Here is a 43028-nt window from a genome sequence, read left to right as displayed (position 1 = left end):
ATAGTTTAAACAATGTATTGTTGCATTCTGATCAAGGATGACAATATACTCATGAAGAGTATATAAATTATTTGAAGGAGAAACAAACAATTCAAAGCATGTCAAGAAAAGGAAATTGTTTAGACAATAGTCCCACTGAATGTTTATTTAGTGTTATAAAAAGAGAATTTTGATTTGAAGAAGAAAATAGATTTAAAAGTTTTAAAGAATTTAAAACTGCTTTAGAAAAATATATTTCATATTATAATAATGACAGAATTGTTAATAAATTAAAAGGGCTTAGTCCTGTTCAATACAGGAATAAGTCCAAACACAATTAAAAAGTCCAATATTTGGGGTTCATACCAGGTTCGGCTTTTTTAATAATTTAAGGGATTTGTTTTTGCAAATTCTTGACGTTTTAATTCAAACTTTGCTAGTCTCTTTGCTTTTATGTAATTATTTAATTTAATTATTCCATAAGGTAATTGTGCTATTCCACCAAATACTCAGAAAAATATATTTATTAAAAAACAAAGTATAAATAGGGTAAAAGAAATAGAATTGAAGAGGCGTCATATTAAATTTACCTTTAGTTGCTCCTTTAATTAATGCGTCATAATGAACTGGTAATCTATGTGAAATTTGAAGTAATGTTGGGATATTTTGGTCATTAATATTTTTACTGCTTGCTTGTCATATCATTTCGTTGGCAAAACCAACAAATGCTCATAAACACATAAATACTGTAAATGCTCTTAACATAGTTTTTCAATTATACTTTGTAACTCTTCAAATCAATAGCACTAATCCTAACATAGTCATACTACCATGCCAAAATGAAGTATAATATACAGTGTATATGTTATTATTAAATACGTATCCTGGATATATTAAGACAAACATTCCACCATATAATGAAAATATTGTTATAAAATCTAAAATTCAAATTTTTGCTTTTTTAGTTTTATATGTAGCTAAATAAAGAGGAATAAAATAAATCATCATAGAACATAAAGTAAAAGGGAAAGTTCTGCGAGCTACTTCTGAATATTTTCAAAATCATTTTCCATTTGCATCTCAATGAGAACCCATTTCAAATTGTTTTAATGATTCAATAACTATAGTAAATACTCATACTACAAGTAAAAAATAAAATATTGTTTTTGGATTTTTACGATGTTTTCATAAAATTGTAGATATTAATATAGTTATTAATAAGGTAGTAAAAATAACTATTAAATGAAAGGACGAACCTATTTTTGGCTTTCAGCCATCATAAAACCCTTTAGACAATGTTTTATGTAACTCTGCACCCATTTTTAAACCTCTGAATTTTAATTTATCATATAAATTATATAATAAAAAGCCGGTTTGGCTTTTTTTCTTAATAGTTCAAAGAATTATTTCTAGCAAATTCTTGACGTTTTAACTCAAATTTTTCTAGTTTCTTTATTTTTAAATAATTATTCAATTTAATAATTCCATATGGAAGTTGTGCAATACCACCAAATATTCAGAAGAATACATTAATAGCAAATAAAGTATAAATAGTGTAGAAGAAATAAAATTGAACTGAAGTCATATTAAACTTACCATTAGTCATTTGGCTTATTGTTGTGGCAAAATGAATTGGTAATCTATGCGAAATATGAAGTAATGTAGGAATATTAGGGTCATTAATATCCTTGCTACTTGCTTGTCATATCATTTCATTTGCAAAACCAGTAAATGCTCATAAACACATAAACACAGCAAATGCTCTTAACATAGTTTTTCAATTATATTTAGTAACTCTTCATATTAATAAAACTAAACCTATAACAGCCATTGAACCGTGGTATAATGAAGAATGGTAAGAAGTATATATATTTCTTGTAAATACATCTCCTGGATATATTAAAACAAACATTCCGCCATATAATGAAAATAATGTTATAAAATCTAAAATTCAAATTTTAAATTTTTTTGTTTTTACTGTGGCTAAATATAGTGGAATAAAATACAAAGGCATTGAGCACAAAACAAATGGAAATGCCCATCTTGCAACACCTACATATTTTCAATATCAATTACTTGATGCATCTAAATGTGAGCCTGCTTCAAATTGTTTTAGTGTTTCTATAACTGCCATGAAAACTCATATAGTTAGTAAAAAGAAGAATGTAGTTTTAGAATTCTTGCGTCATTTTCAAAAACTAGCAGCTATTATTATAGTTGCTAATAAAGTACAGAATACAACAATTAAATGAAATGGTGAGTTTTGCGTTGGTATCCAACCATTGGCAAATTGTTTAGATAAAACTTCATGTAGTTTTTTAGCCATTATTCTTCATCACTTTCATTACTATCATTATCAATATCTGCTTCTGAATTTGATTGTTCTAATTCTTCTTCATCTATTCCAATTTCTAGTTCTTTGGTAACTTCAATGTATTCTTCTTTAGTTAGTTCTCTGTCTTCTCTATCTTCAGATTCATCATTAATTTTTGCAATACCTACAATTTGTGAGTTTCTTCCTTTAATATTAATTAATTTAACACCTTTAGAATTTCTTCCAACTATTGATACGTCACGAAGTGAAAATCTAATAGCTATTCCTTCACGAGTCATAATAATTAAATCTTCAGTACCGTGTACTGTAGCAGCATAAACTAATCTTCCTGCTTTTTCACTATTTAATGCAAGAACACCACGAGCATTTCTTTTTGTCTTTCTATATGATTCAGCAAGTGACATCTTTCCAAATCCTTTTGAGCCAATACTGAAAACATATTTACCATCTTTAGAACTTGAAACACTAACTACATAATCACCTTTATCAAGTTTCATTCCACCAACACCACAAGCTGTTCTTCCCATAGCTCTAACTTCAGAAATATTAAATCTATTTACACGCGAATTAGAACCTGAGATAAATATTTCATCTCCATCTTCGGCAATAAGTGCATCAATAAGTTCATCACCTTCATTTAATGAAAGCGCAAACTTACCATTCTTGTTAATTTTTTCATATTCTGTAATTTTTGTTTTTTTAATAATACCTAATTTAGATACAGTAACTAAATACATATTATCTTTATATTCATCAAGTGAAAGAATTTTAATAATTCTTTCATCTTTTGAAATAGAAGGAACAATATTTATAATAGGACTTCCTTTAGATTGTTTTGTACCAATAGGAATTTCATATCCTCTAACTCTATAAACTCTAGCTATATCAGTAAAGATAAGTAAGTCAGTATGTGTATTAACTACTAAAACATCTTTTATATCATCATCATTGTATGTTTTTGCAGTAGAAGCACCAACTCCACCACGTTTTTGTTCACGGTATTCATTAAGATCAATTCTTTTTACATAGCTATTAGATGAAACTGTAATAACAACATCTTTTTGTGGAATTAAATCTTCATTATCAATACTTCCAACTTCATCTCAATTAATTTCACTACGTCTTTTATCACCATATAATTGTTTTATTTCTTGCAATTCTTTAACAATTAAATCTATTAATAAATTTTGGTTAGATAAAATTGAACGATATTCAATAATTCTTGCATGAACTTGGTCAAGTTCTTCGTTCATTTTTTCAATAGCAAGACCTGTTAATCTACCTAATCTCATATCAACAATAGCTTTAGATTGTACTTCAGATAATGCGAATTCTTTCATCAAGCCCATTTGAGCTTCTGTATCAGTTTTAGATTTTTTAATAATTTCAATAACACGGTCTATATTTTCAATACAAATTTTTAAACCTTCTAGGATATGCGCTCTAGCTAAATCTTTTTCTAAGTCAAAGTTTAATCTTCTCGTTACAACATCAATTTGATGTTTTAAATAAACTTCTAAACATTGTTTAAGATTTAATAATTTAGGTTCATTATTAACTAATGCAATCATATTAAATGAAAAGTTAGTTTGTAATCTTGTTAATTTATAAAGTTGATTTAGAATAACTTCAGGAACAAATGTTTTCTTAATATCAATTGTTATTCTTATACCATCACGATTGGATTCATCTTTAAAATCAGCAATACCATCAATTCTTTTGTTTTTGATATGTTCAGCAATTTTTTCCATAATTTCTGTTTTCTTAACTTCATATGGAATTTCTGTAATTATAATTTTACTTTTTCCATTAGCAAAATCTTGTATATGTGCTCTTGATCTAATAGTTATAGAACCACGACCAGTTTTATAGGCTTCAATTAATCCTGCTTTGTTAAAAATAATTCCACGTGTAGGAAAGTCAGGTGCTAAAACAATTTCCATTAATTCATCAATAGTAATTTCAGGATTTCTTGCAAGCGCACAAACGGCATCAATAACTTCATTTAAGTTATGTGGAGGAATATTTGTTGCCATACCAACAGCAATACCACTTGTTCCAGAAATTAATAAGTTAGGAAATCTTGCAGGTAAAACAACAGGTTCTTTTTCACTACCATCATAGTTATCTATAAAATCTACAGTATTTTTCTTAATACCATCAACCATAGCAGAAGCAATTTTAGACATTCTAGCTTCAGTGTACCGCATAGCAGCAGCTTCATCGCCATCAATAGAACCAAAGTTACCATGACCATCAATTAAAGGATAACGTAATGAGAAGTCTTGAGCCATTCTAACCATAGCTTCATAAACTGATGAGTCACCATGTGGGTGATACTTACCTAAAACTTCCCCAACAATTCTTGCAGATTTTTTATGTGGAGAATTATAAAACATTCCCAATTCTGACATAGCATATAAAATACGTCTATGAACAGGTTTAAATCCATCACGAGCATCTGGTAAAGCACGTGAAACTATAACACTCATTGCGTATTCAATAAATGAAGACTTCATAACTTTCGCTAAGTCAGTTGGTTTTAAACCATTTTTTTCAGTTTCTAAAATTTGACTTTGAACTTTATATCCTTCTTTTTCTTGAGGCGCAATTTCTTCATCGTCATCATCAACTTCTGGTTTTGGTTCTTCAAAAACCTTCTTTATGGTATCGTCGAAGTCATAATATTTGCTATCTTCGTCTTCTTCTACTTCAACAAAATCAAGTTCTTTATCTTCAATATCTTTATTATTTTTTTTGTCTAATTCTTCTTTTTTCTTATCATTAGACTTTTTTGGTTTATTTTCAGCCATTAAATTTTCCTTTCTAAAATTTATTAAAAAAATACCAAAAACTTGAGGTATATATTTATTAATAAATTATAACAAAAAAGACAAAAAAAGGTAAGCAAATTACCTTTAAAAATCAAGATTTTTTAAACATAGTTTAAATAATTATTTTTTGCAAATTCTTGACGTTGTTTTTCAAATTTTTCAAGTTTTTTGATTCTTAATTTTTTTATTAATTTAATAATTCCATATGGAAGTTGGGCAATACCACCAAATAATCAAAAGAATAAATTAATAACTACAAAAGTATAAAAAGCATAAAAGAAATAAAATTGAGTTGGTGACATTGTAAACTTGCCATTGGTCATATCACTAAACATTTCTAGGAAATAATTTTTTAATCTGTGAGATACTTCTAAAAAGACTACCATTTTATCTTCAGAAATATTTTTTGCATTGCTTACTTGTCAAGTAATTTCATTTGCAAGTCCAGCAATTAATCAAATAATAATAAAAACGCTAAAAGCTCTAAACAATGATTTTCAACTTAAAGTGACTATTCTTCAAAATAATAAGGTTAACCCAATAATTGCCATTGAACCATGTCATAACATTGTATGATAACATGCAAAAATATTTTTTTCAAATACAGCAGCTGGATATAATAAAACAAAAATGCCGCCATATAAATTAAACACACATATAAAATCTAAAATTCAAATTTTAATTCTTTTGGTTTTAGAAGTTGCTAAATATAGAGGAATAAAATAAATTGACATAGAGCATAATGCAAACGGCAAATATCGACTAGCATCATATTTTCAAAATCATTTGTCTCCAACTAAATTTGAACCACCTCAAAACTGTTTGAATGATTCTATAATTAACATAAATATTCAAATAACTAATAAAAAGTAAAAAATAGTTTTCGGATTTTTACGATATTTCCATAAACTAGAAACAATAATTGCAGTACATAATAATATAGTAAAAATTCAAATTAAATGAAAAGCAGAAAAAAGACTTGGTTTTCCATTTGCAAATTGTTTTGATAAAAATAAATATAAATTTTTGCCCATTTTGTTTCTTTCTATATCCAATAACTATTTTCTAAATTATATAAATTAATAAAAAAAGATAATAAAAAAATGGCGGGCAAGAGAAGATTTGAACTTCCGCGAGAACTTTACATCCCCCTACAGTCTTAGCAGGACCGCCTCTTCGACCACTTGAGTACTTGCCCAACGCACAAAAAATATTATATATTATAATTTTTAATTTTAATAAAACTATCAATACTATTTGTTTTCAGCAACATATGCAAATGATTCAACCACATCATCTGTAGTTCCAACAAGAGTAATTAAATCACCTTTTTGAATAGCAAAATTACCACTAGGTAAAAATGATTCAGTTCCTCTTTTTACTATAACCATAGAAACATTGTACTTTTCTCTTAAACCCAAATCTTTAATTTGCTTATTGTATAGTTTTGGATTATTTATATAAGTTGAACCAACTACATAACCATCTTGTAGTTCTGATAAAGATTGAGAATATAAAATAAAATTTGGATTAGCAACCAAAAGCGCAGTTTTATGTCCTGCTTCTTCTTCTGGACTAATAATAATTTTTACGCCAATTTGTTTTAAAACATTGGCATGTCTTTTAGTTGAAGCTCTTGCAATAATATTAGTTACGCCTAATTCACTTAATGCAGCTACAATTTCAATGTTATCAGTTGTAGCAACTATAATAGTATCGCAATCAACAATATTCATTGATTCAAGTGCTTTTGGATCTGCTGCGTCTGCAATATAGATAGAATCAACTTCTTCTTTAAATTGCGCTAAATGTTTTTCATCGGTATCTACTAAAACAATTCTTATATTATTTGTTTTATCTTTTAAAAGTTCAGTAGTTATAGCTGAACCAAAACGTCCTAGCCCTATGATACAAATTTGTCTTGATTTTTTGGTTTTCATATGTTTCTCCTAGTTATATATCTATATAATTTTAATACATAAGTAAAAATTAAAATAAAATTTTACATTCTCTTACATTAATTTGCTATACAATATATATAAATTTAATTTTCTTAAATTACATATTAGATAATAAAATATTAATTTTTATTAATATTTGACAATATAAATATAAATGAAAGGCAAAAAATGAAACCTACAAAAATAATTGGACTTGGCGGTATGCAAGAAATTGGTAAAAGTACTTTAATAATTGAATATGAACAAATTTTTATTATAGATACTGGAATTAAATTTTGTGATGTTTTTGCAACTGGTATTGGTGGGGCTATTCCTGATTATACTTATTTAAAAGAAAATCAAGACAGAATAGCTGGATTATTTATTACACATGGACATGAAGACCATATTGGTGGAGTTCCATATTTAGTTCAACAAGTTGATATTAAAAAAATATTTGCGCCAAGAATTGCTATTCAATATCTACGTCTTAAATTTCAAGATTTAAAAATTAAGAGAAAAGTTGAATTTATTGAGATTTCAAAAGATGATGTTTATACTTTTGGCAATTGCTCAGTAGATTTTTGAACTGCTCAACATTCTATTCCTGATGCTTTTGGTATTAGAGTTAATACACCTAATGGTTCTCTTATGATGACTGGAGATTTTAGATTTGATTATCATCCTATTGGAAACTTTACTGATTTTGCAAGACTTGAACAAATAGGAAAAGAAGGACTTGATGTTCTATTTTCAGATTCAACAAATGCAATGCGTCCAAATCATAGTCCATCAGAAAGTGATATCCTAAAAGATATTGAAAAACACATGAGAGATGCACAAAGAAAAATAATAATTACAGCATTTGCTTCTAACTTAACAAGAATAAAAGCAATAATAGAATTAGCTGCAAAAATGAAAAAGAAAGTTGTTACATTTGGAAGAAGTATGGTGGATGGCGTTGATATAGGTAGAAGACTTAAATATATTGATGCTGAAGAAAATACTTTTATTGATAAAAAACAACTAAATAAATATAGTGAAAATGAATTAGTAATTTTAACTACTGGTTCACAAGGAGAAGAATTAGCTGGCCTTGCTAAAATGTCTTTTGGAAAACACCCCCAAGTAACAATTAAACCAAATGATATGATAATATTTTCTTCTTCGCCAATTCCGGGCAATAGATCAAAAATAGAACTCTTGGTTAATAGACTATATAAATTAGGCGCTGTTATTAAAGAAAATGGAGTTGACGGTTATTTGCATACTTCTGGACATGCTTATAAAGATGAACATACAAAGTTATTTCATTTGACTAAACCTAAATATTTTATGCCTTACCATGGCGAATATAGAATGAGTGTTGTTCACTGTCAAACCGCAATAGAAGCGGGGGTTAAAAAAGAAAACAATATTGTTGCTAATTTAGGTGACGTTTATTATCTAGAAAATCATAATATTAGACTTTCAGATGAAAAAATAGTTTTTGGGCCTGTGTTTATTGATGGAACTATCTTATCTAAAGCTAATAGTGCTTTAATAAAACAAAGAATGGAACTTGGTCAAAATGGTTTTGTTCATGTTATCATTGCAATTAATAAGGATAAAAATTTGATTTTAGGAAAACCAAGAATTGTTTCTCGTGGAGCATTTTACGTAAAAAATTCACTACATTTAATTGAAGAAGCAAAACGTATAGTCCACGGTGCTATTCTTTATACAATAAAGAATTCAAAAGACTGAACCATTCCTCAGCTTAAACAACTAATAATAGATAGACTTGAGCCATATTTCTATAAACATAAAAGAAGAAATGTAGTTATTATTCCAACCATATTATTGTCATCTCATTCTAAAGCACACATTTTAGAAAACAAAGAGTTAGAAGAAGCAAATACTGAAGATGAAGTTGATGAATTAAAAGAAGAATATGGAAATAAATTAAATAATTCGAGGTAATTATTATGAAGAGATTTATTATTGATAAAAGTTTTTGAAACATTTTCCCAAATGCTAAATTAGGAATAGTTATTATAAATAACATTATAAATGATTTAGGTAAGGGAAAAACTAATGCTATATTAAAAAAAGCAAATCGTGAAGCCGAAAAATATTTAGAAAGTTCAATATTTTCCGAAAATCCAATTGTTAAATCTTGAAGAGAAGCTTTTTCAAAATTTAAAACAAAAAAGGGTGCTAGATGTTCAATTGAAGCATTACTTAAAAGAATCGAAAAACAAAACCCTGTTAAAGAAATTAACACAATAGTAGATATTTATAATAGTGCTTCTCTTTTTTATGGCTTACCTTGCGGTGCAGAAGATATTGATAGCATAAATGGCGATTTAACCTTAACAATTACAGAAGGTGGCGACGACTTTTTGCCAATTGGCGAAGAAGAAAATGATCCAACTTTGCAAAATGAATTATGTTACAAAGATAATATAGGCGCAGTATGTAGATGTTTTAATTGAAGAGATGGAAAAAGAACTATGATCCAACAAAACACAAAAAATGTGTTTTTAGTAATGGAAATAGTTGATGACTCAAAATTTGAAGATTTAAAAAATGCATTACAATTTTTGAAAGAAAACTACTCTAAATATTTAAAGTTTGATAAAATTGAGACTCATTTATTAAGCAAAGAAAATCCTGAAATAATAATTTATTAATCATGATCAGAAAAAGTGTGACTTATTCAAAGTGCACTTTTTTATTTATAAATTAAATAAAATAATATTCTCTTAAATATGTAATTATCATGTCTTTAGTTTTTTTGGCCACTAAAAAACTAGTATTAACATCAAACTCTTCAAATGATTTTGACAAATAAAATAAAGAAGTAAGTAGTTCGTGATCTAAACTATCTTCTGAATGCAAATGGCAAAGAAAGCCCCCCTTATAAAATTTGAAATCAACTAAGTTGGTTTTTGCTTTGCATTCGACGCACCCTTGCATATAAGGAGCAATCCCTTCAGTTTCTAATAATTTAAAAAGTAAATAATCTAATATTTTAATATCCTTATTTGAATCAACTAATTTAGTTAATTTAGAAAAACTGTTTAAAAATTGTAAAGGATTATTAAACATAATCTTATTTAATATATTTAATAAATCTTCTCATATATATAAAGTATTTAAATTAATAGGAAATTGTTGCACCAAAGAAGCTCTTTTAAGACGATAGAAAAGGACATTTGACTTTTGACTATCTATTATTTCTAATTCTGAAATATCTAGCAAATTAATATTATTTCTGTTTTTACTATCTAGTTTTCTTACGCCAGGGGCAAAAATTTTTAGTTTACCTTTTGAAGTTAATATTGTTAAAATTTCATTAAATTCACCTTGAGGTTCTTTTTTTAAGATTAATGCTTTAATATTCTTTTCAATCATTTTATACTACTTTAATAATTATAAATTATTTATAATTCAATAATATTTTTATCGCAAATATAATGTTTATTATGACTTATTTCAATAAACATAGCTTGAGGTTGCACTTCTAAAATTGCTTTTTTAATATCCGGAAATACGTCACTACTTATATTTTCAAAAGCTTCATCGAATAAAATTAGATCATAATCAAAACAAAATAATTTTAATAAATTAATAATTTGTCTTTGACCCGAAGATAAAAACACACCGCCATCCTCAATTTTGTAAGTTCATGATAAATTAAAATAATTTAATAATTCAGTTAATTTAAATTTATTAATATTATGTTTTAAGTTATTTAATGCTTTTTCATTTTTGCAAGTAATAAAATCTACAATAAATTCATTAGGAAAATAAATGTTATTTACATTGAAAAATATTTTTTCTCGATATTTATCTAAATTTATATCTTTTAATTCAAGCCCATTAATTAAAATTTTTCCATCATAGTTATCATAAAGACCATAAATTAATTTTAATAAAGTGCTTTTACCTGAACCATTAGGACCAATTATTTTTGTCGAATCAGTAATATTAATTGTTTTATTATTAAATAAGTTTTTATTTGTATAGGCAAAAGAAACGTCTTTAAAGTCTATTATTTTAATTTTATCAATTTCACAAGTTCTGTTTATTGTATTTTCATTTTCAATAAATAGAACATAGGATAATCTATTAATTTGCATCCTAGAAATTTTTCAATTAACAATCAGTTCAATCAAATTTTCTATGGGTGAATTTAAAAATAAAACTATTGAATTAAATAGTAACAAGTTGCCTAAACTAAAAGTCCCTACAATAATTAATTTTGTTGCTATATATATTACAATAAATTGTTGAATAACAAATATTAACTTTGTAAAAATATTTTTGAAATTAATAATATTTCAAAAACTAAAATTATCTCTTTTAATATTTTTGATTGCATTACTAATCTCTTCTAGCTTTTGAGTTTTATAAAAGCTATTCTTGGAATAAATATTATTTAAAAATATTTCCATATTGTTTTCCATTAAAAAAATGTTGTTTTGAATTATTTTTGGATATCTTTTATTAATCTTTATTTTTAAAAATAAAGAAAAAATAAAATAAACTAATAAACTAAATAAAACTATAAATAATAATTTTCAACTTATAAAACCCATAACTAAACATGAAACCATTATTGATAAAATATTAGAAAAAATAATTACAATAACATTTGAATAAAATAAAGAAACTTCTGAAATAGAGGCTACCCTTTGCATATATTCAGATTTTGATATTTTTTCTATTTGTTGAATCTTTCCATTTAGTGACTTATCTATAAAAATATTTAATAATGAAAACTCTATTTTTTGCATCATTTTTTGTTTTAAAAAATTATTAATAAACTCTGAAAGTATTCTAACTACAAAAATTCATACAAATATAATTGTAATAGTTAATAACTTATCACTTTCATTAGAAAAAATAACCTTATCAATAACATACTTTAAATAAAAACTAGAAGCAAATAATAGACCTTGTATTAAAATTGACAAAAATGAGATTAATATAATAGAAAATAAATGCTTCGAAAATATGTCTAATGCTCTATGTTCATTAATTAGGTTTTTATTGATATTATTAGTTTTTTGAACTTTAACAATAATATTTAAATACATGTTTTTAAATCTTTCAATAGGTATTTTAATTCTACCTTTAGAAGGATCAGAAGCATAAATATATTTATCATCTTTTTCATTAATTATTATGTAGTGAAAATAATTGTCATCATTAATTAATGTAAAAAATGTTTCATGAATATCAAGATTTAGAAATGAATGAAAATCTCCTTCTAAAACATTTAATTCCATACCAATATTTTGAGCAAGGTTTGATAAATCAAAAAGACTTATACCATTTTGACCATAAGTTATATTTTGTTTTAAAATATTTATATCTAATTTAGATTTGTAGAAATGCTTGTAAAAAGCTTGTAATACAATTAATCCACAATCTTTTTGATCTTGTTGTAATTCTATATTCATACTTATTATTTGAGCACAAATAAAGAGCAATTCTTAAAATCATACTAATTTAAGAAAGGATTAGGAAAAATCATATTGTTTTTCTTAAATTAAATAAAAGCTCATGCAATAATTAGCATGAGCTCAAATTTTATTAATTAGTTGATTTATAATTTTTAATATCTTCAATGTGAAATGATTTTAGCATAGCAACATCTTTTTTAATTTCAGTAATATCTTTTTCAACTTTATCTAATCTCACTTTAATTTCATCGATATCAGGTTGAATTAATTCTTTAACTGCAAAAGCTATTTGCATAATTACTTCTTTTGTAATAATAGGTTCTACTTTTGGCGGGGTTAATGGTTTTACTTTCATATCTTCCTCCTGATATCTAACAACTAGAAACTTATAATCTGCATAATTACTAAATTGGCACAATGCACAATTTAAATTGTTATATCCATTCATAAGCTTCTTAATTTCAGATAAACTCAATCTTATATAAGAAGTAGTTTCTCCAAATGGCCCATTGAAATTATCATTATCTTTATTTATGATCTTACCTCCTTTCATTGTATAGCATTTTTTAGTTTATTTTGTAAAATTTGTGTTTTGTAAAAACAATAAATTTAAAAAGTTTTTCAATGAATAGTATTAACTATTCATCTTTATTTTTGCATAATTTTTATTAACACATTCAAAAATGGACTAATTTGAGAAAGGATTAGGAAAAATCATATTGTTTTTTCTAAATTAAATAAAAACTCATGCAATAATTTGCATGAGTCCCAAACTAAAGTCATATTAATTAGTTGCTTTATAGTTTTTAATATCTTCAATGTGAAATGATTTAAGCATTGCAACATCACTTTTTAATTCAATAATGTCTTTTTTAATTTCAACAATATCTTTTTCAACTTTATCAAGCCTTTGTTCAACTTTATCTAATCTCACTTTAATTTCATCGATATCAGGTTGTATTAATTCTTTAACTGCAAAAGCAATTTGCATAATTACTTCTTTTGTAATAATGGGTTCTGCTTTTGGCGGGGTTAATGGTTTTACTTTCATATCTTCCTCCTGATATCTAACAACTAAAAACTTATAATCTTCATAGTTACTAAATTGGCACATTGCACAATTTAAATTACTATATTTATTCATAAGCTTCTTAATTTCAGATAAACTCAACTTTACATAAAAAGTGGTTTCTCCAAATGGCCCATTGAAGTTATCATTGTCTTTATTTATGGTCTTACCTCCTTTCATTGTATAGTATTTTTTAGTTTATTTTTTAAAATTTGTATATTTGTAAAAATAATAAATTTACAAAGTTTTTCAATGAATAGTATTAACTATTCATCTTTATTTTTGCATAATTTTTATTAGTAGATTCAAAAATATACTAATTTGAGAAAGGATTAGGAAAAATCATATTGTTTTTCTTAAGGCAATAAAAAATAAATAATTAAAAATGAAAACAAAAAGAAATTATTCAATTATTTAAAAAATATATTGAACAATAAAATATATAATTGTATTATAAAATAACTTTTCAAGGAGAAATAATAATGGCTAAAAACAATTGAAAAATTGCTAAAAAAGCAATTGAAGAATATGATAATATTTTTATTTTTCATCATGTTAGACCTGACGGAGATTGTTTAGGTTCTCAATTTGGTCTTAGAGAACTTATCAAAAGTAATTATCCAAGTAAAAACGTTTTTGTTTTTGGAGATAATGGCGGAATATACCCATTTATGAAGTGAGATTTTGATAAGTTTGAAGATGTAGATAAAAAATACTTTAAAAATTCCTTAGGTGTTGTAGTTGATGCAAATAATTCAGAAAGAATTCAATTTGCTCAATATATTTTGGATAAAAACTTTACCAAAATGTTAAGAATAGATCACCACCCAGTTGATCCAGATATTAAATATGATTATGAATGAGAAGATGCTGCATATGCAGCCGCTGGTGAGCAAGTAGCTTATATTGCAATGAATGCAAAATGAGTAATTAGTGATGATGCAGCTAAATATTTATATTTAGCAATAAACACAGACTCAGGTAGATTTAATTATGAATATGTTCAAAAAAGAACATTTGATGTTATGAGTTATTTACATAGTGCACCTAACTTTAAAGTTTGAGACATTAACTTGCCGCTCTCATATAGAGATGAAAGAAAAGTAAGATTTGCAGCTTATGTTTTATTAAACTATAAAAAAATAGGAAAAGTACTTTACTTTCATGTTACTAAAAAAATTCAAAAAAAATTCAATCTTAATGAAAATGAAGCAAATGATGTAAACATTTTGGCAAATATTGGGGATTGCAAAGTTTGAGTATTCTTTATTGATCAAAAAGAAGGTTGAATTAGAGCTCGTGTAAGAAGTAACAGTGTTTGAATTAATGATATATGTGCTAAACATAAACCTGGTGGTGGGCACGAAGTTGCTGCTGGCGCTACAATTCATTCAAAAGATGAAATGAAACAAATATTACGTGAATTAGATGAAAAGGTAAATGAATATGAAAAGCAAAATAAGTAAAGAAAAATTATCAATTTTTAAACAACTAGAAGCTAAAATTAAAAAATACAAAAATATTGTAATTTATCACCATATTAGACCTGACGGAGATTGTTTAGGTTCTCAATTTGGTATGAAGAATTTAATTTTAGAAAATTTTAAAAATAAAAATGTTTTAACAATTGGTGATTCAAAAGGTATCTATAGTTTCCTAGATTTTACTATGGATGAAATTGAAAATAAGCCAATGGAAGATTCTTTGGCAATTATAGTTGATGCTAACTATAAAGAAAGATTAGAAAAAAGAATTTATTTAGATAACAAAATATTTACTGATGTAATTAGAATTGATCACCATCCTAATGAAGATGATTTATACGCTTCTGTAAGGTGAGTTGAACCAGAAGCTCCCGCTGCTGCTCAACAAGTAGCAGAACTAGCTTATGAACTTGGTTGAAAAATAAATGAAAAGGCTGCAACATATTTATATTTAGGAATATATACAGACTCAGTTAAACTTACTTCTAATACAACTAATGCTAGAACTTTAGAACTTGTTGGACATTTATGAAAATGTGGTGCTAAAAAAGAATTAATACACAACGAACTTGCTAAACGCACTCTAGATGATATAAAAATTAATGCATATATTCATCAACATATGACAATTAAAAATAGAGTTGTCTCATTCTACTTTGATTTAGAAACTCAAAAAAAATTAGGCATAAATGATCCACTATTAGCTAATAGACCTGGTTTACTAGCATCTATTGATGACAATGCATTTTGAGTATTCTTTACACAAGAAAAGGAAGATTCAATCAGATGTGAATTTAGATCAAATGGTCCATGTGTTAGAAATGTAGCAGTTAAATGAGGTGGTGGCGGACACCATAGAGCTTCAGGCGCACAAATTAAAGATACTAAATTAATTAAAGAAATTATTAAAGACTGTGAAAAAGAAGTTCTTAATACTAAAGAATATGATTATTAAATAATTAAAGTTTGAAGGAAATAACTTCAAACTTTTTATATAAAAAAACATAGCATTTAATTTTGCTATGTTTTTGCTTATAAATTTCTAAAATTAGCTATTTACAACTATTTGTTCATATTCGATATCATCAAGTTGTCCATTATCTAAATATAATTTTCATTTGAAACTAATTCTACCGTCATTATAAAAATGAACATTAATTCCATTTGTTTTCTTGCTTGAACCTACTTTTCCAGCTAAACCAATATTTTTTTGTCCACTACCAGTTTTAACTTTTCCCTTAACTGTTGGGTCTAAAACTAATACAGTTGATAAACCAGTTGAATGTCCACTAATAAAAAATTTAATACCATTGTCTATTATTTCAATTCTTTGATCGTTAGGTTGATCTTTTAATTTTAAAAGTTGTTTCTTTAATTCAGCTTCATTTTTTACATGGAATAATGTTTTTGATTCTGAAAGAGCATACAATTCTTGTAATCTAAATTTTTTAGTAGTACCACTAACAACCTTAAAGCCAGTATATTCTTTGCTTAAAGTTTTTGTTTCATTATTTAATCTATTTTTAAATTCAACACTTAAAGTTAATTTGCCTTCAACATCTTTAGCTTCTAATGAATAAGTAACAACTTCTAAAATATTTGCAAATTCTTCTTTAAATGTTAATTTAACATTTTCTTTTAAAATAGAACTTGCTAAAGTATCAACATTTGGCACAATTCCTTCAATATTTAATGTACTATCCAAAGTTAATGAATTTAAATCTAATGGTTTTTTATTAAATTGTAATTCAAATTCTTTTTCAACTTTTTTACCGGCTTTTTCAAATGTAACTTTAATTACAACTTTTCCAGTATATTCATCTTTTGAAGTAATTGTTATAGTTTTAATAATATCGGCAGGCACAATATATGCTTCAGAATTTTTCATTAATTTGATTTGATTTTGATCAATTGCTGAAGGTAAAGTTGTAGCCATATCTTCATATGTAATTGACATTCCTTAAAATTCTTTGCCTAATTCATCAACTTTAAATCCTTCAATAATTGTAGTCATAATATCTGATTTTATAACTTCACCATTATATGTAGCTTGTGCATAGTAATGAATAGTTGCAGTATTATGTTCTGAATCTTTATCAACATTTTCAACTACAAATATAACATCATTATTAAATACTTTAACATTAGTAGGCAATATGATTTTAGATTGATCAAGTTCAGAAACAAGAACGCTTTGTTTATCAGGATAATCAATTTTTGTTTTATTTTCAAGCGCTACTTTATTTAAATCTTCTTTATCAACAAAATTATATGAATAATCACTTAATGTATATTCTTTTCAATCATACAATCATTTTGGATTGTGATTCTTATCATATTTTCCAATTTTAATTTTAAGCGAATAATTATTTTCAGAATTTTTAATTATTTCACATTCAAATACAGTTCCAAATTTAAAGTCACCTTTTCTTGAAAGAATATCTTTTCTATCTGCTTCACCATATTTTTTATCTTTAAATACACCAGTAAAGTCATAATATAAAGTAGCCGAAGTATTTGAACCTAACAATGCTTCTAAAGCAGCCTTGGCTTCTTTTGTTTGAATCAATTCAAAGTTTTCTTCAACAATTTTTTCTCTTTGGTTAATTATAATATCAAAATCTGATTCTTTGCATGTTAAAGTAAATACTTTATTTGCAACTTTGCCATTTTTAGTTAGTTCTACTATTATTGTTCTTCTACCTGAGTTAACTTCAACTCTTGAAACTGTAGGTTTTTCAAATTTTATAGAGCTTAAAGAAACGCCTGCAGGTAAAGGATTATTGTTTTCAGCATTAAATTGAAGTTTAGATTCTTCAAGATCAGCCACTGAAATAATTGCAGCTTTTGGATCATTATATGATACTGAACCTTTTTCTAAAATAGCTTTTAATTCTAAAATATCAGCATCAACCACTGTTTCTTCTTTAAAACCTGAAACTTCTTTATTACGTTTGTTTGAAAGTAAATTAGATGCTTTGTGTTTCAATTTAAAGAAAACTTCTAAAACCTTTGAATCAGTTTTAGAAACTGAAATTGATTTTTCAACTATTTCATATGTAGTTTCATCAAAATTACTAAACTTTAAATCTTCTATTTGAACTTCTTTTGCAAGTTTGTTTTTGTCTAAAACATCAACTGCTACAAGTTTAGAAACCTTTTCAAGATCTTCTAAAATTTTTTGTTCTTCGGCAGATGCTACTTTAAAACCTTCAATAGTAAAGTCTTTTTTGCCAGATACTGAAAGATTCTTTTTGTTTTTTAAAGTAACAGTTACTAATAATTTAGAATTATCATTTTTGTCTACTTTAACATTTATAAATAAATCATATTTTTGTTCATCTACACCTTTAACTTTAATATCGTTGCTAGTGATTGATGAAGCTATTTTAGTGCTTTTTGCTTCTATTTCTTCAAGTTGAACTTTAATCAAATCTTCTTCAAGTTCTTTCTTAGCAACTTTAGCTGGATTTTCTTTAAAGCCCTCAATAATAAATTGACGAACAGCAGTTTGTTTTGATTTAATGTTTTGTAATTCAACAATAATCTCTAATGTTGTTTCTAAACCGCTTTTAGGTTGAACCTCAATTTTAGAAACGGCAAAATATGCTTTGTCATAATTTGAAACTATAATGTCTTCTGATTTAACATCTTTTGCTTCACGGTTCTTACTTGTAATAGATATATTTATCTTTTTAATTTCATCTTCTACACTTTTAGTTTTACATGAAATTGCAACTAAAGGCAATAATGTAGGTAATGCAAAAATAGAAAATAAAATCTTATTTTTCTTACTCATTGTATATATGCTCCCTTATTTTTATTTAAAATTTTATTATGAGCGTAAAAAACTCATATTTATATTTTAATAAAAAAATACTTTAATTTTAAAATTAAAGTATTTTTTCTTGGTCATTATTATTTAATCTCCATAATAAGGAATAACGTGAATATGAGTTCTAAATATTTCTTGCCCAGCTGAAGTTCCATTATTTACTTCTAATTTAAAACCGGTTGCATGTAATTTTTTAGTTTGTGCTAAAGCTAATGATCTAGCAGTTTTTAATAAAATATCAAATTGTTCATCTTCAATATCATATAAATTTTCAGAAAATTCTTTAGGCACTACTAAGAAATGTCCTTTATTACGAGGATGTATATCTAAAAATGCAATAACATCATCATCTTCATAAATAATAGTTGCAGGTATTTCTCTATCTATAATTCTTTGAAATGTATCTTTTTCCATACTATAAAATTCCTAATTTTCTAAATTCATCTCTTATTTCAGAACGTAAAGTTTTTTCATCAACTTTAAAAATATTAATTTCTTTAAAATATTTAATAGCTGCCTTAAATAATTCTTCACCTTTTAAAGTTATTAAATTAAGAGCTATTTTATTTTGTTGATCTTCGGAAGCTCAAGGTGTATCTTTTAATGTTAATTTTCCAGATGCATTTGTATCAGAAGCATTAGGATCATCTTTAATAAATAAAGGTGCTATCTTAACTAAGTATTTAGCCTTGAAACCTTTTGTGCTTTCATTATATAAGTCAATTGAAGTTTTATATAAATCTAAATTAAATTGAGCATCTTCAGTCGGCTTATTTAGATCTTTTAATTTAGTACTAAATTCAACTAAACAATTGCCAGGAAATGCTTTACCATCATCTTTTTTGGCTGTCATTACTCATTCAATATTAAGATCTTTAGATCTTGCAAAATCATATTCTAAACTCTTAATCCTATAAATTAAGGTGTAATTTTTAGAACCTAAAGTAAATGTTTTTTCAAAAGTTACTTTTCCATCTGCTTCTTTTTTAGTAGTACCATCAATTTTAATATCTTTATCATTTATATTCTTTTGATCGCCACTTGTAATTTTGGTTTTAGCTGCATCTTCAACTTCAGGTTTTGGTCTATCTTTAACAGCATTAACAAGTTTGTTAAATTCAAAAGTATTTTCTGAATATACTTTATTACTATTAGGATCAACAAATCCAAAAATAGGAGTCTTAATATATTTTAATCCACCTATTGTGGTATCTAATTCGCCTGAACCAGAAGTTGCGCTTATTACGCCTTTATAGCCTCTTAATTCTTCTAAATTAACATTTTGATCGCCAGTATTAACTAAAAGCATTTTTTGTCATGGTTTATTCATTATAGTTGGGTTAACTTTATAATTTGGTAAATTATTTGGGTTAAATTCAGCGATTCTATTATAGTCTTCCATTCCACTTATTTTTCCAGTAGTACTTCTAACTTGCATATCTCTTGTATCACTAAATTCTCATTCTTCGTTAATTGGCGTATTTACTAATGTTTCTAATAAATAAAGATTATCTGCTTTATGGTCTAGTGCTTTAAATAATTCTTTAATATTATATGGAGTTTTATCTTCATCAATTTTGAATTTAGATTTAGCAATATCTATCCCATCTTTATTTTTTGTAATTTTCTTAAGCGACTCTGTATTTTTTAGTAAATATCCTTTAATAATTAATTGCTTTTGAATTTCTAATCTAATGTTTTCTTCAAGTCAATTAGAATTCTTAATAATAAATTCTTGTTCAGAATCATTAGGTATATTAAACACAGCAGGATCAAAAGAAGTAACATCTAAATTTGCTTTAGCAAATATATTTCTTAAATTACTAAAATATTGCTTATCTGAATCTAATTTTTTATTAATAAAAAGTTTAAATAATTCAAAAAAGTCTTTTGAAAGTTGAGTTGATTTATTTAAAATAGTTTTTAAAATTGCTTCATCAGGGCTTTTTCTTTGTGCTTCAGGTAATAAATCAATATTTCCTTCAAAGTATGTTTCATATAAAACAGTGCTTGTTACATCAATTAAAATTTTATTAAGAGAAAGTTTTTTCTTAATAACAGTTTCTTGATAAGCTGCATTATTATCAGCATTACCTTCAACTTTAGATGAATTTTTACATTTAGTAGCAGAAATTAAAGGAAGAGTACTTGCTGCTAAAGGTAATGTTGTTAAACTTAATAAATTTAATATTTTTTTAGCTTTCATAATATTCTCCTTTTAATTAATTAAGAAATCTTGAATTTGTTTAAAAATGTATTTCAAGATTGCTTCTTCGCCTATTTCATCTGTATGTGGATTTAAGTAATAATCTTTTTTAGCAGCATCATATTTAAAGTCACCATACAATTGATTATTAATTTGTTCAGTTATATAAGTTTCAATTTGTTTTGCTTTATCACTTATAATTGAACTTTTTGAAATTTTCTTTAACATTGTTTGATATTCAAGCACGTTTTGAATATCAGCATCACTAAAAGTGCTTTCTTTTGAATTTAAGTCTTTGAATTTTTTACCCTTGATAAATTCTTTAAAATCTTGAATATGTAATAAATCATTTATTTCATAATCTTCATTAATAATTGAATTAAACATAGTTTCAAGATTTAAAATAGGTTCTTTTAATTCACTATGTTCAGCGGCTTTAGACTTGATTTTCAAACCTTTTAAAATTAGTTTTTTAACTATTTCTTCGGTTTTTAATTCAAAAATATTTTGAATTTTAATACCCGATGAAGAAACAAACACAAAATTATCATTTACTTTGTATATTGCTGAAATTTTATTTTTGTCGGCATTATCACCAAAAACTTTTTTAAAAATATTTCCAACCTTTTCATCAAATTCTTCTTTTTTCATATCTTTGATGAATTTATCAACTTGTTCATTATATTTTGCATACTCAGCAATTTTTTCATTAAAGGTAGGGTCATTTTTATCTAAAGTAAATTCGCTATTAGTTAATTGCGTTTTTAAAGTAGGGTCTGATGAAAAAATGTCTAAAAGTTCGGTTTTTAATTCTAAAAATAAATTATTTTTTTCATTTATTTTAAATATTGATTTATTTGCTGTTGCATCTCCGATTATTGTAGATAAAAATGGTAAATATGAAGTTGCATCTCCGCTTATATATGAAGAAATATTTTTAAATCCATCACTACCAATTTTTTTAGCATTTCCTGTATTTGAAGAAACATATTCAATCAACTTTTTATCATTTAAAGCAGTTTGAATTAATTTATCTGTTAATTCAGTATCAGAAATAATTGTTTTAATACCTTTAAATTGTCCAATTCTATCAATTCCTAAAGTTACTTTATATTTTGTTTCTAAATTATCAACATCACTATAAAGAGTATATTTAAATAATTTTATAATTTCATCTTGTTTAACAGTTCAAGGTTTTTCACTTTTATCTTTAACAGGCGCAGCGCTTAAAGATAATTCAGATGTAATTAATTGTTTTTGTTCAATTCAATCAGGAATAAAACGCATTGGATTTTTTAATTCTTTAACAAATGACTTAGTTACAAATAAAGGAACTTTATATTCATCTTCTGTATTAATTTTTAATTCCTTTGAATCTAGTTCAGGTAAAACAAAATTTTCATTTTCTTTTGCAAAATCTAATTGAATAATTTCACCTTTTTTAGCTACTTCAACTTTTTTACCATCATCTAATGTATAGAATGTATCTGCATTTGCAACAATATGTCCCGCTTTTAGTTCACTATAAGTAAAATCTTGATTAATTTCAAATTGATATCTTCTAAATGCTTCATTTTTTAATTTAGCTGTAACTCTATAATCAATAGCTTCTTGTTCATTTTTTGCATTGCCATATTGTGAAGTTGCTAATTCTTTTTTAAATTCATCTTCTCAGTTTTTTTCATAACCAAATTGTTTCTTAATTTTTTCTTTAAGTTCATTAATATCTTTTGTAACTTCTTCAGTTATTTTTGAAATTGATTTAAGTCTGAAATCCTTTTTAGATTTATTAATTTTATTTGCATGATAAACTGCATTATATCAAAGAGAACCTTCATATTCTTTTTGATATAAATATCTATAAAGTTGGCTTTTCATTTCAGAAGACAAGTGAGCTTTTTCATTATTAGTAACATATCTTTCATTTAAGTCACCATAAGTTATTTTTGAATCAGTATGTTCAGAAGTAATGTGTGAAATAATATCATCATCTTTTAAAGTTGGGGCAGGTTTAGGAAGTGATTGACATGCTTTAATAAGCGGTATACTAAAACCTGCAGAAATTCCTCCTGCTAATAAAAGACCCCATGTAGTACCTCAAATAATTTTTTTCTTTTTTGACGCTTGTTCACTAGTTTGAATTGTTTTAATTTTATTTTCTTTTGGAGTTTTAGACATTTTGACCTTTCTAATTTTTAACTATTAGTATTTAAATACTAATTAAAATCAATATATAAAATTAATATTTATATATTTTACCATTTTTCTTAATTTTCTAATTAAAGTTAAAAAGTTGAATTAAAAATAAAAATATTGACCCGCTTAACAGGACATAAAAATTTGACTCAAATTAAAAAAGAGAATATCAATTAAATATTCTCTTTTATATGGTGCCCGAAACAGGACTTGAACCTGCAAGAGTCTCCTCACTAGATCCTTAGTCTAGCGTGTTTGCCAATTTCACCATCCGGGCAATTAAATAAAAATCAAATTATATTATAAATTATTTTTCTATTTATTATAATTAATAATATGATTTTACAAGACAAAAAGAATGAAATACTTAAAAAATTTGTTGATATATGTAATGAATTAAATATATGATATTCAATGGATGAAAAAAGTTTATTACTATTATTTAGCAATAAAGATTTTATAAATAATTTAGATTGCCATACAGTTATGATGACACTTGATGGATATGAAACTTTAAAAGCAAATTATTCAAATAATATATTAGATAATATTAATAATTCAGAATATAGGGCTTTACAATGTAAATTTGTAGAAAATAATTCTGATATATATTCAGATCAACCTTTTATTAATATAAACTTATTAATTCCAACTAAAATTGATAAATTACATAAAGTTATCAATTTTAAAAATCGTTATTTAAGTTCTCTTAATAATATTCTTTCTTACAAAGATACAAACATTTTAAGTATTAAAACAAAATTGTTTTTCAATAAACTTTTAAAAAGACATTTTAGTCTTTTAACTTTTAAAAGTTTATATAATGAAATTTACGATGAGCACTTTGAAGGATACATAGTAACCAAAAATATTATTAACAAAACTTTATATAGCAAATGAATTCCTAACTTATCATTTAAAACTTTGGAAAAAGATTTAAATGATTTACCTCTAAAAATAATTTACGAATATGAAACATATTTAAGAAATATGTATGGTGAAAATTATCCAAGCTACATTGTTAAAGAATCTAATATTAGGCATATAAATCCAATTGAACTTTGAGACATATCAAAAATTAATAATTCTAAACCTACTACTAAAGAAGATACAAAAGAAATATTAGTAAGTAAGGAAATTAAAGAAGATATTAATTCTCAAGAATAAAAAATCACAATGCGTTTTAACACTGTGATTTTTATTATCTACTTATTATTTTTTGTTTGGTTTTTTAGTAGTTGAAGATTTTGAAGATTTAGTTTCTTTTTTAGCTTTTTCTTCTTTTTTAGGTTCTTCTTTTGGTTTAGAAACTTTTACAGATTTAGTTTTTGAAGCAGATTCAGACTTAACTTCTTTATCAATTTCTTTTTTAGCTGCTTCTTTATCTGAATCATTAATTACGATTTCATCGTATTTTTCTTCTTTTGGTTTATAGTTAGGGTCGTATTCACTATTTCTAAGAATTTGAAGAGCATCTTGCATTCTTTTATCAAAGTCTTTTAATTTTTCTTCAAGAGCATCAATGTCTTTTAAAACAATTAATTCTTTAATTTCATTAAGTTCTTGAGTAATTGCATCTTTTTGAGCTTGACTAGTATTTTCAAATTCTGTACTTGATAATGCTTTTTCAATTTCAAAAACAAGTGATTCAGCTTTAACAATTGTTTCAACTTCACGAACTTTTTTCTTATCGTTTTCTCTATTTTCTTCGGCTTCTTTAACAAGTTTTTCAACTTCATCTTTTGAAAGTTCAGATGTATTTTGAATAGTAATAGTTTGTTCTTTATTAGTTTTGGTATCTTTTGCAGTAACTTTTGTTATACCATTAACATCAATTGAGAAACTTACTTCAATTTGAGGAACACCTCTAGGTGCTGGTTCAATGTTTTCTAAATTAAATTGTCCTAAAATTTTATTTGCTGAAGCAATTTTTCTTTCACCTTGAACAACCATAACAGTAACAGCGGTTTGGTTATCAGTAGCAGTTGAGAAAATTTGTGATTTAGTAACAGGAATAGTTGTGTTTCTTGGTATTAATGGTGCCATGATGTCACCTTCAACTTGAATTCCTAATGTTAAAGGAGTAACGTCAAGTAATAAAACATCTTGTACATCGCCTGCTAAAACACCACCTTGGATAGCAGCACCTGCTGCAACCACTTCATCAGGGTTAATACTACTATTTAATTTTTTACCTAAAGTTTTTTGAACTAATGCTTGAACAGCAGGCATTCTTGTAGAACCACCAACCATTAAAACTTCATGAATTTCAGCAGCAGTAATATTAGCTGAAGCAATAGCATCATGTAAAGGTTTCTTAATTCTTTCTAATAAATGTTCTGTCATATGTTCGAATTCTGATCTTTTTAAATCTAATTCAACATTAATAGGACCATTTGAACTCATTGCCAAGAATGGAAGAGAAATGTTTGCAATAAGAGATTCTGATAAAGTAATTTTTGCTCTTTCTGCTTCTTCTTTCAATCTTGCTAAAGCCATTTTGTCTTTAGACACATCATATGAGTATTTTTCTTTAATTTGTTTAATAAGTCATGCAACTATTACATTATCTCAGTCATCACCACCAAGTTTATTATCACCTGAAGTTGCTAAAACTTCAAATGTACCAGTTTCTATTTCTAGAAGTGAAACGTCAAATGTACCCCCACCAAGATCGAATACTAAAACTTTTTTGTTTAAGTTTTTATCTCCTTGTAATCCATATGCAAGTGCAGCTGCAGTAGGTTCATTAATAATTCTAACTACATCAAGTCCAGCAATAATACCAGCATTTTTAGTAGCTTCACGTTGTGAATTATCAAAATATGCTGGAACTGTAATAACAACTTTCTTAACTGGTTGTCCAATTTTCTTTTCAGCATAATCTTTTAAGTAAGAAAGAATAATTGCACTAATTTCTTCTGGTTTATAATCTTTTCCATTAACATGAATTGTTTTTGATGAACCCATTAATCTTTTTACTGATGCAACACAATCAGGATTAGTTTCAATTTGTCTTTTTGCAACTTCACCCACAATTGTTTCACCATTTTTAAATGCAACTACTGAAGGAGTAGTTCTTTTTCCGTTTGGATTTTCTAATATTTTTGGTTGACCATTTTCCATAACTGCAACTACTGAGTTAGTAGTTCCAAGGTCAATTCCTAATATAACTTCTTTAGCCATATTTGCCTCCGATATCTTTTTAATTTTGTTATTTATTTTTCTTTTTTATAAAAATATTTTTTAATGTAATACATATATTTTAGCACTTTAAACAAAAGAGTGCTAAAAAAAATAAAAATTTTTTCTATGTAAAAATAAAACCTAGCATTGCTAGGTTAATATCTATAATTAATTTGCTTCATCAGGAGAAGGAAGATCTATATTTTCTTCAACTACACTATTAATTGTTTCTTCGGCATGTTCCTCACTAGACTTAATAGGCTTATATCCCTTTGGTCTAGCTACTACAACTAATGCTGGTTTAAGAGTTCTGTCATGTAATTTATAACCTTTTAATTTTACTTCAGTTATAGCATCAGGAGTTGCATTTTTCTTTTCAACAATTTCATAAATTTGATGAATATGTGGATCAAAAATGTCACCTATTTTTGGTTTTATTTTAGAAATTCCAGTATCTTCTAAAATATTATCAATTTGATTAAATAACATTTCAAAACCTTTTGCATAATTTGCAACAGCATCATCTTTTGATTTAGAAGCATATTTTAAAGCATCTTCAAAATTATCTAATGGAACAATAATTCTTTCAAGAAATTTTTGTAGCGCAAATTTCTTTCCTTCAGTAATTTGTGCTTCCATGTGCTCATCATTTCTTTGAACATGATTATTAATTGCATCTTGCGCTTTCTTTTGCATATCTTCAAGTTTAATTTTGAAATCATCGCTCATTTTCTTGTACTCAGTTGTTTCTTTTTCTAGTTCTGACTTTAATTCTGCAATTTGTTGATCACGTGCTTCTATTTGAGTATTTAAGAATTTCATTTCAATAATTAAATTAACAAATCTTTCTGGGGTTTTGTTATATTTTAATAATGTAATTTCAAAAGTATTTTTTTTGTCTTCAGGATTTGTATAAATAAGTGTTTTATTTTTTTCAAATTCTTGTGTAATTAAAAAGTTTTCAATTCTTTCATCAAATGGATCTAAACCTAAATAAATTTTAATTTCTTCTTTTGGAAATGTTTTTTGAGGTTTGCCTTTTTTAAATTCACAAATCTTAAATTCCAAATAATCAAATTTTTTAATTTTCATTATTTTTCTCCTTAATAAGTTTTTCTAATAAATCAAGTGTTTCAAAACTTTCTTCAAAATTTATGTTGGAAGGTCCAACAACACTTAGTTCCTTAATGTTTTCATTATTTTCAAAGTTAATTCTTTTACTAATTATACTTAAATTTGGTCTAGATAAGTCTAATTTAATATTATTATCTTCATCAACATTGTTTTCAATAGTTTCTCAAACTGATTGTTCCTCAATTAATTCAAGTACTTTTGCTATCTCTTCACGGTTTATATTTTTAGATAATATAATAGCATTTTTGTTATATGCTTTAGTATTTGTTTTTTCTTCAAAGACAAAAATTGTTTTAATAAATTTTTGTAATATTAATTCATAATTTTTTATTTGTTTAGCAAATAATGGAGCTAAAGCTTTGGCTTTATCGCTTAATTCAATTAATGGTGTATCTATTAATCTTTCTTTAAATAACCTAATTGCAATTTTTAAATCGCTTAGTTCAATTTCTTTTTTGTTATAGTTAAACATCTTGCTATCAACTTTACCACTGCTTGTTACTATAACAACTATAGCTGAACTATCATTAATAGGTGTTAGTTGAATGCTTTTTAAAGTTTCACTAGCATTATTAGAAGTAGCAACAACAGTAAAGTTAGCCATTTTAGAAATTATGGAAGCTGCTTCGTCAATTGTTGCATCTACTCTAATTCTTCTTTTAGCTAATAAATCATCTAACTTTTGGTTAAAGTATTTGCTTGGATCATAAACTAAATACTTTGCATAATATTCTAAGCCAAAGGTCGATGGTATTCTTCCACCTGAAGTATGTAACTTTTCTAATAAATTAAAATCTTCTAACTCAGACATTATATTTCTAATAGTAGCTGATGAACATTCTAATTTGTTTTTTTCAAGCAATTTTTTTGAACCAATTGGCTCACCAGTTTCAATATAAGCTTCAACTATTAATTTGAATATTTCAGACTGCTTAGCACTTAAATTTAAATTTTTATCATTTTTATCCATTTAATCTCCTATTATATTTAATAAAAGAATAATTATATTTTAGCACTCTTTTAGCACCTTATTTAATTAATTGCTAAATATAATAAAAAAGATATCCACATATAGGATATCCTTTGCTCACTTTCGTGATATGGCGCGCCCAGCAGGAGTCGAACCCACAACCTCTTGGGCCGTAACCAAGCACTCTGTCCAATTGAGCTATGGGCGCATAAAATGGAGCCACCAACCGGATTCGAACCGGTAATCAAGGTGTTGCAGACCTATGCCTTGGCCGTTTGGCTATGGTGGCAAGCAACACGACGTTTAGCCATTTAATTATAATATATTTTTAAAGTAATTGCTAAATAAAATTAAGTTAACTTTTTTTAGCAATAAATTTATGTGTTATTCTTGCAATTGTATTTCTAAATAAATTTTCTAATTTAATTAATCCTGCATTTTTGTCTCTACCAAAACTAGAAACAATTGAAACATTTTTATCGGTAATATCTGCAAGTGAAGAAATAAAAACCGGTAGTTTATTAGTTTCTCTTCTTATTAGAATATCAATTAATATATTAATAAATCATTCAGGTTTAGTGCCGGTTCCTAATTTGTTAACAAATAAATATTCTACTTCCATAAGTAAAGAATTTACTTCAGCAATAACTTCTTGATTTTTTAAATTTAAAGAATAAAAATTCATTAAATTATCAATATCTACGAAAATTACAGTTTTGTGCTTACTTGTGCCATACAAGAAAGATAAATATTTCATTATTTTTCTACTATTAATATAGTTTTCATCAACTAATAAAAGACCTTTATCATAAGGCTTAGTAGTTATAATTTTAATTATATTTTGTAATGCTTGATCAAAAAAACCAAGCGCTTTATTTGCTTCAATTAAAATACTTCTAGGCTTAGACATTTCAGGAATATTAAAATAATCTTGAATATCATCATCTAAAGGAGAAATATTAGTTAATCAAAAGTTATATGACTCAATTTGTTTTTTATAGGCATTTACATTACTAAAATCTATTTCTAATAAATTAGAATTATTTAGTTTTAATTTTCATTGAGGTTCTTGATCTGCATTTTTAATTAAATGATCATAGTACATACTTAAATAATTAAAACCAAGAGCAATTTGCTCTTTGCTAAGTTTTAACTTATTAACAATTGCAACGATTTTAGGGTGACTTAAAATTTTTTCTTTTAATTTTTCATCCCATAAATTCAAATTTTTGCCAATGTTTTGTTTCGAATTAATATTTTTAATTTTGAAAAAATCTTCCATAATTACCTACTACCAACTATATTCGCCACTAAGTTCTAAAAGTTTATTAGGATTAGTTTCCAAATTATTATTTAAATTATTCATTTCTTCTTTTGAACTATTATTTGCATTTTTAGAAGCTAATGCAAAAGCTAAATCAGTATCAATTTGATGTGCCTCAAAAAGATTCTTTTCGCGATAACTTTTTGCAATTGTTAAAACGTAGTTAATCACAAGTTTTCCATTAATTGCAAATGAATGATTAATTATTAAATTAATAGCACTATCACTAAAATTTGATTTTTTAAGATTATTAACTAATACTATATAAGAAGTAATAGGTTCCCTTTTTGTCATGCATTTAATAAATTCAAGAGGTGAAAGTTTAAAACATAAATCATGTGTATTAGTTATATTAAAATCAAAATTTAAGTTTTGTACTTCAGAATTTAGTACACTTTTTACGTCATAAATTTCAGAGTATTTTTTAGAAATGTCAACAAGGTTATTTTTACTATAACTATATTTTGCTTTACTATTAACAAGTTGTTCGAATAATTCTCTACCTATATTATTAATAATAAGAGAAGAAATTAATTCATTTTTAGCTAAATGATTTACATCTAAAGGTTTCTTTAATTCAATAATGATATTATTGTCATAATCAAGATAAGACTTAATTAAACTAATAGCCTCTAATTTTTCTCTAGCATTAGAAAGTTCATCTATACTTATACTTAAAAGTTTAGATACAGTAGAAAAACTATATTTCTTATTAATAGACCCATTATTAAAATTAAAACTATCAACTAAATGGTGATAAAGCAAAGTTGCATTATTACCAATAATAGGCCCATAAAATAGTCTTAAAGTTCTAAGGTCATTGTTATCAATATTGTCTAAAGTTTGTAAATAAAAATCGTTGTTCATTTCCAACACCTCTTTTCAAAATTTGCATATATCTTAGAAATAATTGTAAATGGTAATAATGCAAACTCCTTAATTTTTTGGCCAGTAATACTAAAAACATAAGTTATAAATGTAGTTATTAACATTAAAAAATTAAAAAACATCCCTTGCACAAAGGGATATTTTTTGTTTCTAAAATGTTATAAACATTAAGTAATGTAAGTAAACTAATATTTTGTCCAATAGGTTAATTTATTTTTAATTACTTTTAATTCAAGCTCATTTAAAAATTTTTCAGCTTCTTCTGAAAGTTTAAAATTCTCTAAACTTATTTCTTTTAGTTCTTGAACTCAAATGTCAAAATCTGTTCTCAAAGTGGCTAAATATTTATCTCTAAGAGCTTCCTCTTTATTAGCAATTAATTTTTCTTTAACTGATGGTTTTAATTTATCTAAATTAAAATAAATATTTTCAAGAGTTCCATATATAGAAAGTAATTCAATAGCACTTTTTGTTCCTAAGCCTGCTACTCCTTTAAAATTATCACTTGAATCTCCCACAATTGCTTTGTAATCAATAACTTGATTTGGATTAAAATCATAATAATTTTTAAAATTAGTTTTATCTAAAATTACAGTTTCAGATTTTATTTTTTTAATAATAGAAACATTATCACTTATTAATTGGTTTAAATCTTGATCACCTGAATATATTAAAATTTCAGCTTCTGATGAAAACATAGATACTATTTTTGCAATAATATCATCTGCTTCAAAGCCATTAACAAATTGGTTTTTTATATTTAACATATTAAGCAATTTTTGTATTGAACTTAATTGTTTATAAAAATCTGGAGAAGCTTTTTTTCTATTAGCTTTATAATCTTGCAAGGTTTCATGTCTAAAAGTTTTAACTTGAGAGTCAAAAGCAATAAAAACATGACTAGGCACAAAATTATTAACTAAGCTAATAAATACATTAAAAAAACCAACTATTTCATTTGTTGATTCACCCTTTGAATTTTTTAAAACTGCAACGGGGTTATGCAATGTAGCATAATAAGATTTATATGCTAAATAAGTTCCATCAATTACTAATATTCTATTCAACATTATATTTTCCACCAATCTAATAATAAGTATCTATCTTCTTTTTTAATTAATTTAATTTTTACAATTGATTTTGACATATCCGTTCAATTTTTGTCTTTTAGTTCATTATATGCTTGAACTATAATTTTCTTACTTGAATCTTGAAAATCTATTGAATAATATGGCTTATTAAATTTAGTCATTCTTCTTGTAACTTTATTACAATATACATAAATTAAATATTCAACATTATTTCTTAAATCATTTAATCTCATACCATCTTTTTCATATTTTGAAGTTATTGAAAAATTATATGGAGAACCTAAAAGTTCAACTTCATTATCGGTTTGAGCTAAAAAGTCTGTTTCTAAAATTTTGTCTGGCTCATAATTTAAAATTTCTTTTTCACTAATTTTATTAGGATTATTTTTAAAGAAATTAGCTAGTATTTTTAAATCACTATTATTTTCAATTTCATTTAGTAAAGTGGCTTGATTATAACCAAATTGTCTTAAAGCACTAGCTTTGATTAAAAGTGAAAGTGTTGAATTACCAAATTGATTAATATAACTTGAAGCTAAATAAAAGTGCTCAAAATTTTTATAAGGGCCATATTTTTTTCTATTTTCAATAATTTCTTTTGCGGTTTCTGGTCCTAAACCTTTAATCATGATTAAAGGTAAATATATTTTATTATTATAAATAACTGAATTTATATCTGAAATATTTATATCAGGAGATAAAATATCAATATTGTTTGATCTAGCTTCTGCTACATATTTACTTATTGTTGTATGTGACCCATGCGCAGAAGAAATTACAGAATTATAAAATTCAAGAGGATAGTGAGTTTTTAAATATGCAAGTTGGTAAGCTAAAGTTGCATAAGCAACTGCATGTGATTTATTAAATCCATAATCAGCAAACTTTTCAATATTATTATAAATTTTTAAAGCATCAGTACTTGAAACATTATTGCTTAAAGCATTTGCTAAAAATTCCTTTTTAATTTTTGGGAGTTCATCATGTTTCTTTTTAGAAATGATTCTTCTTATATTGTCAGCTTCTGCAAATGACATATTGGCAATTGCTTGGACAATTTGCATAATTTGTTCTTGATAAACAATAACACCATAAGTAGGTTTTAATATCTCATCATATTTTGGATGGATTTTTGGCATTTCTTCTTTACCAAATTTTCTTTTAGCATATACGTCTAAGTTTTCCATAGGACCAGGTCTAAATAAAGAAATAATTGCAACAATATCATCAAAGTTGCTAATTTTAACTTTTTTAATTGCATTTATCATTCCAAAACCTTCAAGTTGAAAAACACCTGCAGTATTTCCACTTGACATTAAATCAAAAGTTTTCTTATCATTATAATCTATGTCTTTAAGTTCAAATTTGTTTCCACGTTCATTAATTTCATTAACTATTTGTTTAATAGTCGTTAAAGTCTTAAGGCCAAGGATATCCATTTTAATTAACCCAAATTTTTCAAGATATTCCATACTAATCTGCGATTGTTGATATCCGGACAAATCATAAGTTGGAATTAACGTATTAAGCTTTTCAGGGCCAATAATTATTCCGGCTGCATGCGTTCCAGTTTGGCGATAAAGGCCTTCAAGTTTAGTAGTTTCAGAAACTACTTTCATAGCTAAATAAGGCTCAAGATTATCTAAAACATCAATGGCATTTCTAAAAATTTTATTATGTTCATATTCTTCTTGCAAAGAAAGTTCAGACATTGAAATAGCTTTGGAAATATTATTAATAGTAGATGAATTAACATTGTGAATTCTTAAAACATCTCTTATTGCAGATTTCTTACCAAGTGTAGAAAATGTAACTATATTGGCTACATATTCCTTGCCATACTTTTGCTGTATGTAATCTAAAATTTCTTGACGTCTATCATCTTGAACATCAATATCTATATCAGGCATTGAAACTCTACTTGGATTCAAAAATCTTTCAAAGATTAAATCATACTTAAGCGGATCTATTTCGGTTATATTTAATAAATAACAAATTAATGAACCAGCTGCTGATCCTCTACCTGGCCCTATTGCAATATTATTATTTTTTGCTCAGTTAACTCAATCTTGAATTATTAAAAAATAATTTTCAAATTTTAATTTTTGAATAATATCAAACTCAAAATTTAGTCTTTCAATATATTCATTGGTTCATTCTGCTTTCTTAAATTTCTTAGGAATATTCTTCATTATTAAGAATTTTAAATAATCAAATGAAGACATGTTTTCCGAATTTTTAAATTCAGGAATTACATATTTAACTTCATTAATTTCAAAATAACTTGATTTTAAAAATTCGTTTGTTTGGTTAATTAATTTTTCTTCTAACTTATTTTTAGTTTCAAATTCAAAATTTAAATTATATAAATATGTATTATTTTTTTCGTCATTTAAAGAATGCAAAACTTCAATAATTGCATTATCAGCAATGTCTAAAATTTGATTGCAATTAATAATTAATGTCTTATTTAAGTTTTCAGTAATAAAATCTTCGTTAGCCTCTAAATCAAAAAATTGGAATGAATAAAAGTAATTACTAAAGAAATTTTTTTGTTTAGTTAATGCATAAAAACCAAGAAGTGGATGTTCAACAATAGCAATATCTTTTATTAATAAAAGATCAGCTAATGTTATATCACTATTATTGATTGCCAAATTTGATAGCAAAAACAATGATTTAAGCCCTTCTTTTGATTTGGGGTATAAAATATATCTATATTTTTTATCTGCAATTTTTGCATCTAATTCTAAACCAAAGATTGGCTTAAAATTAGTATTAAAAGTTTTGGCTAAAATGGGACCATAGCTAAAAAAGTTATTAATTTCCGTTACAGAAAAATAGGAAATTTGATTTTTTTCTAGGGTCTTAAAAAGATCATCAATAGAAATTGTGCTATTGAAAAATGAGTAAACTGTATTTAAATGTCCATTAATTAATTTCATATTTATTATTATATCTATTTTTTGTTTTTATAAAAATTAAGATTATAAAATGTTTTAAGCAAGTTCACTAAAAATTAAGTTATCTTAAAATTAAATGTTAATTTAGGTTATCATACATTTTAAGTTTTATAATATTTAATAGTTAAAAAATGAAGAAACTAATTTGTTTATATTTAGTTTATTAACTGTTGTACCTTGTTTAAATACATCAACTACACTAAAAAAATAAGAAGGTTGTTAAATGAAAATTAAAAAACAAAACATTTTATTTTTGCCATATTGAATACTACTTTTTTTGTTTCAAGTGTATTTAATTGCAATGACCATGTTTTTAAAAGCCGATAAAAATATTAATGACAGTTATTTTTTTTCAACTATAAATCAAATATTTTTAATTGCTCCTTCATATATTACTCAATTACTTTTATTATTATTGATGCTATGTTTATTTTTAAATTTCTTTTTAGTAAAAATATATTATGCGAAAAGAAACATACAATTAGACAATAAGCAAATGAACAAATTATATTTAAACATTTTTTTATATTCGTTAGTATCATTACTTTTAACTTTTGTAATTAATATAATCATAATATTTAATAAACAAAATTACTTTGAAATAATTAATCAAAGAATTCAACAAAAAAAGTTAGTTTATTTACATTATACAAAAGCTTTTGAATTTTTGTATGTTTATATATTTAGATTAATTTACTGATTTGGATTAAATTTGTTATTTATTAAAATAACAAATAATGTAAGAAAAGGAATACTATTCTTTTTTATTCTTATAATAATATATTTAATTTCGCTTATACTTGGAATATTACTTTACCAAATTGTTCATGATAGGCTTATAAATTACATTATCATTTTATTAAGTTCAATATTCTTTCCCGAAATCATTAATTCTTTATATTCATTAAAAAATATAACAATGACTATGAGCCCATTACTTAGCAACATATATTTAATTAATTTAGTCTACATCCCAGCATTTATTTTATTAATCGTTTTAATAGCTAAATTAAATAGTAAACCTTTTATGACTATAAAAATAAAAACCACTAAATTTTAAATTTAATAATTTCTACTTTTTCTATTGCTTCTTTTTCAAATTCTTCTAGAACACCCAGTTCTTTTTCTAGCTCAATAACCTTTAATAAATTAGGTTTGGTAGTTGGGTTTTTGGGTGCAAATAATTCGCAGCTTTCGCATGCTTTTTGAATAGAAATATCATGTGTTTTAATTTGCTTAGCTATGTTAATTATTTCATTTTTATCGTAAGTTAGTAAGGGACGATATATTAACAAATCAGTCACTTTTGAAATGGTTGACATTGACTCTACAGTTTGGCTTGCTACTTGAGCTAAACTTTCACCGGTTGAAAGTGCTAGCATTTTATTTTTTTTAGCTATTGCATTAGCAATTCTAAAAAAACTACGGCGCATCAAAGTTATTCTATATTTTGGTTCACTTGTTAAACTAAGCAAATTCATTATCTTAGTAAAATTTATTTGATATAAAGTTGAAGTACATTGATATTTAGTTAAATGACTAACAATGTCTTTAATTTTATTTATAGTTTTAAAATCAGTGTGTGGCGGTGTAATAAAATTTAAAAAAGAAACTTTTAATCCTTTCTTTTGTAGCAAATAAGCAGCCACAGGAGAATCAAAACCACCGCTAATTAAATGTAAGCAAGAACCCGCAGTTGCTAAAGGCATTCCCCCCAATGCTTCAATTTTGTCAATAAATATATATGCAAACTTATCTCTTATTTCAATATTTATACAAATGTCAGGGTTTTCTAATTTAACAATTGCTTTAGGAAAAAGCTTAGAAACAAAATTGCCAAAATGTATGTTTAATTCTAAACTGGTCATTGGGTAGTTTTTGTTATGACGTCTTGAATTAATTGCAAAACTATTAAATGCTTTTTTATCTAAAAGTTTACTAATAACTTTTTGTATATCTTCTAAAGAAGTAGAAGTTTCGATTACATTAGAATAAGAAGAAAGACCAAATATATAATTAAGCTTTTCTAAATTTTCTTTTGAATAATTTATAAAAGCTCTATCATATTCGACTTTGATTTCTTCTTTTGAAAAATAAGCAAGTAAATTTTGTTTTAAAGCTTTAATAAAATCTTTTTTATTATCACCTTTTAAAGTAAGTTCTCCATACCTTAAAAGTATTTTATTATATTCAATCATGTTTCTCTTTTCTAATTGTATGTACTTTTAATATAACTATTGATTAGTTCAATAGCATCTAAATATTTACTACGATTATTTAATTTTAATACTTCATTGTAAAGTATTTCAAGTTTTTCATCATTTATAATATTTGGCCCAATCTTTCTTATTACAACTTTAGACAAATAAGCGCTTTGAATGACTACATCTCATTTATTTAATATTTCTTTATATATTTTATTAAGTTCTTTCATATCATCTTTAATTAAATATAAGTCATAATTTTCATTAGCTAGGTTTAAAGCAATTTTACTATGTAATTCATTTAAACTTTGAATTAATTCTTGATCCTTTTCTTCATTAACTTCTATTTTATAAGTATTGAGTAAAATATTGAAATTAACTATTTTTTCTTGTAAAATTTCAAATTCTTCAATAATTAATTTTTTTTCATTTTTATATGTGTTAATACTATTTTCAATTTGATCTTCTAAATTTAATATTTCATTAGCTTTTTCAAGATTTCTTTTAAGTTCTAATAAAATACCAAAAGGTGTAAGTATAGCGCTATATTTTTTATTAATTATATTTAAACTATTTAGATCATTGTCAATGAAAGATTCTATTTTTTCTAAACTTTTTTCTATATTTGAATAAAAAATCATTTGATTTATTTCTAATAATTTTTTTAGATTAATTCTAATGTTTTTATATTTGTTACTTATTTTTTTCCTAATTATAGAAAGATCATTTGAAATGCTATTTAAAAGTTTTATACTATTTGTTTCAGCTATCAATTTAATATTTTCAATATTAATTTGTTCTAATATGGAAAAGAATTCTGTTTGAAAATCTAATTCATCATTTGAAAAATCGAGAAGTTTAAGTGAGTTTCTTAAATAAGTTAGAGTTTTAAAAATATTTTGATCAAGAGTTTTTATGCTATTAATTTCAACTTCACTTGTTTCTGATAAGTTTGCATCACTTTCCTTTTTAACTAATTTTTTAAGTAAAGTCGGAATTTGAGTATCAATATAATCAAAATATACAAAACCATGTGAATAAACTAAATTTTTTTCAATTAAAAGTCAAGCATAATCAATTAACTTTTGTTTGTTATATTTTTTACTTTTTTTAAAATAATCATCATTATCAAAAAATGAATTTATTTCATATATATTTTGGTCTATTTGCAAAATTTTATTATTAAAGAAGTCTAATTCTGAAGTTTTATCTTGTCTGCTTTTTAATAAGTTCTTATTTATAATATTTAATTTTGATTTTAATTTAAACATTTTATTTGAATAAAAAGTCTGAACTTGTATATATTTATCCAATTTATTAAAAATGCGTTTTAGACTTTTAAAAGTTTTTTTACAAAATCTATATTGTTTAAATAAAGAAAATAGACATTTAATTTCAAATATGCTATGTTTTTTGTGTTTAGCATTTTCAATTAAAAGTGCATTAGATTTTTCGCCAAAAATTTGCGACAATGTAAAAAAATCATTTTGCAAAATTGAAGCTTCTTTCTCAACTTTTCTAAAATTTGTATTTGATTTTTTATATTGATCAATTTGTTGATTAAAAATATTTATTTCTTCTTTAAATTTACCAATTTCAATTTCCATATCATCAATATTTGTTGAAAAAATATTAGGATATATTTTATTAAAACCTAAATAAATAAAAAGTACTAGTCCAACTAGTAACGATATTAAAAATATTAATAAAAGAATTGTTACTTTATTCATATAAAAATAATTATAAAGATATATTAATAATAAAAACTTAAAAATTTTATATAATAATAAAATATGTTAAAAACTAAAAAGATATCATTAGCCTGCGAAATTTGTGATAGTAAAAATTATACTGTTAATAAAAGCAATTCAAAAAGGTTAGAAATTAAAAAATTTTGTAAAAAATGTAATCAATCAACTTTGCATAAAGAGGAAAAATAATGGCTGATAACAATAAAGAAAATAAAAAAACTCCTTTAGTAGATTCGACAATAAAGAATTTTATTAAAGAAGTCAAAAGAGTTAATTTTCCAAAAGCTACCAAAGTATTTAAATGATTAGGAATTACACTTGCATTTCTAGCTGTTATGGCTGTTTTTTGTTTTTTAATTACATTAGGATTCACAACAATATGAACTAAATTAGGAATTAAATCTTAGGAGATAATTATGGATATAAATGATAAAGATTTTAAATGATATATGATTTCTACATTCTCTGGTAAAGAAGATAATGTTATTGATGCACTTAAAAATAAAATAGTAGCTGAAAAAATGGAAGATTTTTTCAAAGATATAAGAATTTTTAAAATGCCACATCTTACTACCAAAGATTTAGAAAAGAAATCACGTGGCGAAGAAGTTATGCCTAAAATGGTAAATATATATAAAGGATATATTTTCCTTAGAATGGTAATGACTGATGAAGCTTGATACTTAGTCCGTAACACTCAATATGTTACGGGTCTTGTAGGATCATCAGGTCAAGGTGCAAAACCAACTCCAATAAGTAATAAAGACTTTGAACAAATGGTTAAGAAAGAACAAAAGCTATTGGAAGACTTTAATAATGGAATAATTGAAACAATCTTTAAAGAGGGAACCTTAGTTAAAATTATTAATGGACCATTTAAAGATGAAACAGGCCTTATTATTAAAAACAATGATAAAGAACAAAAAGCATTTGTTATGATTGAACAATTTGGTCGTGAAGTACCTACTGAATTTAGTCATAAAGATTTGGAAATATGTTCATAAGAAGTATCCCGACAGGGGATATTTTTTTATTCTCACTAAAATAATTTTCAATAAATGTAAAACAATATCAATAGTTCTTGTTTTTCTAGTAAAAAATTTAAAAAGTGTAGTACACCAAAACTGCTAAAAATGTGTGTAAGACAAAAAATGAAAATTAATAATTAAAAAAGATAGTGATTTAACCACTATCTTTTAGATTGATTATTTTTAAATTAAACTATAGCAAATTATTCATAAACAACTATTGTTTCATCAACACCTAATTCTGCTCATACTCACTTAATATCTGCTTGTTTAACTTTAGATTTAATACTTGTTAATTTTTTGCAAAGTGCAAATGCTGATTTATTTATTTCTGTTACTGTACTTGGAATAGTAATAGTATTAATAGCTGATTTTGCAAATGCTGCTTGACCTATTGAAGTTAAACCTTCATTAAGCACTACATTTTCCAATGCTGAACAATTTAAAAATGCAGATTTTTCAATTTTTGTAACTGAACTAGGAATAGTAATTGATTGCATTTTTGTTTGAAAAAATGTACCTTCGTCAATTGTAGTCAAACCTTCATTTAAAGATACATTGGTTAAATTAGCGCATCCCAAAAATGCTTTTTTGCCAAGTGTTTTAACAGTATTAGGTAAAGTAATTGACTTAATATTTGATTCAGAAAAGGCTTCTTCTCCTATTGTAGTTAAACCTTCATTTAAAGATACATTGGTTAAATTAGCGCATCCCAAAAATGCTTTTTTGCCAAGTGTTTTAACAGTATTAGGTAAAGTAATTGACTTAATATTTGATTTAGAAAATGCTTCTTCTCCTATTGTAGTTAAACCTTCATTTAAATTCAAATCTATTTCTAACTTACGACAACCAAAAAATGCTCTATTTCCAATTTGTTCTAATGAATTTGGTAGTTTTATATCTGCAATTTCTGTGCCTTCAAATGCTGATTCACCAATGGTAGCAAGACCTTCATTTAAAGTAATTTTGTCTAAAATAGAATTTAGAAATGCTGATGCACCAATTTCTTTAATTGATTCAGGTAAAATAATTGACTTAACAACAGTGTTATTTGCAAAAGCTTGGGCGCCAATTGCTTCTACTTTCTTACCTTTAAATTCAAAAGGAATATTTACATTTTCTTCATTTCCTTTGTATTTAGCAATTACATAATTTCCGTTTTTTTGTTGTTGAAAATCAAAACTTTTTAATAATTCTTTATCTTTTTCGCTTGTTTTGTCGCAACTACTTGAAAATAAAGTAATTGGTAAAATAGACAATCCTGATACTGCACTTGCTAATATTAATATTTTATTTTTTAACATTTTTATCTCCTTTATTTATTTAAATTTTTATTAATGTCTATTAAAATAAATAGTTATTTAATAATAATACAAATATTATAACATATAGTCAAAGAATAAAATTGCAATTAAAAAAATCAGACTAAATATCGCCTGATTCTTTTAGCATTTTTTCTAAGCCATTTACTAATTTTTTGGAAAAAATCCCTGCTTGAACTTTAAATTGTCCATACAAAAAATCAAGTTCATCATATAAACGATAAATTAATTCAATTGGATATTTATAATTGACAATAGATTGCTTAAAATCGTTTCAGTCTATCACATTAAATTCGTGATCAATATAACTTTTAACATCTATATCATAATCGATGTATTTTAAGACACCTTTATCAATATAAAAAGGGCTTGACAAATTAACATAAATATAATTGTGCTTATTTTTATTTAATGTAATAGTTGCATTATAAAATCTATTTTTAGCAAAGAAAAATAGAATTGGATCGCTTGCTACTCATGTTATATTTTTTTCGGATACTTTGGTTTTATTTAGAAGCAACACAACAAAATCTTCTAAGTTTGCAATAATTTTCGCACCTTCATATTGTCTATACAGTTCTCCATCGTGTTTGAAAGCTAAGATACTAGTAATTTGGCCAATATCAAATAAGTGACGTTGTTTTTTAGGTTTTAGCAATTGTGAATTCTTATTTTCTACTTTGTGATTAGTTTCATATTCCTGAAGTAAATCATCAAAACTTGTTATTTTTTTGCTTTCATTTTCTTTCATTATTAATACCTATATATTTTATAAATTCTAATTATTTGTATTTAATTTCAAGATATTCTACATATCTACATAACTATTTTAAACTAAATAAATTATATTGGCCTATATTTGATAAAATAATTTTATGCGACTCAGATTCAACAAAGATGCTATTAATAATATTATTAATAGCAAATATAATATAGATTCTTTCCCTTTTACATTACCAAAAAATTCAATTCTAGAAATTGGTATGGGAAAAGGGAGAATGATAACTGATATGGCTTTTTCTAATCCTAATAATTTTTATATTGGTTTAGAAAAATATGCGACAGTAGCTGAAAAAGCCATCAAAAAAGCTAACGAATTAAAACTTAACAATTTTAAAATGATAATTGGCGATGCTAAAAACTTAAGGGAATATGTAGATGGTAAATTTGATAATATATGAATTACATTTTCTGATCCTTGGCCTAAAAAAAGACATATCAAAAGAAGACTTCTTTATAGAGATTTCTTAAATATTTATAAGGATGTATTAAACCCAAATGGAAATATTTATTTTAAAAGTGATAATGATGGTTTATATGAATTTGCATTAGAAGAAATGCACGAATTAAAATTGAACATAGTACATACTTGCACCGATTTACATAATTGCGATTATTTTAAAAATAATTATTTGACGGAATATGAACAAAAATTTAAGGATCTTAATAAAAACATCAACTTTATAATCTTTAATTATAAAAAATCAAACTAAATAGTAATAGTTTGATTTGCTACATTGCAACATGAAGTGCAACACTTGACAAATTTGTTAAAGTTGTTGCATTTTTTTTATAAAATAAAATTGAAGGGATACTTTTCCCTTCAATATAACTCTTATGCATTGCTTAAAAAAAGAGGTTACAATATGAATTATACACATATTAATTATGAAGAGAGAGTTTTAATTGAACATTATTTTAATTTAAATTATTCAATTAATAAAATCGCTAAAGAAATTAATAGATCTCCTTCTACTATTTCTAGGGAATTAAAAAGAAACTTTGATAGCAACATAATGAATTACAATTCGAACTCTGCAAGTCAATTAGCAC

Annotated in this window: 37 protein-coding genes and 4 tRNA genes; 12 read left to right on the top strand and 29 right to left on the bottom strand. The window is 25.0% G+C overall.

What is annotated here, in order from left to right; genetic code table 4:
* Positions 1–320, top strand: a 320-nt coding sequence (locus tag F795_RS06535) for an IS3 family transposase (protein ID WP_022936005.1), incomplete at its 5' end; no start/stop codon positions are given.
* A gap of 127 nt (positions 321–447) precedes the next feature.
* Here the strand turns inward: F795_RS06535 and F795_RS06530 are convergent.
* The 6 genes from F795_RS06530 to F795_RS0101665 form a co-directional block, all read right to left on the bottom strand.
* Positions 448–1299, bottom strand: a complete 852-nt coding sequence (locus F795_RS06530) for a TMEM164 family acyltransferase (RefSeq protein ID WP_129619141.1) — start codon at positions 1297–1299, stop codon at positions 448–450.
* A gap of 67 nt (positions 1300–1366) precedes the next feature.
* Complete coding sequence (locus F795_RS06525; RefSeq protein ID WP_022936003.1) at positions 1367–2305, bottom strand: TMEM164 family acyltransferase; 939 nt, start codon at positions 2303–2305, stop codon at positions 1367–1369.
* Positions 2305–5127: a DNA gyrase subunit A gene (gene gyrA / locus F795_RS06520; RefSeq protein WP_022936002.1), complete on the bottom strand. Its 2823-nt coding sequence runs from the start codon at positions 5125–5127 to the stop codon at positions 2305–2307. The genes F795_RS06525 and gyrA overlap by 1 nt, the downstream gene beginning before the upstream one ends.
* Positions 5128–5249: 122 nt before the next feature.
* Positions 5250–6182: a TMEM164 family acyltransferase gene (locus F795_RS06515; protein WP_022936001.1), complete on the bottom strand. Its 933-nt coding sequence runs from the start codon at positions 6180–6182 to the stop codon at positions 5250–5252.
* 70 nt (positions 6183–6252) lie between these two features.
* Positions 6253–6346: transfer RNA gene (locus F795_RS0101670), tRNA-Ser, on the bottom strand.
* A gap of 55 nt (positions 6347–6401) precedes the next feature.
* A complete protein-coding gene (locus tag F795_RS0101665) occupies positions 6402–7088 on the bottom strand; it encodes a potassium channel family protein (protein WP_022936000.1) in 687 nt (228 codons plus the stop codon).
* A gap of 189 nt (positions 7089–7277) precedes the next feature.
* On the opposite strand from F795_RS0101665, the gene F795_RS0101660 reads away from it, so the two are divergent.
* Together F795_RS0101660 and F795_RS06510 are read left to right on the top strand one after the other, a co-directional pair.
* Positions 7278–9050 carry a ribonuclease J gene (locus F795_RS0101660; RefSeq protein ID WP_022935999.1) on the top strand — a complete coding sequence of 591 codons (1773 nt, stop codon included), beginning with the start codon at positions 7278–7280 and terminating at the stop codon, positions 9048–9050.
* A 5-nt stretch (positions 9051–9055) separates the two neighbouring features.
* A complete protein-coding gene (locus F795_RS06510) occupies positions 9056–9763 on the top strand; it encodes a B3/B4 domain-containing protein (RefSeq protein WP_022935998.1) in 708 nt (235 codons plus the stop codon).
* Positions 9764–9815: 52 nt separating this feature from the next.
* Here F795_RS06510 and recO read toward each other — a convergent pair whose 3' ends face one another.
* From recO to F795_RS03415, 4 genes are all read right to left on the bottom strand, one after another.
* Positions 9816–10487, bottom strand: a complete 672-nt coding sequence (gene recO / locus F795_RS06505; RefSeq protein ID WP_022935997.1) for a DNA repair protein RecO — start codon at positions 10485–10487, stop codon at positions 9816–9818.
* Between the two features lie 29 nt (positions 10488–10516).
* Positions 10517–12541, bottom strand: a complete 2025-nt coding sequence (locus F795_RS0101645) for an Mbov_0121 family peptidase domain-containing ABC transporter (RefSeq protein WP_022935996.1) — start codon at positions 12539–12541, stop codon at positions 10517–10519.
* A gap of 133 nt (positions 12542–12674) precedes the next feature.
* Entirely contained in the window at positions 12675–13097 is a 423-nt protein-coding gene (locus tag F795_RS0101640) for a hypothetical protein (RefSeq protein ID WP_022935995.1), read from the bottom strand.
* Positions 13098–13328: 231 nt separating this feature from the next.
* Positions 13329–13793: a hypothetical protein gene (locus tag F795_RS03415; RefSeq protein ID WP_022935994.1), complete on the bottom strand. Its 465-nt coding sequence runs from the start codon at positions 13791–13793 to the stop codon at positions 13329–13331.
* 302 nt (positions 13794–14095) lie between these two features.
* Here F795_RS03415 and nrnA (F795_RS06500) point away from each other — a divergent pair, with 302 nt between their 5' ends.
* On the top strand, positions 14096–15079 hold the full coding sequence (gene nrnA / locus F795_RS06500; RefSeq protein WP_022935993.1) for a bifunctional oligoribonuclease/PAP phosphatase NrnA: 984 nt from the start codon (positions 14096–14098) through the stop codon (positions 15077–15079).
* The gene (gene nrnA, locus F795_RS06495; protein WP_022935992.1) at positions 15060–16052 is read left to right on the top strand and encodes a bifunctional oligoribonuclease/PAP phosphatase NrnA; all 993 of its coding nucleotides are present in this window, start codon (positions 15060–15062) and stop codon (positions 16050–16052) included. Before nrnA (F795_RS06500) ends, nrnA (F795_RS06495) begins: the two co-directional genes overlap by 20 nt.
* A 93-nt stretch (positions 16053–16145) precedes the next feature.
* On the opposite strand, the gene F795_RS0101620 is transcribed toward nrnA (F795_RS06495), so the two are convergent.
* The 6 genes from F795_RS0101620 to F795_RS0101595 all read right to left on the bottom strand — a co-directional run bounded on the left by F795_RS0101620 (position 16146) and on the right by F795_RS0101595 (position 23611).
* Positions 16146–17054, bottom strand: coding sequence for a lipoprotein 17-related variable surface protein (locus F795_RS0101620; protein ID WP_022935991.1), 909 nt, complete (start codon positions 17052–17054; stop codon positions 16146–16148).
* A gap of 3 nt (positions 17055–17057) precedes the next feature.
* The gene (locus tag F795_RS0101615; protein ID WP_022935990.1) at positions 17058–18896 is read right to left on the bottom strand and encodes a lipoprotein 17-related variable surface protein; all 1839 of its coding nucleotides are present in this window, start codon (positions 18894–18896) and stop codon (positions 17058–17060) included.
* A 123-nt stretch (positions 18897–19019) separates the two neighbouring features.
* Positions 19020–19346, bottom strand: coding sequence for a histidine triad protein HinT (hinT, locus tag F795_RS0101610; RefSeq protein WP_022935989.1), 327 nt, complete (start codon positions 19344–19346; stop codon positions 19020–19022).
* A 1-nt stretch (position 19347) separates the two neighbouring features.
* Entirely contained in the window at positions 19348–21138 is a 1791-nt protein-coding gene (locus tag F795_RS06490; RefSeq protein ID WP_022935988.1) for a HinT-interacting membrane complex lipoprotein P60, read from the bottom strand.
* A gap of 12 nt (positions 21139–21150) precedes the next feature.
* Entirely contained in the window at positions 21151–23316 is a 2166-nt protein-coding gene (locus F795_RS06485) for a HinT-interacting membrane complex protein P80 (RefSeq protein WP_022935987.1), read from the bottom strand.
* 210 nt (positions 23317–23526) lie between these two features.
* Positions 23527–23611, bottom strand: a tRNA-Leu gene (locus tag F795_RS0101595).
* Positions 23612–23670: 59 nt separating this feature from the next.
* Between F795_RS0101595 and F795_RS06480 the strand changes: the two genes are divergently transcribed.
* A complete protein-coding gene (locus tag F795_RS06480) occupies positions 23671–24501 on the top strand; it encodes a hypothetical protein (RefSeq protein WP_022935986.1) in 831 nt (276 codons plus the stop codon).
* A 45-nt stretch (positions 24502–24546) separates the two neighbouring features.
* On the opposite strand, the gene dnaK is transcribed toward F795_RS06480, so the two are convergent.
* The 9 genes from dnaK to dnaE all read right to left on the bottom strand — a co-directional run bounded on the left by dnaK (position 24547) and on the right by dnaE (position 34872).
* Positions 24547–26520, bottom strand: a complete 1974-nt coding sequence (gene dnaK, locus F795_RS03405; protein WP_022935985.1) for a molecular chaperone DnaK — start codon at positions 26518–26520, stop codon at positions 24547–24549.
* A 168-nt stretch (positions 26521–26688) separates the two neighbouring features.
* Entirely contained in the window at positions 26689–27612 is a 924-nt protein-coding gene (locus tag F795_RS0101580) for a nucleotide exchange factor GrpE (RefSeq protein ID WP_022935984.1), read from the bottom strand.
* On the bottom strand, positions 27602–28624 hold the full coding sequence (gene hrcA / locus F795_RS0101575) for a heat-inducible transcriptional repressor HrcA (protein ID WP_022935983.1): 1023 nt from the start codon (positions 28622–28624) through the stop codon (positions 27602–27604). Before hrcA ends, F795_RS0101580 begins: the two co-directional genes overlap by 11 nt.
* A 131-nt stretch (positions 28625–28755) precedes the next feature.
* Positions 28756–28832, bottom strand: a tRNA-Arg gene (locus F795_RS0101570).
* A gap of 6 nt (positions 28833–28838) precedes the next feature.
* A tRNA-Cys gene (locus F795_RS0101565) sits at positions 28839–28913 on the bottom strand.
* Between the two features lie 66 nt (positions 28914–28979).
* Positions 28980–29906, bottom strand: a complete 927-nt coding sequence (locus tag F795_RS06475; protein WP_022935982.1) for a hypothetical protein — start codon at positions 29904–29906, stop codon at positions 28980–28982.
* A gap of 9 nt (positions 29907–29915) precedes the next feature.
* Positions 29916–30815: a DnaD domain protein gene (locus tag F795_RS0101555; RefSeq protein ID WP_022935981.1), complete on the bottom strand. Its 900-nt coding sequence runs from the start codon at positions 30813–30815 to the stop codon at positions 29916–29918.
* Positions 30816–31021: 206 nt separating this feature from the next.
* Positions 31022–31906 (bottom strand): 5'-3' exonuclease, encoded by an 885-nt coding sequence (locus F795_RS0101550; protein WP_022935980.1) that lies wholly within the window; start codon positions 31904–31906, stop codon positions 31022–31024.
* Positions 31906–34872, bottom strand: a complete 2967-nt coding sequence (dnaE, locus tag F795_RS0101545; RefSeq protein WP_022935979.1) for a DNA polymerase III subunit alpha — start codon at positions 34870–34872, stop codon at positions 31906–31908. Before dnaE ends, F795_RS0101550 begins: the two co-directional genes overlap by 1 nt.
* A 241-nt stretch (positions 34873–35113) precedes the next feature.
* Between dnaE and F795_RS06470 the strand changes: the two genes are divergently transcribed.
* Positions 35114–35950: a hypothetical protein gene (locus F795_RS06470; protein WP_022935978.1), complete on the top strand. Its 837-nt coding sequence runs from the start codon at positions 35114–35116 to the stop codon at positions 35948–35950.
* On the opposite strand, the gene thiI is transcribed toward F795_RS06470, so the two are convergent.
* Positions 35940–37088, bottom strand: a complete 1149-nt coding sequence (gene thiI / locus F795_RS0101535; RefSeq protein ID WP_022935977.1) for a tRNA uracil 4-sulfurtransferase ThiI — start codon at positions 37086–37088, stop codon at positions 35940–35942. The genes F795_RS06470 and thiI overlap by 11 nt on opposite strands.
* An 11-nt stretch (positions 37089–37099) precedes the next feature.
* Entirely contained in the window at positions 37100–38824 is a 1725-nt protein-coding gene (locus F795_RS06465) for a hypothetical protein (protein ID WP_022935976.1), read from the bottom strand.
* 63 nt (positions 38825–38887) lie between these two features.
* On the opposite strand from F795_RS06465, the gene rpmG reads away from it, so the two are divergent.
* Genes rpmG through nusG form a run of 3 tightly spaced genes read left to right on the top strand, consistent with a single transcriptional unit; the run spans position 38888 to position 39849 of the window.
* Positions 38888–39034 carry a 50S ribosomal protein L33 gene (gene rpmG, locus F795_RS0101525; protein WP_022935975.1) on the top strand — a complete coding sequence of 49 codons (147 nt, stop codon included), beginning with the start codon at positions 38888–38890 and terminating at the stop codon, positions 39032–39034.
* Positions 39034–39252, top strand: a complete 219-nt coding sequence (gene secE, locus F795_RS06460) for a preprotein translocase subunit SecE (RefSeq protein WP_022935974.1) — start codon at positions 39034–39036, stop codon at positions 39250–39252. The genes rpmG and secE overlap by 1 nt, the downstream gene beginning before the upstream one ends.
* Positions 39253–39261: 9 nt before the next feature.
* Positions 39262–39849, top strand: a complete 588-nt coding sequence (gene nusG / locus F795_RS0101515) for a transcription termination/antitermination protein NusG (RefSeq protein WP_022935973.1) — start codon at positions 39262–39264, stop codon at positions 39847–39849.
* Positions 39850–40076: 227 nt separating this feature from the next.
* Here the strand turns inward: nusG and F795_RS0101510 are convergent, their stop codons facing one another.
* Positions 40077–41177, bottom strand: coding sequence for a leucine-rich repeat domain-containing protein (locus F795_RS0101510; RefSeq protein WP_022935972.1), 1101 nt, complete (start codon positions 41175–41177; stop codon positions 40077–40079).
* 121 nt (positions 41178–41298) lie between these two features.
* On the bottom strand, positions 41299–41946 hold the full coding sequence (locus F795_RS06455) for a DUF402 domain-containing protein (protein ID WP_022935971.1): 648 nt from the start codon (positions 41944–41946) through the stop codon (positions 41299–41301).
* Between the two features lie 124 nt (positions 41947–42070).
* Here F795_RS06455 and trmB point away from each other — a divergent pair, with 124 nt between their 5' ends.
* Entirely contained in the window at positions 42071–42688 is a 618-nt protein-coding gene (gene trmB, locus F795_RS0101500) for a tRNA (guanosine(46)-N7)-methyltransferase TrmB (protein WP_022935970.1), read from the top strand.
* A 153-nt stretch (positions 42689–42841) separates the two neighbouring features.
* Positions 42842–43028: helix-turn-helix domain-containing protein (locus F795_RS03390; RefSeq protein ID WP_040538414.1), on the top strand; the 187-nt coding region annotated here is incomplete at its 3' end.

Source organism: Metamycoplasma orale ATCC 23714 (genome assembly GCF_000420105.1).
GTDB classification, from domain to species: Bacteria; Bacillota_I; Bacilli_A; order Mycoplasmatales; family Metamycoplasmataceae; genus Metamycoplasma; species Metamycoplasma orale.
The sequence above is the reverse complement of the archived record's forward strand: the minus strand, read 5'-3'. Positions and strand labels throughout refer to the sequence as shown.